Source organism: Nostoc sp. DedQUE08, assembly GCF_034530895.1.
Taxonomy (GTDB): domain Bacteria; phylum Cyanobacteriota; class Cyanobacteriia; order Cyanobacteriales; family Nostocaceae; genus Nostoc.
In genome coordinates this window covers 1-57,671 of the sequence record NZ_JAVRCD010000023.1, presented here as the reverse complement: position 1 = coordinate 57,671, position 57,671 = coordinate 1, and the positions used below count along the sequence as shown (strand labels likewise).

The following is a 57,671-nucleotide window of genomic DNA, read 5'->3' as shown; positions in this document are numbered from 1 at the left end:
TTAGATAAGATTTATAAAATTTAAAAATAATTTGAGGAGGTAGTTTTAAAACTAAACCCATAGCTAACAAAAAGTTATAGTATAAATTTTGAATTGGCATTCCTTTTGTAATAGCTGCTAGACCATTGAGCGAACTTTTTGGAGTATGCCAATCTATATTAAAAGAAATTGACATATCTAAACTCCGAACATGATGCAGTGTTCCAGGGGGCATATATAAAATATCTCCAGGATTGACAATAAATTGAATCGGTCTTGCATTTTTGTATTCAGGATATTTATTTAAATCTGGATTTTCTGGATTAACGAGAAACCATCGCCAGCCTTTGCGATAACAATATTTAGCATCTTCAGGTAGTAATATAGTGAATTGTTTGCGTCCAACAATCTGAAAAAAAATATTGTTAGTCAGAAGGCAATCAAAATGTAATGGTGTAACACTATTAGAAGAACCTAAGAAAAACTGGCAGTAACGCCACCACTTATGCCAATACCATTCTGGCAAATAATCATAAGGAAATGGTTGAGCATCTTTCACTAAAGAAGGTATTAAGCTAAATAAGGGTAGGTCATGACAATATGGCGGTCGAGTATTATTTTGAGGATCTTGTTCATAATTTTCTATTAATTCTATATATCTTTCCATTGTCAAACTACATATCTCAATTTTGTTATCGCTAAATTTCTTTGCATAAATATTTAGAGAAGGAGATAAATTTTTAAGGTATTTTAAAGACCATTTGTCAAAACCATTCCAATTGATAATTACTCCAGAAATTATAACTGGTTTTCCTAATTCAACATAATCTTTATAGAACTCATTACTTGAAAGTTTATATCTTCTTTCTATTGCTGATGAAATAATCATAGCTTTATCCTTTGGAATCTTTTTAATTTTCGGCTTTTTAGTAGAAAAAGCATTTTTAAAGTGCTCTAAAAACAAGCTAAATCTAAAATGTTATCAGTATTTCAAGATATTGGAACTAATTGCCAATCAAACAATACTTCTTTTTCTAAAAGTTTTGATATTTGCTGTTGCTGTAGTGTTGAAAATGATAAGTCCTTAATTTGAACATCATGATTAACCATGATTTGTTGTAGCAGTATTTGAAAATCTCTAATTATCCCAGTAATTGTAGCAATATCAAATCTTCGAGAATCGTATGAAATTGCTACTACAATTTCTGTTTCTGGATATATAACTAAATTTAAAGGGTAGTTATTTCTGTAATAAGTTCCAGTAAGTTCAAATTCTATATTCCCTTTCCATTCTTTTAAAAATTGACTGACTGGAAAGTTTTCAACCACAACAATTGTTTCAAACAAAGGTAAATTTCGTGGTACTTCACTCCAACCCTGGATTTGAGTAAGCGGAGTGTATTCATGATGGCGTGCTTTTACTAATTGGATCTGAAATTCTTGTAGCCATGACAAAACCTGCTGCTCAGGATTTAACTTGACATTTATTGGTAAGGTATTTATGAACATACCAACCATTGACTCTACTTCAACTAAATCTACTGGTCTTCCTGTGACAGTGAATCCATAAGTTACATTGTTACGACAGGTGTAACGACTAAGGAGGATAGACCAGATTCCATTAACTAATGTGGCAAGGGTAAGGCGGTTTTTGGTAGCAAAAGATAACAGCGATTTTGTAGTTGCTTCCGATAGTTTAATTATCTCCTCATCGTACCTTTCTTCTTGGTTAGATAATTGATTATTTTCTATATAAGTTAGGGGAGTTGGTGCTTTGATTCCTTGTAATGCTTCGCGCCAAAAACTTTCAGTTTTAGCTATGTTCTGTTGCTGCAACCAGTCGATATAATTCCTAAAAGGACGAGCTGGCGCTAAGGTCACTTTTTTGCATTCACAAAGCGCCTCGTAAATTTGTAAGCATTCCTCTAATATTATCGGCCCAGACCATCCATCTGTGGTGATATGATGATTGCTCCAAATAAATTCATAGCGTTCATCAGCAAAACGAATTAAAGTTATCCGCATTAGACATGGTTGCGAAAAGTCAAAACCTAATTGGCGATCGCTCTCTAGAAATGATTTTAATCGCTTTTGTTGTTCTGCTTCCTCAACACCACGCCAATCGTATTGATTTAAAGTAATTTTTACTTGTTTATAGACAACTTGTAATGGATTATCAATGTCTTCCCAATAAAATCCTGTACGCAAAACTGTATGTCTATCAATTACTTGCTGCCATGCTTGTTCAAAAGCCTCTACATTTGGATTACCATGCAAAGTTAAAGTATGGTGAAAAAAGTATAATGCTGACTCGCTTGCATACAAACAGTGAAAGAGCATACCCTTTTGTACGGGTGTTAGTTCATAAATGTCCTCAACATTTTCTGTTTTCATTGTGTGTTTTTCTCACTTGCTCGGTTAATTTTTGCCAGAAATTTATCTAGGTTTTGTTGGTTCAAGTTTGCTCTAGGAAAATCAGAAGGTGTATATTTTTCTGCTTCAAGAGACTCACAGTGGGCAATAAGGCTTTGTGTAGCTTCAATAAAGCTTTGTGCTAAAGTTTCAATTGTTTCTCGGCGATGAACGGCTGAACTATAAGCCCAATTCAAGTGCAGTTGTTCTTGAACAATAATTCCATTTATTTCCACTAAGTAAAATCTTTTTGCACTTGAACTTTCACTAAGTCTAATAGACTGTTCGGTTAAATCAAATAAAGATGACTGCGATATAGTAGGATCAAAATTACCTAAGTAATTAAAACTTACCTGAGGCTGCGGAAAATACTGTAGCTTTGAATTGATTTCTGAATTGTTGGTTATATAGCGCAGTATATCGTAACCAATACCTTTGTTTGGAATGCTGCGTAAATACTCTTTGACTGCTATTAATGCATTCCCTTGATTAGAAACCTCTGTTATATCTAAAATGGCTGGAAAGCAAGTTGTAAATAAACCAACTGTACGAGATAGAGATATATCATTTACATCTTTGAAGATTATATCTCGACCATTATCTTTAATATCTACCCATAGTTGCTGCTCCCCCGTCCACTTTGCAAAAGATTGCACCAACGCTGTTAATAGAACATCGATTATCTGAGTATTGTAAGCCTTATTGACATTTTTCAATAATGCTTGCGTTTCTTTTTTATTTAGAGTAATTGATACCCGGTCAACATTGGTTACTGTAGTTTCATTTGCAGAATAATCAACAGGTAGATTGTGGAAAGGTTTTTCGGCTTTTGTCAACCAGTAGTCTTGCTCTTGGAGCATTTCTGAAGCCTGGTCATATTTTTGCACACACTGCATCCACCGCTTGAATGAAGTAGTTTTATCAGGCAAATGGATCGTTTTACCTTGAGTAAGTAACTGATAGGCTGTTTGTAAATCTTCTAGCAAAATATGCCAAGAAACACTATCTACTAAAAGATAATGAATGCTAATTATTAGGTAGCTATTTTGCTGCGATCGCAATTCAATGAAAGCAACTTTTACAAGCGACCCCTCACTTAAATTGAAGTTGCTTTGTAATTCTATGATAGCAGATTCAAAAGCATATTTTTGCTCATTTTTTGAAAGTTGAGACAAATTTATATGCTTGTACTCCATTAGATCGTTAGTGCCAGCTTCAATTTGTTGCCATCCAGATTCTTTTTGAATAAAACGCAGACGAAATACGTCGTGATATTCAATCACATATCGCACAGCCTGCTCTAATATTTTAGGCTCGCATATTTGTTGGATTTCTAGTAATAAAGACTGGCTTAATAAATTTTCATTTGGCTGATTTTGATTTAATAAACGATATTGGAACGGGGTGAGTTGTATTTCTCTAGTTCTGGAATTATTTTTAGTTTCCTTGTTTGCATTTGCACCTGCGGCTGTTGCTAATTCAGCAATAGTTTGGTGTAAAAACATTTGTTGAGAAGTTAGCTTCAAACCTAATTGATTAGCTTTGGCAACAATTTGAATTGCAATAATCGAATCACCTGCCAATTCAAAAAAGTTGTCATGAATTCCAACTCGATCGATGCCGAGAAATTGTTGCCAAATGTCAGCAAGGGTCTGCTCTATTTCGTTACCAGGAGCAACATAAGCATTTACCAAGCTGGGACGTGGATGGCTTAGTTGAGAAAGATTTGTTTTTGATGCATCTGATAAAAACGCTAATTCTTGTTCTAGATAATTGAAAGAATTGTCTTGCTCAATTACCGTTTGGAAGTCTTGTGGAGAGACAACGACATGATGCAAGCTACTTAGCAAAATCCGATTAAAAGCTTCGGCACCTTCTTGAGATAATATTCCTTTTTTGAGATCCTCTTCACGTTGATGCTTTAATTGTTCTGGTAGTGCTGTCTCTACTGCCATCCCTACTTCTTGCCAAGTACCCCAGTTGATTGCCACTGTAAATCGATCGGATTTAGCAGTACGATAATCTGCATAAATATCCAAAAATGCATTAGCTGCACAATAATCTACCTGTCCAAATTCGTTCAAGATCGAACTTTGAGATGAACAAAGTACTAAAAAATCTAAGTTAATATTTTTTAAGTTGAAAATCTCCTCTAATACTAATGTGCCCTTAACTTTTGGTGCTAATACGCTGTTTGCTAAATCCTGTGTTTTTAATTGAACAATGCCACCACCAGCAATACCTGCCGCATGGATAACCCCATTGATTTGACCAAATTTTTCTAAGGCTTCAGTAACAGCTACTTGCATTTGTTCGTAGTTGGCAACATCGGCACTTTTAATTTCAATTTCTGATCCTAACTCTTCTAGTAGAAGCATTTTTTGGATCTTACAGCTAATATTATCTTGGCTATCATGAGTTTCTAGCCATTGTTCCCACTGCGATCGCTCCGGTAATCCCTTTCTTCCAATTAAAATCAACTTAGCTTGTACTGTCTTGGCTAAATATTCCGCCAACACCAAACCTATACCACCAAGTCCACCAGTAATTAAATAAACTCCTCTTGGCTTTAACTTAGTTTTAGCTGGGGTGCTTTCATCCAGACGGACAGCTTCAAAGGTTTGAATCCAGCGATGAGATCCACGGTAAGCAACTATATTATCGGTTTGCTGTGTTGTTAGTTCAGTAATCAGATAGTCGATAAATTTTGGTGTTGGTGGGATATTAGAAGCAGGAATTACTACATCGATCGCACAGGAATTAATGTTTAAATATTCTTTGGGAATTATCTTACACGGCCCCAAGATTGTTGCTTTTTCTGGGTATAAAATTTCATCACCAATGACATTATATAGATTATTAGTTACAACCCTTAACTTCAGAGAATTGCTGATATTTTGCCTTCCTAATGCCTGGGTTAAATACAATAAGCTCCAAAAACCAAGATTCTGGTAATCTTCAGGCGTTTGTTTTCTGAACTTATTATCAGATAAAGTATCATCTGGCGTAATGCTCCAAAAGTGAGCTAATCCATTTGGAATCAAACTCTCTTTTTGGAGTTCTTGAAGCAAGGCATCGTAGTCATCGCTTTGCTGTGGGTCAATGGTATATGTATATTTGTTCAGCTTCGTAAATTTGTCTGCGACTCTAACTGTAACTACATTTTGACTTTGCTGTTCGAGTCGTTTAGCAACTTCGCCTCCAATTCCATAATCATCGATAAAAATTAACCAGTGGGTGTTTTGCTCAGTTACTAATTCCTTCCCTTGGGAAAACTCAAGTGGTGTAGATTGTTTCCAAATTGGAATATAAAACCAATCGGCAATATCTGGCTTTTTAACTAATGATTTTTGCCATGCCTTTGATAATACAGTTTCGGGGTTAGCTTCAATCCAGTAACGCTGACGCTCAAAAGGATAGGTAGGCAAAGGAATATGTCTGCGTTGCTCTTTTGTATAAAAGCTTGCCCAGTTTATTTGCAATCCTGATAGCCAAAGCCGAGAAAGAGTATTGAGCAAAAATGCTACATCAGAAATTTGCTCTTGGGGATGTCGCAACGAAGTTAGAACTACAGGCGGTGAAATCAACTGTCGTTTGGCTAAGGTAGTTAATGTTCGTCCTGGGCCAACTTCCAATAAAGTTCGTGGCTGTTGCAGCAATTCGGCGATTCCCTCGTTAAATAATACGGTTTGCCGTAGATGTCTAGCCCAGTAGTCAGGATCAGTCGCCTGTTCTGCTGTAATCCAAGTTCCGGTAACATTAGAAACAAAAGGAATTTGAGGTGGTTGTAGGTTGACATCTTTAACTTGCCGTACAAATGGCTCTAAAATCGGCTCCATCATCTGAGAATGAAAAGCGTGAGATGTATGCAGGAGACGACAATCAACACCTTGCTCAATCAAACTATTTTGTAATGCTGCGATCGCATTTGTAGCGCCAGAAACCACACAAAGAGATGGCGCATTGCTAGCTGCTAAAGAAAGTTCTGAACCTAACATAGGTTGTATTTCTTTGGCAGAGAGAGAAACGGAAAGCATCGATCCTGGTTCAACTTGTTGCATTAGTCGTCCGCGAATTACGACTAAAGTCAATGCATCTTCTAAAGAAAAAACACCAGAAATACAAGCAGCTACATACTCACCAATGCTGTGACCAATCATCACTTGCGGATGTACACCCCACGCCATCCAAAGTTTAGCAAGTGCATATTCGATTACAAATAGCGCAACTTGGGTTAAGGAAGTTTGTTTAAGTTGTTCTTGTGTAGTTTCTACTGTCGAGGGATAAAGTATATCTTTCAGGTCTAACTTTAAATGGGGTTTTAGCAATTCAGAGCAATCATCAATTTGTTGCCGAAAAATTGCTTCTGTTTCATATAATTCCCGGCCCATGTTTACATACTGCGCTCCCTGTCCGGGAAACATAAATACAATTGAATGGTTACGGGTTTCTGAAAAATTACTCAAAACTCCTTGTTGATCTGGCGCTGTTAATATTTTTATAGCATCTTGAGTATCCTGACATAGCAATACCCGACGATGGTTAAAATTTCGGCGACCAACTTGTAAAGTATGAGCTACATCAGCAAGATTAGTATCAGGATGGTGTGCTAAATAGTCAATAAGGTTAGTTGTAGCAGATTCTAAAGCTGTTTGAGTTTTTGCAGAGAGAACTAACAACTGCCAAGGACGAGAAATACTTTCTTTGCTGCTAAAAACTGGAGCTTCTTCTAAAATTACATGAGCATTAGTACCACCAATCCCAAAAGAACTGACTCCTGCTCGTCTAGGATGTTTGTTTACTTCCCATTGGGAAAGTTTGTTATTGACATAAAAGGGACTGTTAGCAAAATCAATTTGAGGATTCGGTTGCTCAAAGTGCAAACTAGGAGGAATTTGTTTGTGTTTAAGAGCTAAGACAGTTTTTATTAAACCTGCAACACCAGCAGCAGCATCCAAGTGCCCAATATTTGTTTTTAAAGAACCAATTGCACAAAAGTTTTTCTTTTTTGTGCTGCTTCGGAATGTTTGCGTCAGTGCAGCGATTTCAATTGGATCTCCTAAAGATGTTCCTGTACCGTGAGCTTCAATATAAGTTATTGTTTCTGGATCTAACTCTGCAACAACTTGAGCGGTTTTGATAACTTTAGCTTGACCTTCTATCCGAGGCGCTGTGTAGCTAACTTTGTTTGAGCCATCGTTATTTATCGCCGAACCTTTAATCACAGCATCAATAGAATCTCTATCAGTTAGAGCGTCTTCTAATCTTTTTAAAACAACGATTCCTACACCTTCTCCGCCCACTGTTCCCCCTGCTTTAGCATCAAAGGCGCGGCAGTGTCCATCAGGAGAATTAATACCCCCTTGGTTATAAAGATAGCCAGCTTTTCTTGAGGCGCTGATAGAAACACCGCCAACCAAAGCGATATCACATTCACCGTTAAGTAAACTTTGGCAGGCTAAATGTACTGCTACTAATGAGGTTGAGCAAGCCGTTTGAACTGTATAGCTAGGCCCCGTTAAATTAAGTTTGTAAGAAGTACGTGTTGCCAGGTAATCTTTGTCGCCAGCGATCGCTATTTGTTGTTCGTCTACTGAGTTTCTAATATTTTGATTAAAATAAATGTTTAGTAAATAACCGCTGAAGTTAGAACCAGCGAAAACACCGATAGAACCATTGTAGGTTTCGGAATTATAACCTGCTTTTTCCAGCGCTTCCCAAGCACACTCTAAAAAAATCCGGTGTTGCGGGTCAGTAATTTCTGCATCTCTGGGATTAAACCCAAAAAACTCAGCATCAAAAAGTTCTGCATCTTCTATTACAGCATTTCTTTTAACATAGTTGGGATTGCCGATCAGCGCTGCATCTACTCCTGCTGCCAACAGTTCTTCATCAGTGAAAAAAGAAATTGATTCTATCCCATTTTGGAGATTATTCCAAAACTCATCAACATTTTTAGCTCCGGGAAATCTCCCCGATAATCCAATAATTGCTATTTCTGAACCGTTACTATGATCTGCACCAGTGGAAATATTCATTATTTATTAATTCCTTAATTATTTTCAACTGATTTAATTTTTTGTAGACGTTTTTTCTGTTGCGCCTTACCAGATGAAATTTTCTCTATTTGAATATCATTCTCTTGTAAAAATGCTGTGGAATTTGGAGATGAATTTAAATATTCTGCTAAAGAATTGATGGTGGGATATCTAAACAAATCAAGGGTTGACAGTTCTACTTTTAATATTTCCTGCAATTGGCTGTGAACTGTCACTAAAAGTAATGAATGACCGCCAATTTCAAAGAAATTATCGTGAATGCCTATTTTTTCAAGATTCAAAGCTTTTTGCCAAACAGAGGCTATTGTCTTCTCCACCTCAGTTTGCGGTACTACATAAGCAACTTCTAATTCTGGGCGTAGAGCATCGGGGATAGGCAGTGCTTGACGGTCTACTTTACCATTAGATGTTAATGGCAATGCTTCTAATATCATAAATGCTGTTGGTAGCATATGATCGAGCAATTTATTCTGCAAGAAGCGACGCAGTTCAGGAATAGTTAATGTTTTGTCTGGCTGGAGAGTTGTATAGGCTATTAAACTTTGATTTCCAGATTTATCTTCCCGAAGGATAACTACACTTGTTGATACTGATTGATGTTGATTGATAACTGCTTCAATTTCTCCCAGTTCAACCCGGAAACCACGGATTTTAACTTGGTTATCAATGCGGTCGATATACTCGATATCTCCACTCGGTAGAAAACGAACTAAATCACCTGTTTTGTAAAGGCGATCGCCTTCTTGTTTACTAAAGGGATTGGGGATAAATTTAAGGGCTGTTAATTCCGGTTGATTCAGATAACCTCTAGCTAACCCAAGTCCACCAATGTGCAATTCACCGGGTACTCCCATTGGTACTGGTTGCAAATATTGGTCTAAAATGTACAGTTGGGTATTAGCGATCGCTCTACCAATGGGTATGGAGCCTGTAGAGTGCTTACCGACTGGAACTTGATAAACACAGCAGCCTACTACTGTCTCTGTGGGGCCGTATTCGTTTACTAATATTGTATCTGGAGTTACATCTTGCCAGAAGGTGATGCTTTCAGCTAATAAATTTTCCCCACCAATAATAAAAGCTCTAGTTTTATTTACTATTTCTTCTTGGGATAACTGTTGCTTAAGTAAATCCAAGTGAGCGGGGGTGATTTTCACTAAACTTAAATTTGAGCTTTTCTTTAAAGCTTGACAAAGGGTTTCAATGCCTTGTTTTTCTGATAGTAATTCGACGGTACGACCAACTAATAAAGGTGAAAAAAGACTGGTGATTGTTAAGTCAAAACCCAAAGGTGAGTGAACTAAAGTTCCTGCTCCTTGTTCTACTTGATATGTTTTGGTACACCAGCTTAAGTAGTTAACTAATCCTTGATGAGGAATTAGAGTTCCTTTAGGTTTACCAGTAGAACCGGAGGTATAAATAACATAGGCTAAATTTAATTCGGTTGTTTTAGTAATTGGATTTTCAACTTTTTGTTGCTTTATAGTTTGCCAATCGCTATCTATACAAATTACTTTAATGCCATCTGTAGCTAAATCTGCAATTAAATGCTGTTGACTCAACAGCACTGGCATTTGAGAATCGTTTAGTATAAAAGTTTTTCTTTCTAAGGGATAGCTAGGATCGATTGGTACATAAGCACCACCTGCTTTGAGGACAGCTAAAAGTCCGATAACCATAAAAAGCGATCGCTCGACACAAAGTCCTACCATTACATCCGGCTTCACGCCTAATTGTTGTAGGTAATGAGCTAGCTGGTTAGCGCGACTGTTTAATTCCCGGTAGGTAAGCTGCTGATTTTTATAAACAATAGCAATATTGTCTGGCGTGCGATCGCACTGCTGTTCAAACCAATTATGGATACACGTGTATTCTAGCTCTCCCGTTTTAGTGTTATTGAATGCAACTAAGAGTTCTTCACGCTCTCCTTCACTGAGGATATTCAGGTGTGATATTGGTGTAGAGGGATTGTCAATAACGCTAGTTAACAAAGTTTGCCACTGATTCGCCAAACGTTGAATATCTTCTTGACGGAAAAGCTTTGCATCATAGTGAAATTCTACTTTGACTAAATCATTTTGTGTACGGACACAAGAAAGTTTTACTTTAAATCGGTCAAAGCAGACGTAATGCTGATAAATTGAAAATGTTACTTGAGGAGCATAATAATTACTTACCGTTTCTTCAAAGTCAAAACAAAATGGTAAAAATGATTGTTCACTCTCATTTACATTTGTTTTAGCAAATGCGTCCCAACTAAAACTGTCCTGCCATTCTAATACTTCATCTGTTAAGTTTTTAACCTTTATTAAGGTATTATTGAATGATTCATTTTCTTGCAAATGATAAGCAAGGGGTAAATATTTGGCGAATAAACCTAGTGCCACTTTTAATTCTTCATAATTGCGACCATCACAGCCTAAACCTATAATTAAGTTTGATTGCCCAGTCAAACGCCAAATTAGAATTTGCCAGCAAGTCAGGAAGAATATATCTATCGAAATTTGATATTTTTGGACAATCCGATCGATTTTAGTTAGTAAATCACTAGGAATAGCTAACTTAATCAATTTAGGTTCAAATTCCGATTTGTCAGAAAGATTATTCTCTAAAGGAAGTTTTAAGCTATCCAGAGCAGAAAAATCTACTTGCTGCCAATAATTTTTCCTTGATGTAGTCTCTTCTGCTGCAAGTAATTCATTTTGCCATGTAGCGACATCAGCATATTGTAGTGGTTCTGCGCTGAGTTCTACATTCTGCAAGCAGGCAGTGTAATACTGACTAATTTCATTAACTATGTTTGTTAATGTTTTATAATCTGCACAAAGAGATGGCAAATTTATAAATAAAATGTATTTTTTTGATGAGCATTCTAGTACATATAATTTTAATAATTGACCTGGTTGTAATTTTCTAGATTCTTGTTTAAATTTCTCAATAAATGCTTCTATTTCTTTCTCATGAGAAGATTTATTCTCTAAACTATACTCGTCAAAAGATACACTAGTGTTAGTTTCTATCACTTGAACAGGTATTTTTAGACCACGTGGCCGATAAAAACTTGTGCGAAGAATTTCATTTCTAGCGATAACTTTCTCTAACGCTTCTTTTAATACCTCTAACTCTACATTTCCTTCAACAAGGATAGCACATTGACTACAATATAAATTACTACTTTCTTGTAATAACCAAAGATGCTTTTGTTGAGGAGATAATGGAAAACCTTGAATTATTTGTTGCATTTTACTTGATAAAATTACTTTTTCAATTCGATCGTAATTTTCAGAAGTTATAATAAGTGGCGGTGATTTAATTAAATATTGAGGTGGGGAGTTGAAGAAAAATATTTTAACTATCTCAAGTTTGGCTAAAACTTATCAGTTCACTCATCGCCACAAAAAGCTTACGTTCTCCCACATAGGGATTGCGTCCATGAGCGGTTAACACATTGTCCAGTAATAATATATCTCCTTGTTGCCAAGGAAAAGATACTTCCAAATTTTGATAAATATCACAAATGTGTGTCATTACTGAGTCTTCAATAAGAGTACCATCCCCGTAAAAGCAATCTCGTGGCAAATCTTCTTTTTTAAAAGTTGATAGAAGCGACTCGCGGGTTTGCGTTTCTAAACAAGCTAAATGCCAATGTTGTGCTTGATTAAACCAAGATAATTCATCTGTTTGAGGATGCTTGATTACCGCTGGACGAATCGAAATAGTTTTCAAACCACCATTACTTTTCCATTCAAATTCAATTAAGTTGCTTTGACAAAACTTTTCTACATCTGCTTTACTTTGAGTTTGAAAAACTGTTTGCCAGTCAAGTCCTAATCCGTTTCCATAATTACGAACATACATAACCTGCTTTTCAACAAATTTGTCCCTAATTTTGGGTTCTATCAGTTGAAATACCTTACGACTATCAACTATTGGGGTTTCTCCTCCTTGCTGTGCAGGTTGATGACAACCGAACAGAATTTTTCTAGGCCATCGATAATTAAAAGAATTTTCGTTGTGCCATAATAACTTGCTATCCGCAGGGTAAAAAACTGGAGTATAAACTTTGCCGGTTAGTGTTTCACGGGTATGTTCGCCGTTTTCATTGAATAGTTCTGAGCAAACCGCTAGACCAAATCTTTCAAATCCGGCTGCTGTAGTAATATTAAATCCTTGGAAAAGGATAGCACCATATTTAATTAAATGTGTATCTACAAATTCTCGATTTGCTTCCGCCCAATCTGCAAGATCGACATCTGATGTAGAAGGTTTTATTATTAGTGGTATTTGTTCGCCTCCCGAATTATCTAGTTTAATTAATTCTTTTTGTAGATTTATGGATTTTCTAGTAGCTCTATTAAATTCCGGTTTGAAATTAGAATTACTTACTTTTACCTGTTCCATTTTACTTCTCTACTTCAATTGCGATCGCTTTTCGTTTAATTGTGCTTAATTTTTGTTGAGATTTTTCTTTATGTTTCCGTTCTTCACTCAATTGATATTCTTTATCGGATTTTATAATCATTTCTTCTAACTGATTTAAGCTAATAGTAGGTTCTATAATAATTTGAGATAAAATTGTTTTAAAATTATTTATTAATCTGGTTATGCTACTAGCATCAAATAAGTCTTTATTGTATTTAAATAACCCAACTATTCCTTGCTCTGTATCCGTTAATTCTAAAAGTAAATCAACACTTGCTACCTGATTTTCTAAATCTAAACTAGTCAAAGTTAATTCTGAAAGCTCTAAAGAATGTATGGGAGCATTTTGGAGGATCAACTTGACTTGAAACAGAGGAGTTTGGTTGAAGTCTCTTTTTGGATTCAGAGCGCCAACTAGTTTTTCAAATGGTAAATCTTGGTGAGCATAAGCTTCCAAACAAACCTTCCGAACTCGTTGCAAAAGATCGCTAAAAGTGGGATTGTCAGATAGATTAGTACGCAATACTAATTGATTAACAAAAAAACCGATTAAATTCTCTATTTCGATTCTATTTCGGTTGGCAATATCAGTACCGACAACAATATCTCTGTCGCCTGTATACCAATATAATAAAACTTTAAATGCTCCAAGTAGGGTCATAAATAATGTTGTTCCAACACTATCACCTAACTTTTTAATCGCTTGAGATAATGTTTGAGAAAGTATAAAATTTTGCCGCTTCTCCTGGGAGGTTTTCATTTCTGAAGACTGGCGAATTATAGGCAATTGTAAAACTGGTAAGTTATCTCCTAATTGCTTTTTCCAGTATGTAAGTAAGGTATTAAGTACCTCACCCTGCAACCAGTTTTGTTGCCAAGCTGCGAAGTCAGCGTACTGTATTGGTAGTTCCGAGAGTGGGGAGGGCTGTCCTTTGCAGAAAGCTTCGTAAAGTGCTGTTACTTCTTTGATGAGTAGCCCTATTGACCAGCCATCAGAGACAATATGATGCATGGTTAACAACAGGACATATTGTTGTTCGCTTAAGTGCAACAAAGTTGTCCTTAGCAAAGGCCCCTGCGCTAAGTTAAAAAGCGACTGACTTTCTTGAACTGCTAACCGCAAAACTTCAGTTTCTTGCTTTGTTATTGAGTACTCTTGCAAGTCCACCACAGATAGCTTTAAGGTTAGGGTTGGAGTAATCACCTGAATTGGTTGTCCATTGGCGATCGCAAAGGTGGTTCGCAAGGCTTCATGACGCTGCACAATTTCGTTGAGACTGCGTTCCAATGCAGGCACATTCAGCGTACCAGTAAGACGCACGGCAAAGGGAAGGTTGTAAGTGGTGCTATTTGGCTCCAACTGATTCAGAAACCATAGCCTTTGTTGGGCAAAGGACAGGGGTAAATTGGCATTTCGAGGAACAGGTACTATGGGCAAAAGAGCAAGACTTGATGTTAAATGTGTGAGGATTTCTTGTTTCCGCTCTCGTAACTGAGTGCTTAACTCTGGTGAGAGTACCCCTTGAGGAGCGTTACAGTATAAGCGATCGCCATCAACTCTAAATTTGATGTTGAGGCTGTCAAGGTATAATAAGAACTCTTCAATAGTTTTCATAGTTCTATCTCCTCGCGATCGCAGTCTACCTCGTCCATAGAAACAAGCTCTAGCTGTTGGACTGCAAGCATCTTCTCGATCCGTTCTACCAACTGAGCTAGTGTAGGTGCTTCAAATAAACTGCGTAAAGGCAATTCCACCTTAAAAGCTTTCCGTAACCTGGAAATCGCTTGAGTAGCCAATAAAGAATGTCCACCCAAGTCAAAAAAGTTATCGTAAATGCCTATATGCTCTCGCTTTAATATCTGAATCCAGATGTCAGCAACTATCTCCTCTGTGGGAGTACGGGGTGCAACGAAGCCTAGTTCCGATTCATTCTGGAAATTTGGTACAGGTAATGCGCGGCGATCTACTTTACCACTGGGACTTAAAGGCAATGCTTCAATCTGTACGATCGCAGAAGGTATCATATACCCAGGTAGCTTTTCTTTAAGTAAATCGCGTAGTTGTTGAATTAGTTTGCTACTACTTAGGTCATTGCGATCGCACTCAGCGCTAGGAACAACATAAGCCACTAAGCGTTTATCATCAGGGTTTTCCTCCATAACTACAACTACAGCTTCTCTAACAGCTTGGTGCTGAAGCAAAAATGTTTCAATTTCTCCAAGTTCAACCCGAAAACCACGAATCTTCACCTGATGGTCAATACGTCCGAGAAATTCTATATTCCCATCAGGAAGCCACCTTCCTAAATCTCCAGTTTTATAAATTAAATCTTTGCGATTTCCTGGTAACTTGTTTTTAACATCTGTAAATGGATTGGTAACAAAACTGAAATTAGTTTTTTCTTGATTTTTCCAGTAGCCATCACCGACACCAATTCCTGATACACAAATCTCTCCAGGAGCGCCAATGGGTAATAATTGCATTTCTCCATCCAGAATGTAGAGATTTAAATTAGCTAATGGTTTCCCAATTGGAACCGTTCGCTGATTTTCTGGCAAAGGCTTGTCAACGATAAACTGGGTGATATCATCAGCAGCCTCAGTTGGACCATAGGCGTTAACTATTTTGATTTCGGGATATATCTCAAGCCACTTATTTACCAAACTTACCGATACTGGTTCCCCGACAACCATCATCCATTTTAAATCAGGTAATTCTCTTTGGTGAATCGGTAGCTGGGAAGTATATTCAAGCAAGCCGACAAATAATGCTGGTACTAATTCAACAACTGTAATTTTTTGTGATTTGAGTGCAAGAAATAACTGCTCAGGAATCGCAACGGTTTCGATATCTACTATTACTGTCTTTCCACCAATTAGAAGTGGTGCTAAAAATTGCCATACAGAAATATCTGTAGAAGCAGGAGCGCTTTGCAGAAAACAAAATTCTGGCGTTAAATCCAACTCATCAAATTGGGCATAAATATGATTAATTGCACCATCATGCCTGACAATTGCACCCTTTGGTAATCCTGTAGACCCAGAAGTGTAAAGCATATAAGCTGGGTCAACAGCATCATTGATACTTTCTAGATTATCATTAGATAGCTGCTGAAAATCCAATTTATTATATATCTTTAAATTTTCTGGTCTAAGAAATAGCGTCCGATCATTAGCAATGCTATCTAAGCAAATAATCGATGATAATTGAGAATAGTCTTCTCCCAGGTCTGATAAAACATTGAATAGCGAATAATCCGTGAATAAAAACCTCACTTCGCTATTAGATAGCATATACTTAATTCGATTTGGTGGGTAAGTGCTATCAATGGGTACGTATGCTCCACCTGCCTTATATATAGCAAGAATAGCAATGAGAAAGTTAATGTCGCGGTCTTTAAAAATTCCGACAAACTCTCCTTTACAGACTCCTAATCTCCGCAATAATTCAGCTAGCTGATTCGCTTGATGGTTTAGTTCTTGATATGTGAGTTGAGTGTGTTGATGAATGACGGCTATATTATTTGGAGTTTCAGATACTTGGGTTTCAAATAATTGATTTATTGTCTGGGTAACAGGATACTGTTTGGTTTTATTATTAAACTCTGTTAATATCTGGTGTCGATCGAAGTCTTTTAAGAAAACAATCTCTGATATTTTAGTATTTACTTGATTAATACAGCTTTCAAGAAGATTAGTATAATATCTACTTAGGAATTTTACATTTTCATCTTGAAACAAATATTCCTTATACTCTATGTCAACACTAATACTTCCACAATCAACTTTAAAAGAAATTATAATATCATTATTTAGTTGATTTAAATTATTTTTATTATGAATATTTTCTAAACAAACTACTATGTCAAAAATTGGATGGCGGTTAGGAATTTTTGATATATTCAACAACTGGATTACTTCATCAAAATCACAGCTTTGGTTGTTGTAAGCACTAATTATTGAATCTTTGACTTGAAAAAGAAAATCTTTGAATGAGAGATGAGGTTTTACCTGAGTATGCAATGGAATAACTTTGTTATTTATCTCATTTAGAAAAAGTTTCTCATATATTGGTATTCCAATAATAACATCATTGTTTCGAGTATACTTTTGCAGCAATATATTCAATGCAGATACTAGTATCCAGTATATTGAAAAATGAGAACCTTGAGCCAGTTTAATGATTGATTGAGATAAATTGTTTGATAAATCAAAGCTAAGAGATTTATTTTTACCGCTATAAAATAAAGGTCTTACATAGTCTAACATCAGATTTGTTTCAGGTAATTCTCCCGATAGTTTATTTATCCAATAGATTTTTTGAGATAATAAGTCATTAGAGTCTAAATGTGTACTCATGCTTCTTTCCTTGTAGACTAAGTAATCAAATAAATATATGAACTTAATATTTTTAACCAGCTTTTTTATAATAAATAAAAATTAAAACTGATAACAAAATAGTTTTTCAATATTAAATTACTTTATTAGTTATTGAAGTGTTCAAGATATAATCGAAATTTAATGACATTTCTTTTTCTAATATTAACAATTCAATATGGGGTTTTTGCTCTGTAAGCAACAATAACTCCTGAAGACGCACTTTTGGATTCGTTACTATACCTTCGAGCAATATTTTGAAATGCTCCAATATATTAATTATTGTTGCCCCATCAAAACGGCGAAAATCATAATTAATTCCAATCGTCAGTTCTGAGCCAGGATACCCAACTATATTTAAAGGATAGTTTGTTTTGTAATAGCTAGTTTGCTCAGAGATGTTTAGACTTCCCCATTCTTGCAGAAACTTGCCTGTTTTTTGGTTCTCGAACACCACAAAGCTTTCAAACAAAGGCACATTACCCAGCACTTTACTGCACTTTTGAATATCTACCAGTGGAGAATACTCATACTCTCGAACTTCTATCAATTGAGTTTGTAATTGCTGAAGCCAAGGTAATAAATACTCCTCCAAATCTATCTTGATGTGGACTGGTAAGGTATTAACCATTTCTCCTACCATTGACTCCGATCGCTCTAAATCTACTGGGCGACCAGAAGTAGTACAGCCATAAGTTACATCATTTTTACCACTGTAGCGACTAAGGAGTATGGCCCAAACTCCCTGAACTATTGTATTCATAGTCAGGTGATGCTGTCTTGCTAATGAATCTAGATTTCTTGTAGTTGCTTCCGATAGACTGATTTGTATATCCTCATAGCGTTCTTCTAGATTGGACAAGTTGTTTGAGTATAGGTTAGTTAAGGGAGTAGGCTCTTTTACTTCATTGAGTTGCTGTCGCCAAAATTCCTCTGCTTTGGATAAATCCTGCTGTTTCAACCATTTGATGTAATCTTTAAAACAACTGCCGTCTACTAAGGGTGCATCTTGACCCCGACAATATGCTTCATAAATTTCAATCACATCATTTAATACCAATGGATATGACCAACCATCGAGAATGATTAGGTTGCTACTCCAAACAAGATAGTAAACATCTTCTTGAATCTGGATTACAGCCACACGCATTAGAGGTGCTTGAGAAAAATCAAACCGCCGGGAGCGATCGCTGTCGAGAAAAGACTTTAAACGCTCTTGTTGTTCTAATGGATCGAGTTCCTGCCAATCCTGGTACTCTACAGGTACTTCTACTTGCCGATGCACAACTTGTAATGGTTTATCCAATTCTTCCCAATAGAAGCTGGTACGCAAGATTGTGTGCCGGGTTGCTACTTGCTGCCAAGCGTATTTAAAAGCAGCAATGTTCAGATTGCCACTAAAAGTGTAGACAAACTGTGAATGGTATAGTCCCATTTCTGGAGTGTGCAAACCGTGAAACAGCATACCATGCTGTATTGGAGATAGTGGGTATATGTCTTGAATATCTTCTTTCATAGTGTTTTATTTTTACTCCCTCGGTTGATTTTCTCTAAAAACAGATCGAGGTCTTGTTGATTGAAGTCTGCTTCTGGAAAGTCAGAAGGTGTATATCCTCCGACTTTAGGAGAATGACAATGAGTCATAAGTATTTGCAACGCTTCTACAAACCCTTGTGCTAATCGTTCAATAGTGCTTCGTCGATGTATTTTTTCGCTGTACGTCCAATCCACTCTCAACTGGTTATTAACTACCAAAGCGTTGATATTGAGCATATAAGCCTCGCGGTTGCAAAGGCTGCGCGTTTGTCCTTGGGAACCTTGAGAGATTTTAAATATTGATGAGTCGGAAAATGTTCGATCGAACTGACCTAGATAATTGAAGACCACCTCAGCTTGTGGAAGCGATCGCAGTGACTCTATTCTGGCAGTATCCTTACTAAGGTAACGTAGGACACCATAGCCCATCCCCTTATTTGGAATGCTCCGCAGCTGCTCTTTGATCGATTTCAAAGCCTCTACGGAATGAGAGATTGTTCCCAAATCTAACAGCACAGGAAAAATAGATGTAAACCAACCTACTGTGCGCGACAAATCGACATTATCAAAAATCTCTTCCCGCCCATGACCTTCTAGAGCTAGTAATAGGGAATTATTGCCAGTCCATTGAGAAAAAGCTTGTACTAGTGCCGCGAGCAAGACATCGTTAATTTGTGTATTGTAAGCTTTTGGTACTTCTTTTAGCAAGATTTGAGTCTGTTCCTCAGTCAAAAAAATCGAGATATTCTGAGCCGAAGCCACTGTATTGTCGCCGTCAGCAAAATCGACTGGCAAAGGAGCAATTTTTTGCCAAGACTCTCTCAGCCAATAGTCCCATTGTTGCTGGAGAGTAGCTGATTGTGCATATTCCTGTAGACATTCCGACCAGTATTTAAACGAAGTTGTCTTTGCTGGTAGTTGCACTTTCTTGCCTTGGCTTATCAGTTGGTATGCTGTTTCCAAGTCCTCCAGTAAAATTCGCCAAGAAACGCCATCTACGGCTAAATGGTGAATGACTATCAGCAAATGGCTTGGTTGCTGCCCTAAGTCAAACAGAGCAACTCGGATCAATGGGCCTGTTGAGAGATTAAGACTGGCTTGTAATTTGGTAGCAGCTGTTTCGATGGCTAGTTCTTGTTCGGTTGCTGATAGGGCAGAGAAATCCAAGTGTATCCAGGGTATTTCTGCATCAGGGCTGGCTATAACCTGTTGCCAGCTAGACTCTGTTTGTTCAAAGCGTAAGCGGAGAGCATCATGGTGTAACAGTAGTTGCTGTACGGATTTTTCTAATACAGCTAGGTCAAGAACTTGTTTAACTTCTAGTAAGACTGCTTGATTCCAGTGGTGGGGTTCGAGTAGATTCTGTTCAAAAAACCAGTATTGTATTGGTGTCAGAGAAGCTAAACCTGTAATCAGTCCTTGTTCAGCTTGTTTTACCTTTTTCGCAACTGCCACACTTGCCAAACCAGCAACTGTTTGATGTTGAAATAACTGTTTAACTGCCAGTTGTAAACCAGCTTGTTTGGCTTTGGTGATAACTACAATGGCAAGGATCGAATCCCCACCTAACTCAAAAAAGTTATCGAAAATACCCACTTTATCCACACCAAGTACTGCTGCCCAAATTTCAGCCAGCTTGGTTTCTACGTAATTACGAGGGGCTAGTAGTTCTTTGTCTTCAGGTCTTATTGTATCAGGTGCTTTGAGTGCTTTACGGTCAATCTTGCCATTAGGTGTTAATGGTAACATCTCTAATATGACAAAAGCTGTTGGCACCATGTAATTTGGCAACTTTGCCTCTAAAAAATCGCGCAGTTCAGAAATCGTTAGCGTTTGCTCTGAGTTCGGGACTAGGTAGGCAACTATTTGTTGAGAATCTGTTTCCAAAGAATGAACCGTAACTACAGCTTCTCGGACTTTGGGATATTTAATGATGAGTGCTTCAATCTCCCCCAATTCAATGCGAAAACCACGTATTTTTACTTGATAGTCAATGCGACCAATGTATTCTATCTCTCCACTTGGTAAATAGCGTCCTAAATCCCCAGTTTTATACAATCGCTCCCCTGGTAGATTCGCGTAGGGATTGGGAATAAATTTATCCGCAGTCAGTTCTGGTTTGTTGAGATAACCACGGGATAAACCTGCACCACCAATATACAACATCCCTGGCACGCCTACAGGAACAGGTTGGTAATTTTTATCTAATAAATAAATCTGCGTGTTGTGAATCGGACGACCAATAGGTGGAATGTTGTTAGTATCTTTGTGTATCCAGGCAGATGTTGAATAAGTTGTATCTTCAGAAGGGCCATATAGGTTAAAAACCTGTTGTATATTATCCTGCTGATAAAGTTGTTGTACGAGTTGATTATGAAGTGGTTCACCGGCGATATTGATCGTCTGCACTGAAGTTGGAATGCTATCAGTTCTTAATAACTGTGAAATTACACTTGGGACAGTATTTATTAAGGTTACATTTTGAGCTGTTGGCAAAGTTGGTAAATATAGTGCGTTCTCGATTAAAATTACCTTGCCACCGCAACACAGAGGAACAAACACCTCGAACACCGAAAGGTCGAAGCAAATTGAGGTTGATGCTAAAACACCTTGCATAGCTTCAATTGCAAAGGTTTTGTTTGCCCAATCGAGCATTGCAACTGTGCTAGCGTGTTTAATCATTACACCTTTTGGTCTGCCCGTTGAACCAGAGGTATAGATGACATAAGCTAGGTTGTCAGTAGTTACTTCAGAGAATAAATTTTCCTGGCTTTGTTGGGCTACTAGATGCCAATCAGTATCTAAACAAACGACTTTAGCTTTGTTTTGGGGCATTGCCTCTAGGAGCAACGCAGTAGTCAGCAATACTGGCGCTTGGGCATCTTCTAGGATAAATGCTATGCGTTCTGGTGGATAGGCTGGGTCTATAGGTACGTATGCACCACCTGCTTTCAGGATACCTAATAGACTAACAATCGTAGAGAGCGATCGCTCTACACAAATCCCAACTAATATCTCTGGCTTTACTCCCAGCTTTTTCAGATAGTGCGCTAGTTGATTTGCTTTAGCATTCAGTTCGCAGTAGGTTAATTGCTCATCTTCAAATACTACTGCTACAGCATCAGGCGTGCGTTCTACTTGCGCTTCAAACAACTGATGAATACATTGTTGTTCAGGATATTCAACCTGAGTGTTATTCCACTCCACTAGCTGCTGATGTAACTCTTCAGCTGTCAATAGTGGTAAGTCAGATAATCTTGCTTGTGGATTTGCAACAATCCCCTCTAGCAAATTACGAAAATGCTCTACTATCCGAATAACGGTTTCAGCATCAAACAAGTCAGTGTTATATTCTAAAAACCCCCGCAACTCTGGCTGTGCGTCCACTAGGTGCAGCGTTAAATCAAATTTAGCAGTCTGACCGTGTGTCGGGAGCCAATTCAAAGTCAAACCAGGTAGTTTAAGTTCCTTTTGAGTGTCTTCCTGCCAAGCAAACATTACCTGAAACAAGGGCATCTGACTGAGATTTCTATCTGGCTGAAGTTCTTCCACTAATTGCTCGAAAGGTATATCTGCATGAGCATATGCACCCACGCATACCTCGCGCACTCTATTCAACAATTCTAAAAAACTTGTATTACCAGAAAAATGAGTCCGCAGCACCAGGGTATTGACAAAAAAACCAATCAGCCCTTGAATTTCAGCTTGGTTGCGGTTAGCAATTGGGGAGCCAACGCAGATATCTTCTTGCCCTGTATAACGGTACAGTAAAGCTTGAAATGCTCCCAGTAGCGTCATAAACAAGGTTACTCCTTCCTGATTGCTCAGGGATCTGAGCATATCTGTTAGGCTCGCTGATAGCTCAAAAGAAGCAATTGCGCCTCGAAAGCTTTGAATTGGCGGTCGTGGGCGATCTGTGGGCAAAGCTAAAGTTGAAGCATCTGCCAACTGTTGCTTCCAATAATCAAGTTGCGTCTTTTGTAATTCCCCTTGTAACCACTGACGCTGCCAAATAGCAAAGTCTGCGTATTGAATAGAGATATCAGGTAGGGGAGATGCTTTGCCGGTAGAAAAGGCTTCATAGAGTCCTGCTAATTCACGAATCAGCACTCCTATAGACCAACCATCAACGGCAATGTGGTGGATTGTGAATAGCAGCAAGTATTCTTCGGCACCTGTTTGTAGCAACATGACTCGCAGCAACGGGCCAGTCACTAAATTAAAAGGTTTTTGAGCTATTTCTGTTGTTAACCGTTCAACTTGTGCTTGCCGTTTCGCTTCTGACATCGAGAGCAAATTCACCACTGGCAGCGTCATAGTTACAGCAGGATGAATAATTTGAATTGCTTCTTCCTCAAGCATCTCAAAAGTAGTACGTAACGCTTCATGACGCCGCACAATCTCATTGAGACTTCGCTCTAACGCATCCACGTTAAGCGCACCTAACAACTGTACACACGCTAGTTCGCTGTAGTAAGGATTGTCGATATCTAACTGTTGAAGAAACCACAGCCGTTGTTGGGCAAAGGATAGGGGAGCAGGACTTATTTGAGAACGTTTTGGAATAATTTCTAATTGAGAGCGAGAGTCAACTTCACCGCGCAATCGCTTTGTAAGAAGCGCCTGTTGAGCGAGTGAAAGCTTTGACCGTCGTTTTAAAATTTCATCTTTTCTTGTTTCCATAATCCCCCCTGTCAAACTACGAGAACTAGCAATGCTTTTTAATCTATAACTTTGACCTTTATATACTCAGGGATAAGCTGTATTTGGGTTAGATCATTTTCTAAAATCTGCAAATCTCCACATTTATCAATTTCTTGAAACCCTGCAAATTTATAAGATATATACATCATTCGATTACGATTATTTGAAACAAACTCAGCCCGCAAATGAACATTATTCTTCTTAGCCAAGGTCATAATATGATTTAGCATAATTGTGCCGACACCTCTGGACATAACCCGACAAGACATCAACAAAAGTTTTAGAGTCCATATAAGCTCTCCACATTCCACAAGAGCTAACCCAATTTTTCCATAACTGCCGTATTTATCTTCTAAACTAGCAATTAGTATTTTATGTTGATTTGATTTTCGGAAATAATTCAATTCGTCATAGGAGTATGTATAACCAGTTGTATTTAATTGATTAGTTCTTAATGTTAACTCCTCAGCTCTTTGTAAATCATCTTCTTGAGCATCAGAGATAGTAAAAGTCATATTAAGTGTAGCTAAAAATTCGTCTTGAGTACCAATAAATTCTTTTTCCGAATTATTTCGTTCAATATCACTAATATACATTAATCTTCTCAGTTTTGAATCCTCTGTAATAAAACGAGGATTCATTTCTGGTGTATCTAAGATATTCGTTAAGTCAGTTACATTAATACAATGTACTTCAGGAAGGGAAAAATTGACTTCTTCAAGTTCAAATAACTGGTCATCGATAAAGGCAAATACATCGATACCAATATTGAGCGACTTAGCAATTTCTTGGATAGAACTCGATTTTGAGTTCCAATTGATTTGGGGATAGAGAAAATATTCGTGTAGCCCAAACTCCTGGATTTTTTCCATTGCTCTGCCATAGTCATTTTTACTGGCAATAGACTGCAAAATACCCCGACCATCTAATGTTTTGATAATATCGATTACATTTGGGAACAGGTAAACACAGTCATCCTCTAATAAAACACCATCCCAAAGCGTGTTATCTAAATCCCAAACTACGCATTTGATAGTTTTTTTATCGACTTGTTGATCGCTTGAGATTTCAGTGTTTATGCTAATCATATTCTCACATCATTGCCAGTAAGTTTTGAGAATTTACAGTGGAAACAGGTTTTGATATGTACTCCTGATAACCATAATCAGCGATGGTAATCTGTTGTATTTGTGTACTTCCTTCAATGATTTCCATAATTTTGGCATCTCGGAAATATCTAGCAACCGAATATTCATTAGTACAACCATTAGCGCCGTGAATTTGTACGGCATCATTTGCGACTTTAGTTGCTGTTGTAGATGCAAAATATTTGGCGATTGAAGTCTCTGTGATGGAATTGGGATCGCCAATTTCTTTCATATAGCCAGCTTGATAGCATAGTAATCTTGCTGCTTTAACATTGACTATCATCTCGGTAATCATTTGCCGAATTAATTGGTGTTCTTTCAAATAAACATCGAACTGTTTTCGTTCACTCGTGTATTGAATGCAGTCTTCTAGACAAGCTTGAGCAATACCTACAGAACCCCATGCCACACTATATCTTCCATAATCTAATGCAGAAGAAGCTATATAAGAGAAACCAAAACCCAATCTGCCTACCAAGTTTTCTTTAGGAATTCGACAATCTAGAAAGTTCAATTGAGCAAGCATTGAAGCCCGAACACCTAATATTCCAGAAATAGGTTGTATTGAAAATCCTGGACTATTCTTTTCAACTAAAAAAGCAGAAGGTTTCCCCGAACATTGGGCAAATACCAAAAATACATCTGCAATTTGCCCGTAGGTAATCCATTTTTTATTTCCATTTAAAACATAATAATCACCAGAAAGTGTTGCTGTGGTTTCTATACTTTTAGCATCGCTACCTACGTTTGGTTCACTTAAGGCGAAAGCAGCTATAACTTGACCGGATGATAATTTTGGCAACCAATACTCTTTTTGAGACTTATTACCCCATCGACAAAGAGCATAAGAAACCATACTGTGAACTGTGAGCAAACTCCGTAAAGAAGAACATCCTCGTCCAATTTCTTCATTAAGAAGACCATAGGTGATGATATCCATACTTTTGCCACCAAATTCTTCAGGTAATATTGCACCCAAATATCCTTGATGAGCAAACTTTTCTATAACTTTTGAAGAGGTACACTCTTCTTGGTCGAAGGAATTTGCATGAGGTATAATTTCTTCGTTTACGAAACCTCTAAATTTAGATTTATCATCTTTTTGTTGAGATGTCAACTCAATTTTCATGATGATTACTTGTTTGGTAGAAAGGATGGTAATTTTTATATTTATTCACTTTTATGCGACTAAAGTTGTTTTCCGTTCAACTAAACGAGTCATAGAATTTATAGTTCTGAAGTTATCAAGTTCCAGGTCTTCGTTGTCAATAGTAATTTGAAACGCTTGTTCTATAAATAAGACAAGTTGCATAGCAAACATTGAATTGACAAAACCAAGGGCAAAGATATCTTCATCTAACTGCAAATCATGATTTCGGAAAAATCGGGATAAAAATTCTCTAATTTTTACTTGTATTTCTGACATTTTTCAATTTGCCTTGATTTTCAGAATGGCTAAGAACTTTGTTTTAATATCCAATTTCAAATTGCTCCATTGTAAGTATAAAAACCTTGCCCACTCTTGCGACCAAATAACCCGGCATTTACCATTTTTTTTAGTAATTGACAAGGTCTATATTTGCTGTCGTTGAAACTTTCATACAAAACTTCGATAGAAAAAAGAATCGTATCCAATCCAATTAAATCAGCAGTTTCTAGAGGGCCCATCTTGTGCCCAAAACAACTTTTAAAAATTCTATCTACTTCTTCCACTGAAGCAACTTGGTCTTGTAGCAAGAAAATTGCTTCATTAATCATCAACATGAGAACTCGGTTAGAAACAAAACCTGGCGCATCATTGACGAGGATGCTTTCTTTACCCATCTGAGCCAGTAATTCTTTCGCTATTGAGATTGTTTCATCGGATGTGTGATACCCGCGAATCATTTCAACCATCGGCTTCATGGGAACCGGGTTCATGAAATGCATACCAATCACTTTATCAGCACGCTTAGTTAATGAAGCAATGCGAGTAATGGGAATAGCAGATGTATTAGCTGCAAATATAGTTTGTTCTGGACAAATCGCATCAAGCTGTGCGTATACTCCCTCTTTAATATCCCACTTTTCGGTGACATTTTCAATCACAAATTCTGTATCTTCAAAAAATTTATAATTTGTAGAAAATTTAATTCTTTGAAGAGTGGTATCAGGATTGTCTACTTTTTCATTTTTATTGAAAAAACCTTGAAAACGGATATTATTTCTGATTTGTTTGTTAGCATCTGACAAAATCTCTTCGCAAATATCTACTAATATTACGTGATGACCGCTCTGGGCGAGGCTTTGAGCTAACCCAATTCCCATCACACCTGCTCCGACAACACCGACAGTTTGAATTTTCATAATTTTATCCTGCAATGACTAACTTTTTCGATCTAGTTTGACAATTGCACATTAAGAGTTTTGTTAATCTCTCCAGTTACACTTGTTTCGTTTCTAGATAATTGTTCTAACTCTTCTATGAGAATTTCTTCAATCATCAAAGCTAATTCATCAATAGTGGGAGCTTCAAAAAGAGAACGAACAGGTAGTTCTATTTGAAAAGTTTTGCGAAGCTGAGAAATAAGTACAGTTCCCGTCAGAGAGTCTCCCCCTAAAGCAAAAAAGCTGTCATGAATACCTACTGGCTCTATACCCAGTAACTCTTGAAAAACTTCAACTAGTTTTTGCTCTACATCATTACTAGGAGCAATGTATGCATTTTTTAGGTTCGGTCTAGAGTGACTAGAAGATAAATTAACTGTTTGGGCAGTATTTTTTTGTTGTAAAGGCTTTAATTTAATCCATTGGTTAATTCTAGATTGTAAATTACCAGTTGAGACAACTATTTGATGATATTGACTCCACACAAGAATCCGTTCAAGGGCATTGATACCTTCTAAAGGTTCGATGGCGAATTCAGCCAAAGTTGTATTAGCAGGTATTTGTGAATTGCCTATTGCAAATTGCCACGCATCCCAGTTAATGCTCATCCAAGGAACAGGATTTATCTGATTATGCTGGTAAGCAAAAGTATCCATGAATAGACTGGCTGCTGAGTAGGTAACAGAGCCTAATCCTCCTAAAACTGAGGTTAAGGAAGACATTAATAGACAAAAATCAAGCTTTTGGGACTGCAAAACTTCTTCTAATACTAAGAGTCTTTGTATTTCTTGCTGAAGTTGCTGTTGACATTCTCTTGGGTCTATCTCTACGATGGGGCTAAATAACTTATCTGCGGGTATTTTAGTTGTGTGGAATACCCCATTTATTTGACTAAACTTATTTTGTACTAAATTTACCACATCAGCGCTTTCGATTAAGACTTCTGCGCCCAGATTCTCCAGTTCTTGTACTTTCCGTATCTTGCAGCTGATGTTATCTTGCTCATCGTGAGCTGTCAGCCACTCTGACCAATCTTCTCGGTTGGGGAAATCCTCAGCTTCTAAAAGCAGCAGTTTTGCCTGTACTGTCTTTGCTAAATGTTCAGCTATTACAAGTCCTATGTCTTTCAGTCCACCTGTAATTAAGTAGACTCCTTTTTCCTTTAATCTGGGTGTTTTGGATAAATTTACATCTAATTGGACAGACTCAAAGGTTTGCACCCAACGTTCCAAACTACGGTAAGCAATAACTGAGTCAGAGGAATTGGTTTGGAGTTCCGTCAGTAGTTGTTCTACAAATTTTTCTTCTTGCCAACTTCCTGGTGAGGGAATAATAACATCAATGCTACGACATTTAATATTTGAATATTCTTGTGGGATGACCTTAACAAGTGCAAGGAGGGTTGCTTTTTCTGGACAAAGATTTTCAACTCCAGTTACAGCTTGCATATTGTTGGAGATAACTACAAGCGGTAACTCATTAATATAGTTCTGTTTTTCTAGCGCTTGTGTCAACAATAACAAACTTTGGAATCCTTCTGTTGTGTTAGAATCTGCAAATTCTGACTGGGTTACACTCCACAGATGAATAATTCTTTGTGGTATTAAGTCTTGGGCACGAAGTTCTTTGAGTAGAGTATTGTAATCATCTTGTTGTTGCGGTGCTATTGTATATGCACGTTTACCCAGATGCTTTCTTGAAGATTCACTCGTAGTCTCAAATTGTTTTCCAATTCTGACGGTAATTACATCATGACCTTCAAGTTGGAGTCGCTGCACGATTTGAGCGCCTAATCCATACTCATCAACAAATATTAACCAGCGTTCTGCTTGTTTCACCTGACCTTTTGATTGTGGTGGTAGCGAACGTTTCCATGAAGGGATGTAGAACCAGTCAGCAATATTGGACTTTTTACCAAATGAAACTTCTTGCTGTTCATGAAGTAATGCTGTAAATGCTGCTGGTGCTTTGGGCGTTGTTTGTGTAGTAGCCTGAGCGACAATTATGTGGTCTGTAAAAGGTGCGAATTCTGAAAAGGCTGTCACCTGCACAAAACCATGAGATTTGAGTTCTTGTTGCCACTGCTCTTTGGATAAAAAGGGATTGCACATGTTACGATCGCTTTCTAAATCCTCTATCGGATTCATCAGCAGCGCGTCAATGAACTCAAATTCCAACCTGGGTTGAGTTGTTTCCCAAAAAAGAAGCAAACCTCCAGGAGCGAGTAAAGAGCGAATGCGATCGAGAGTTTCTCCAATATTTCGAGCGACGTGCAACACTTGGAAAGCTACAATTACATCAAAGCTGTGGCTTGAGTATCCTTGTTCTTGTAGCGATCGCTCAAGGTCTAGCAATTGGTATTCAATAAATGGATAATCGCTAAATTTCTTCTTAGCTGCATTCAGGAAGAAACCTCCCACATCGGTGAAGGTATAATTAGTTTTCTCTGATGGCAATATAGGTAATAACTCTGCCGTGCCGGTGCCAGTTCCAGCGCCAAGTTCTAGAATTCTGAGATTCACTTGAGGAGGTAGTGCTTTTGACACTTGTTCTAAGCATACCCGCATTATTGAGTTGTAGTACTTATTTTCAGGCAATTGTTGGACTGAAAATTCTCCTGACTTTAATAAGGTGGAAACATGGAACTCTAATGGTTCTTTTTTACCAGTCAGCAGAGCTACCATATTTTCGCCATACAGTTGCAGCAAATCTATTTGTTGCGGTGTGTCTGTCCATTTGGTTCTGACTTCTACCAAAAGCTCATTTACAAAGTCTGTTGATATTGGTAAAAAGTTAGTAAACAGTCCTTGTTCTTCATGTAACTGACCTTGCTCTACCAATATTTCTAGCCATCGACTGAACAATTCTCTATAGGAAGGAATAATCTGACATTGGTCAAATAACTCTTCCAAAGAATACTTTTTAGTGGGATTGCTAAAAGCTCCTAAATGTGCCGTTGTAAGATTAATATAAGCAATACATAAACGATCTAAACACTCTCTTTTCTCTTGAGCAATTTGCTCGTCAAATTCCGAAGCCCCTATGCTGGCTTGAAGTTGACCAGCTTCTACCAAAGATTTCCAAAGTTCTAATGCTGTTAACTTGGGTTGGAAATTTGTTTGTGCAGGTAATAATTTTTGTGGTTCAATCCAATATCTTTGTCGCTCAAAGGGATATGTTGGCAAGGGAAGGCGGTATCGGCGCTCATGGGTATGAAATCCCGACCAATCTATCTTGAGTCCCTCAAGCCAAAGTTGTCCTAATGTGTTGAGGATAAACACAACGTCAGATTGTCGCTCATAAGCATAGCGCAGCGAGGATAATATTACTTTGCGATCGCCAGGAACATTATCTAAGCATTGCATCGCCAAGCTGCTTAATGCTTGTCCTGGCCCCACCTCTAATAAAATTGGACTGTGTTTTGTCCATAACTGATTTACTCCATCAGCAAAGCGCACGGGTTGGCATAGATGCTGCGTCCAATAGCTGGGATTTGTGGCTTGCTCTGCTGTAATCCAAGTTCCAGTAACGTTAGATATATAAGGGATTTGTGGTGGTTTAAGACTGATAGTTTGCACCAGTTCGGTGAAAGAGTCAGCGATCGCCTCCATCATGTAAGAATGAAAGGCATGAGAAGTCTGCAATTGCCGACAGGCTAACCCCTTAGCGCTCAACTCGCGTGCCAATTCCTCTACAGCCTGTGTAGTTCCGGCAAGTACACACTGAAATGAGCCATTGACTGCTGATAAGGAAAGGTTTTTATTCAAGAAAGGTTGCACTTCTTCTTCTGTCAAGGGAACTGCTAGCATTGCTCCCCCTGGCAACTCTTGGATCATTTGCGCTCTTTTGGCAACAAGAGTAATCGCATCTTCTAGAGACAATACCCCGGCTATTGTTGCTGCGGTATATTCACCGATGCTGTAACCAATCATCGCTACTGGACGAATGCCCCAGGATATCCATAATTGAGCTAAAGCATACTCAATGGCAAACAGTGCTGGCTGCGTCAGGTATGTCTGATTTAGTTTTTGGGCGGCGGGATCTGGTGATTGGCGATCGCGACCAAGCATTTGGCGTAAATCTATACCTGATTTTTCTTTGGTTGTTTCGATTGTTGAATGGGAAGTAGGATAAATAACTTCTTTGAGATTAAGACCTAAAAGGGGTTCAAACAACAAGCAACAGCGATCGAGGTGTTCTCTAAAAGTTGGTTCAACTTGGTATAATTCAGAACCCATGTTGACATAATGAGTTCCCAAACCAGTAAACATAAAGACTACTGGGCGCTCATTCATATCTTGAGTGCTAGTTAGGACTCGTTTGGGATTTTGGAAAGCTGCGATCGCATCTTGAGTATCTTGACAAACAACTGTCCGCCGATGGCTCAAACCATGTCGCCCGACTTGCAATGTATAAGCCACATCTGCAAGGTTAATTTCTGGGTGCTGTTGCAGGTGATTAACCAAATTTGTAGTCGCCGTCTCTAAAGCAGAGTCAGTTTTGGCAGAAACTACCAGCAATTGATATCTTCTCCCCTGCCCCCCTGCCCCTCGGTCACTGAGCGTAGCCGTTCGCGCAGCGTCTCGTAGAGAAGTGCTGCTCCCCTGCTCCCCTTCCGGGGCTTCTTCTAAAACAACATGAGCATTAGTCCCCCCAAGACCAAAAGAACTGACCCCAGCGCGGCGTGGTGTTCCGTTTGTTTGCCATGCAGATAGTTGGGTATTAACGTAAAAAGGGCTGTTGGCAAAGTCTATTTCGGGATTGGGTTCTTCAAAGTACAAGCTGGGTGGTATTTGTTGATGCTTTAGAGCTAAAACAGTTTTAATTAAACCCGTTACCCCAGCAGCGGTATTCAAATGGCTGACATTAGGTTTCACCGAACCGATCGCACAAAAACCCTTCTTACTGGTCTGGGCACGAAATACTTTTTCTAGCGCTCGAATTTCAATCGGATCGCCCAAGGCTGTACCAGTGCCATGAGTTTCAATGTAGGTAATGGTATCAGGATCAAATCCTGCGATCGCTTGGGCTTGGGCGATCGCTTCTGCTTGACCTGCAACACTCGGTGCTGTATAGCTGACTTTTACCGCACCGTCATTATTAATAGCTGAACCTTTAATTACTCCATAAATATAGTCGCCATCCGCTACAGCATCCTCTAATCTCTTCAAGACCACAATACCCACGCCTCTGCCAAAAGGGCCGCCTTGGGCCTTAGCATCAAAGGCACGAGTGTGAGCATCAGCAGAAGCCATCCCACCAGTTTGATAGAAATAACCTTCTATTTGGGGAGTTTGGATCGCGATACCACCAGCCAGTGCCATATCGCACTGGTAACTTTGCAACCCTCGGCACGCTAGATGAACAGCTACTAAGGAGGTGGAACAAGCTGTACCAACACTAATACTCGGCCCTTTTAAATTTAACTTATAAGAAGTTCGTGTAGATATAGAATCCTTATCATTGCCAAGGGCAATTTGCATATTCAGCGATTTGAGCAAGCCAGGGTGTGAGGCGAGATTATTCAGCAGGTAAGTACTTAGATTGCCCCCAGCATATACACCAATCAGGTTATTGTCTGTTTTTGGATCGTAACCAGCATTTTCTAAAGCTTCCCACGCACACTCTAAAAAAATTCGCTGTTGTGGGTCGAGAATCTCAGCTTCTCTAGGAGAGTAGCCAAAGAATGAAGCGTCAAACATCTCGATGTCTTCTAGCACAAACCCAGCTTTTACATAGTTAGGGTCTTGCAAACAAGTTGGATCTACGCCTTGTGCGATTAATTCTTCATCGCTGAAGGATGAAATAGACTCTACACCGTTGCACAAATTCTGCCAAAACTGAGCCACATTTTTGGCTTTGGGAAACCGACCTGCCATGCCAATTACGGCTATTCCTTTCAATCGATTACTCATACACTCTCCTCCTGAGTTTCATCAGCTCCATTTCTTCTTCAATTGCTGCTTCTTGCCTTTTGGCACGCTCTTGGGCTTGCTCGAAGGCTGGCTGTTGATTTTGTGTCTGGCTGAGATATCCTGCCAAGACATTGATGGTGGGATATTCAAATAAGTCAGCTGTGGAGATATCACAGTTTAAAGCAGCCTGCAATTTACTGCGTACCTGTACCATGAGAAGTGAATCGCCACCTAGCTCAAAGAAGTTATCGTGGATACCTACTTGTTCGCTACCCAGGAGTTCTTGCCAGATCGAAGAGATTTTTTGCTCGATTTCGTTTCTGGGAGCAATATAAGTAGTACTCAGTTCTGGTCTTGAATACGTTGGTTTTGAGAGGTTATCTTTGTTTGTAGCTTCTGGATTGGGTGAGTAACTCACGAGATCCGGCTTGATTTGAAGTCGAAAATCATGGGTTGATACTAGAACTTGAGAAAAAGTATTTCCTAGAATCCGGTTGAACGCTTCTATCCCCTCAGCAGGTGATAACCCTTGCTCAAGCAGCTGTTTTTGATACGTTTGGGCAGGTGTAACAGATTTTTTCGGCTCTCTAGGACTGAAAGCTACGGATACTTTAGTGTCTTTGTTTTCCCCAATAGATAGGGAGTCTTGATTTTCCAAAGATACAACAATCTTACCAATATGCTTCGCTCTTGCCATCTCTTCAAAAGCACGAGCCACGGAATCAATGGCAAAGACCTGATAAGGCAAGGGTTGAAAATTTCTATCGTGGAAATGTTGTACTACTTCGCGCCACAGTTCGCTAAAGTTGGGAAGTTGTCGGTCTACGTTAATAGCAAAGAACGATAAGCATTTTGCAAAGACTTTTAGACCTAGTTGGCTGTTATTGAGAATATCCCGCTTACCAATTTCTAGAAAGCGTCCGTAAGGTGCTAATACGTCTAGACTTTTGGTCAAGAATTCTCCGGCAAGGGAATTCAAAACTACATCTACACCCTTGCCATGCGTGCGTTGCATCACTTCGTCAGCAAAAGCAACAGACCTAGAATCAAAGACATGCTCAATCCCAATTGAATGCAGAAAAGCTCGCTTCTCTGGATTACCTGCCGTGGCAAAGATTTCTGCTCCTATCCACTGAGCAATTTGAACTGCCGCCATGCCGACTCCACCAGCCGCAGCATGAATCAGAACGCGATCGCCTTTACTCAACCGACCCAATTGCATCAGGGAATAGTAAGCTGTAGTAAAGGCTACGGGAATTGTTGCCACTGCTTCTAAACTCAAATGTTTAGGTTTGAGTGCAACTGACAAAGCAGAAGTAGTGAGGAATCGGCTAAAGCAACCATCGCCAAAGGCAATCACTTCGTCTTCGATTTCAAACCCCTCAACGCCTTCTCCTAATGCAACTATTTTTCCAGCACACTCTAAACCGAACTTGAGATCGGCATCAGTTGGGATAGGAAGCATTCCTAGAGCCAGAAGTACTTCTTTAAAGTTAAGACCAGTTGCAGCCACCTCAATTTCTACCTCTCCTCGACCTGGTTGCTGTCGCGATCCTGATTGAAATGTCAAAGTATCTAAAGTGCCGGGAGAAGAAATTTGTAAACAAAAGTTTTGGCTTTCGGAAATAGGAGATTTTTGTGGTATGACATCTACTTTTCTCAAAGTATACTCTTCTATCTCAACCAATTCTTTCCCTTGGTCATCCATAATAGTGATATCAAATTTCAGAGTATCATTCCGAGATTTGTCATTTTTAGTGCATCTAATGTGACTGTATACTTTCTCAGGTAAAGAATCTCTAAACTTCAATTTTTTATAAGAAAACGGTAAGTAAGCGCTTTTTTCTTTGATGCTTAGAAAACCAACGGCATTATCTAGTAAAGCCGGATGTAATTTATATAAATTAATATCGTTGGCAAATTGACTAGGTATTTCTAGGATAGCTAAACCTTCATTTGTACCGAATTTTGCCTGTTTGAAGTTGTTCCATCTAGAGCCAAATTCTATATATCCTCCTTGAAGTTTAATTTCCCTTTCTGCATTGGTAATTTCCTGCTCGTTACATCTAGCGATAATTGCTTCAATGTCATATTGATTAGGTAATTCTGTTTCGATAAAGGCTATTTCTCCCCTAGCATGTTCTAACCATTTATCTCCCTCAGAGTTAGATTGGCTGATAATCGAGAACTCAAATTTATCTCCCTGTTTTTTCAACAGTGTCCGAACTTCTTTTTCTTCATCAGCTTCTAGTACTAAGGGCGTGAGAAAATACACTTCACTGATTTCTATTGGGCGATTTTTGTTGTGATTTTCAAAAGCAGCCCTAGCCATTTCCAGATAAGCTGTTCCTGGAAGTGTCGCTTTTCCCATGACTATGTGTTCGCTCAAAACCCAGTGTTTGATGACGCTAAATTTCGAGATATATATTTCTTGCCCTGAACTCTCCACTATGCATTGCTCAAATAATGGATGGTTTACTGCTTGAAATTGAGGTTTGGCAATCTCTAGGGATGGGGTTAATAGATTTGCGGCTGTGGCTGCCATCCCAACTTCCTGCCAAGCAGACCAGTTAATAGATGTAGTGAATATGCCATCTCGATTACTCTTATAGTGAGCAAAAGCATCCAGAAAAGCATTAGCACTGGCATAATCTACCTGTCCTAATTCTCCTTGAATGGGCGTCATTGAAGAACACAAAACAAAGAAATCTAGCGGAGTATCCTGAAAAATACTATTAATAACTAGCGTTCCCTTCACTTTAGGAGCGAGAACCTTTGCTGTCATTTCTGCCGTTTTTAGCTGAATGATTCCACCTCCCGGAATCCCAGCGGCGTGAATTACACCATTGAACTTACCAAAATGTTCCTGCGCCTTTGCGATCGCCTCAAGCATTTGTTCGCGATCGGTGACATCAGCACTCACCGCCAAAATTTCTGCACCCAACTGTTCGAGTTCTTGGAGTTTTTGAATCTTGCGGCTAATACTATCTTGCTCACCATGAGCGTTCAGCCACTCTGACCATTTATCTTTTGTCGGAAATGATGAACGTCCTGTGAGCAGCAATTTTGCCTTTACAGTCTTCGCCAGATGCTCTGCTAGCACCAGTCCAATGCCTCCCAATCCCCCAGTAATTAAATAAACCCCTTTTTCTTGTAATTTTGGTATTTTTGTAGAGGCTGGCTCCAAGGAAACAGGTTCAAATTGTTGTACCCAACGATGATTTCCTCGGTAGGCGATAACTGAGTCAGAAGATTGTGTTTGTAATTCACTCAGCAACTGGTCTATCAGTTTCTCTTGATGCCAAGATTGATTTGAGGGACTAACAATATCAATGCTGCGGCAACTGATATTTAAATACTCTTTTGGTATGACCTTCACAGGGCCAAGAATAGTTGCCTTTTCAGGATAAAGAATTTCATCTCCAGTCACTTCCTGCATGTTGTTGGAGATGACGGCTATTTGCAGTTGCTCGCTAAAATGATGTTTCCCAAGTGCCTGAGCGAGAAATAGCAGACTATAAAATCCTAAATCTTCTGTGTTAACTGCTGATTCTGTATTGTTAACAGGAGTGACATTCCATAAATGCACAATTGTGTTTGGGAATTTGTTTTCTGCTAAAAGTTCCTTGAGCAAAGCATCATAGTCATCTCGTTGTTGGGGATTTAAGGTGTAGTGGCGATCGCTTAATTTTCTCAACTCCGATCCTGTGCTGAGTGCGATCGCATCTCGACCTTGCAGTTTCAATCGGTTCACTAATTCTTCACCCAATCCGCACTCATCGGTAAACACCAGAGTGCAAGCCAAAACCGATTTTTCACTCTTGGGTTTTTCGGGTAGTGGAGAGCGTTTCCATGATGGGACGTAAAACCAGTCAGCAATATCTGACTTTTTACCCGTTACAGAGGTAACAGGCGTCTGTAAACTTGTCTTGACAGTTGGTGCTGGTTTTTGGTCATGAATCCAGTAACGCTGGCGCTCGAAGGGATACGTCGGTAAGGGAAGACGATGACGGCGCTCATGAGCATAAAATCCCGACCAATCCACATTTACTCCAGATAGCCAAAGCTTACCTAATGTGTTCATTAAGAACGCTACATCTGAGTGTTTTTCTTGAGGATGTCGTAATGAAGATAATGCTATCGGTTCTGAATGCTTTTTGGCAAAGGTAGATAAAGTATGCCCAGGCCCAACCTCCAGCAGGATGCGATTTGGCTCTTGTAGTAATGCAGAGATTCCTTCCGAGAAGCGAACACAGGAGCGTAAATGTCTCGCCCAATAATTTGGATCTGTGGCTTGCTCTGCCGTAATCCAAGTGCCCGTAACATTGGAAATAAAGGGAATTTTCGGGGGATTTAGTTTGACTTTACTGACTTCCTTCTCGAATGGCTCCAAGATGGTTTCCATCATCGGAGAATGAAAAGCGTGGGAGGTATGAAGGCGACGACAATCTATCCCTTGAAGCTGGTTTTGCAATGCATCGATAGCATCATTAGTTCCCGATACTACACACAAAGCTGGTGCATTACTAGCAGCTAAGGATAAATTTTCATTCAGTAAACCTCTAACTTCCGCTTCTGGTAGGGGTACAGAGAGCATCGCACCAAATGGAAGTTGTTGCATCAATCGCCCACGAGCAGCTACCAGTCTTAAGGCATCTTCAACAGACATTACATCAGCTAAACAGGCAGCGACATATTCCCCAATGCTATGTCCTATCATCGCTTGGGCAGAAATCCCCCACGATATCCACAATTGAGCCAAAGCGTATTCTATGATAAACAATGCTGGTTGAGTGATGTCAGTTTGTTGCAGTTTTTCGGCTGCGGCTTTTGATTCTGACTCCTTGGGATAAATAACTGAACGCAAATCCAACTCCAAATGTGGTTGCAGCAATTGACAGCAAAAATCGACTTGTTCTTGAAAAACTGGCTCAGTCTGGTAAAGTTCTTTACCCATGTCTACATATTGAGCGCCCTGTCCGGGGAACATGAAAGCGATGGGGCGATCGCTATTTTCAACTAAGCGAGTCAAAACTCTTTGCGGATCTCGTAAGGCGCTGGCTGCATCCTCGATATCTTGGCACACCAGTACGCGACGATGATTAAATTCACCACGTCCTACTTGCAGGGTATGGGCAACATCCGCTAAGTTCACATCGGGATGTTGCTGGAGGTGATTAGCCAGATTTTCTGTTGCAGTTTCTAAAGCTGAGTCAGTTTTGGCAGAAAGTACTAACAACTGCCAGGGACGAGAAGGGCTAGACGGTTCCAGTACTGGTGCTTCTTCTAGAATGACATGAGCATTAGTACCACCAATACCCAAAGAACTCACACCAGCACGCCGAGGGGTACTTCCCGCTTTCCATTCTGTGAGGGTTGTATTCACATAAAAGGGACTATTGGCAAAATCAATCTGGGGATTTGGCTGCTCAAAATTTAAGCTGGGTGGTATCTGCTGATGTTTAAGGGCTAAAACTGTTTTAATCAGTCCGGCAATCCCAGCTGCTGCATCTAAATGACCGATGTTTGTCTTCACTGAAGCGATCGCACAGAAGCCTTTTTTGATGGTACTGTTACGAAAGACTTGCGAGAGTGCGGCAATTTCAATGGGATCGCCTAAAGCTGTACCAGTACCATGAGCTTCAATATAGTTAATTGTCTCAGGTTCAACTCCCGCCAGCATCATCGCTTCGGCAATCACCTCTGCTTGACCATTGACGCTAGGCGCTGTGTAGCCAACTTTACCAGAACCATCATTATTAATAGCTGAACCTTTAATTACAGCATGGATGCGATCGCCATCTGCTAGAGCATCACTCAATCGCTTCAGGACAACAATTCCTACACCATTACCAATGGTTGTTCCCTGCGCTTTAGCATCAAAAGCGCGACAGTGACCATCAGGCGATAATGTACCTCCGGGTTCGTACAGATAACCCGTTTTTTGGGGTACGTGGATAGAAACCCCACCAGCCAAAGCCATGTCACATTGATAATTCAACAAACTTTGACAAGCAAGTGTGGTTGCAACTAGTGAGGTGGAGCAAGCTGTTTGGACTGTAATACTTGGGCCGGTAAGATTTAATTTGTAAGAAACACGAGTTGTAAGGAAATCTTTATCGTTACCAATTACTGTTTGATAGCATTGGGCTGAACCCAGGCGATCGCGGTTTAAATCTAATGAATAATAGTTATTGAGGCTAGCACCAGCGTAAACTCCAATGCGACTGTCACATCTCTTAGAATCGTAGCCAGCATTTTCCAATGCTTCCAAAGCACACTCTAAAAAAATTCGGTGTTGGGGGTCAGTAATTTCTGCTTCTTTGGGATTAAAACTAAAAAATGACGCGTCAAATAAATCGATATCTTTTAATATGGCACTGGCTTTTACATAATTGCGATCGCTTAATATATTAGGTTCAATCCCATCAGAAACTACCTCTTCATTTGTGAAGAGAGAAATTGACTCTACACCAGATTGTAAATTCTGCCAAAACTCTTCAATATTTTTCGCATCGGGAAAACGCCCTGCCATCCCAATGATGGCTATGGCTTCTAAAGCATCATTATGTGTAGCGTTAACCATAAATATTTTTACCTTGCTTACTCAAATGTTGCTTTTGGCGCTTGATAGCCTCAATTTGCTTATTTACGCGATCGCGTGTGACTGTAAAAGAAAGTTGTCGCTGTTGACTTAAACATTGCGCTAGGGAGTAAATAGTTGGATTTTGAAACATCGTCACTACTGATATATCTCGCTGCAAAATTGCGCACAGTTGATGATTAACCTGAAGCATTAGTAGTGAATGCCCACCTAAATCAAAAAAGTTATCATGAATCCCCACTCGATCGAGATGCAGTAATTCTTGCCAAAGCTTTGCTATCTGCTGTTCCATTTTAGACTGAGGTAACTGAAAAGCTGCTGTCAATTCTGGACGCAGATTTTCAGGTACAGGTAAAGCACGACGGTCTACTTTACCATTATGAGTTAAAGGTAAAGCATCTAACACGACAAAGGCAGAAGGAAGCATATATTCAGGCAGTTTTTCTTTAAGAAATTCTCGTAGTTCATTTACAGAATGCGTATGATTTTCATAATTAACTATATAGGCAACTAGGCGGCAGTCATTTGCTATATCCTTTCTAGCTAATACTACCGTTTCTCGTATCTGTGGATGTTGCTCTAATAAAGCTTCTATTTCTCCTAACTCAATGCGATTTCCGCGAACTTTTACTTGATGGTCTATTCTGCCTAAAAACTCTATATTTCCATCTGGGCGATAGCGTGCTAAATCACCTGTTTTGTAAAGGCGTGTATTTGAATTGTGGATTGGAAATTTTGCTATTTTAAATCTTTTACTTAAGTCTACATCATTAAAGGGATTGGCAATAAACTTTTCTTCAGTTAACTCAGGTCTATTTAAATAACCTCGTGCTAATCCAATTCCAGCTAGATATAGTTCCCCCGATACTCCAATAGGAACAGGTTGTAAATGTTTATTTAAAATATATATCTGTGTATTGGCTATTGGACGACCTATAGGAACAATTTTTTCATCAGTAACAGATTCACAGCACCATGCTGTCACATCAATAGATGCTTCTGTCGGGCCATACAGGTTATACAATTTTCCATCAAAACTATTGAAAAATCGCTGTTGTAAATCAAAAGATAAAGCTTCCCCGCTACAAATAACGCGCTTGATACTTTTACAGTTTTGATGTTCTTGTGCCTCTAGAAAAACTTGCAACATAGAGGGAACAAAGTGAAGTGTCGTTATTTCTTTCTCTGATATAATTTTGGCTATATATCGCGCATCTTGATGACCACCTGGTTTAGCTAAAATTAAACTTGCACCCGTCAACAATGGCCAGAAGAATTCCCAAACCGAGACATCAAAACTAAAAGGAGTCTTTTGCAAAATCCTGTCAGATGATGTTATTTGATAAGCATCTTGCATCCATAGTAAGCGATTGCACAAACCCAGATGAGTATTCATCACTCCTTTGGGTGTACCCGTAGAACCAGAAGTATAAATTACATAAGCTAAATTTTCTGGCTTCACGTCGCTAACTATATTTTGGAAACTATAATTTTCAAATTCCGTACTTTGAGTATCTATACATACTAATTTTCCTTGATGTGATAGTAGTTCATTAACTAGATGCAGTTGTGTTAACAACACCGATACTTGAGCATCTACCAACATAAATGCCAAACGTTCTTTGGGGTAGCTGGGGTCTAAAGGTAAGTAAGCACCACCTGTTTTCAAAATCCCTAGTAATCCAATCACCATTTCCAGCGATCGCTCTAGACAAATTCCCACCAATACCTCTGGTTTGACACCTAGCGATCGCAAGTAGTGCGCCAGTTGATTTGCCCGGTTGTTTAATTCCCGATAGGTTAATTGTTGATTTTCAAAGACGACTGCAACAGCATCTGGTGTTTTCTCTACCTGTGCTTCAAATAGGTGATGAATGCACTTGTCTTGTGGGTAATCTGTCTTGGTATCATTCCACTCAACTAATAATTGCTGTACTTCAGATGGTGTTAGTAATTGCAAGTCTGAAATGCGTTGTTGGGGATCGCTAACTATGCTTTCTAGCAAAGTCTGCAAGTGTCCCAGCATCCGAGTAACGGTATCTACATTAAACAAATCTGTATTGTACTCGCAAGTCGCTATTAACCCTTGCTCGGAATCCTCCATAAACAATGTCAAATCAAACTTAGATGTCCCGTTGTAACCTTCTTCATAAGTCACTGATACATCCGATAGGCTTATATTGGGTTTTGGAACATTTTGGAGAACGAACATCACTTGAAATAGTGGATTGTAACTCAAGTCTCTATTTGGCTGTAGCTCCTTTACTAACTTTTCAAAAGGTAAGTCTTGATGAACATAAGCCTCTAAAGCTGTAGACTTCACTCGTGCTAATAACTCCTGAAAACTTAGGTCGCCAGAAAGGTCTGTACGCAGAACTAAAACATTGACAAAAAGTCCTATTAATAATTCAACTTCTGCTCTGTTGCGATTGGCGATTGGCGAACCTACTAAAATATCAGTCTGACCTGTATAGCGATACAGCAAGGTTTTGAAGGCTGTAAGCAAGGTCATAAATAGAGTTACTCCTGCATGACGGCTCAAATTCTTTAGCTCTTTTGTCAGAGTTTGGGAAAGAACTAATTTCGCTTGAGCGCCTTTGAATGTTTGAACTGGCGATCGCGCCCGATCGGTTGGTAAATTCAGTACAGGTAGCTCACCCTGCAATTTTTGTTTCCAATAAGTCAATAACGGTTGAATACGTTCGCCATCAAGCCATTTTTGTTGCCAATTGACAAAATCTCTATACTGAATAGCTAATTCGGGAAGTGGTGTACCCCATTGGGGAAGCAAGCTAGCAAGAGCGTCTGTCTGCAACACGCTGCGCGAATGCAGAGAAAGTTTGCCTGTTGAGAATGCTTCATATAGTGCAGTTAGTTCTTTAATCAGAATACCGATAGACCAACCATCTGCAATTATATGATGCAGAGCGATCAACAATTGATAACTTTTATCATTTAATTGTAAAATTTTAGTACGCAAAAGCGATTGAGCAGATAAGTCAAATGGCTGCTGTGCGAGTTCTATAGCCAAACGTTGGGCTTCTTGGGTGCGCTCATTTTCTGATAGTACACGCAAATCTTCAACCGCTAAAGTTAAAGGTACAGCTTGATTGATAACTTGAATGGGTTGTCCATCTGACACTGTAAAGCTTGTACGTAAGACTTCGTGTCGTCTAATAATCTCGTTAAGACTATCTTCTAAGCTGGCTTTGTCAATACAACCTTTGAAGTTAATAACTATAGGAATATTATATGTAGGAGTATCGGGAGTTAGCTGATTGATAAACCATAATCCCTGTTGGGCAAAAGAGAGAGGATTAATAGATGTATTTTTCTCTTGTTGGGTAAGGGATATTGACGGTAGTGCATCTGTTGTCAATTGAGCGAGGATTTTTGTAGCTAGCGATCGCGTATTCATCCCTTCAAAGAAATCTGCTACGGATACTTCTACCTCTAAATCAACCTCAATCCGGTTTTTCAACTCAAACACTTTTAAAGAATCAAGTCCCAGAATACTTAATGGTTCTTGAGGATTGATATCATCTGGTGCGATCGCTAATACTCTCGCTTCCTGTTCAATCAAATATATTTCTAGAAGCTTTTGACATTCCCTTGGGGAAAGCGCCAAAAGTTCGGAACGCTGTAATCGAGTTTCCTCTGTGAGAATATTGCTAATTTTGAGAATGTTGCTGACAAGTACATTCAGTTCACCATTCTGAAACTGGGCGCGAGTTGCACGACGTTGAATTTTACCACTGGAAGTTTTGGGAATACTACCGGGTTTAATCAAAACCACAGCATAAACTTGGACTTCATGTTCTTCAGTTACAGCTTGGCGAATTGCAGATATAACTTCTTCTAAATTTGGCTTGGCGCGAAACTTCAATTCTTGGACGATTACCAGCCGTTCTTCATTGTGAACCTCGACTGTAAATGCGGCGCTAGCACCAGAATTTAAAGATGAATGGCTGCGTTGGGCGGTTAATTCTATATCCTGTGGGTAAAGATTTCTACCGCGAATAATAATTAAATCTTTGGCTCTACCTGTAATAAAAAGCTCGCTATTTTCTAAAAAACCTAAATCTCCCGTCCGCAGAAAAGGGCCTACACCGGTGTCAGATAGATAAGCATGGAAAGTTTCTGCTGTCTCTCGATCGCGATTCCAATAACCTTGACCAACACTCGGCCCAGATACCCAGATTTCCCCAATTTCACCAGGTTTACAACTGCTGAGTGTTTCTGGATTAGCGATCGCTACTTCCAGTTGTGGTATAACTCGACCACAACTGACAAAATAATAGACATCTTCAGTACTCTGGGACTGGGTACTGGGTACTGGGTACTGGGAAGGAAATTCTTTTAAAGCCTCCACTTCACTCGGCTTTAATATTTGGTTCGAGTCTGAGTCTGAATCCTCATGCAAATCTTCCCGTTCCCCAGTCCCCAATCTCCGCTCCCCATCCCCAGTCCCTAGTCCCCAATCCCCAGTCCCCAATTCAACTACCCGATTAGATTCTAATGCAGACTTCTGGACTGTTTTGATTATCGGTGATGTCGCCTTCTCTACCCCAGAAACCATCAGAGTTGTTTCAGCCATCCCGTAACAAGGGTAGAATGCCTCTTTACGGAAGCCACAATCGGCAAAAGCTGCTGCAAACCGCTCTAAAGTATCATACCGAATCGGTTCCGCGCCGTTAAATGCCACACTCCAACTACTCAAGTCAAGAGTTTCTTTTTGTTCAGGAGTAATTTTTTGAGTACATAACTCATAGGCAAAATTAGGGCCTCCACTGGTTGTGCCTTTGTAGTGAGATATAGCTTGCAACCAACGGTAAGGACGTTGAAGAAAGGAAGTTGGAGGCATGATGATGCAAGGAAAACCTCCATATAAAGGTTGCAATATTCCTCCAATCAAGCCCATATCGTGGTACATCGGCAACCACGTCACGAACTTACTTTCTGGAGAATGCTCCATAAATTGGTAAGTTGTGTCCGCATTGTGCAGTAGGTTCCCATGACTAATCATTACACCTTTGGGTGTCCCTGTAGAACCAGAGGTGTATTGCAGAAAAGCTAAAGTATCTCGATCGATAGAGGGTTCTTGCCAATTATCTTCTATTCCCTCTGCAAGATTATCAGTAGTTAGCCACTGTAAGGATTCTAAGTCAGTCTTTTGTGTCATTAAAGACCGCACATTCGGCAGGATTTCTGTTGTAGTGAGAGCGATCGCTGCTTGTGCATCTATAGAGATAGCTTTTATTCTTGGTGTATTGCGCTCATTTCGAGGGGGATATGCAGTTATAGCCACAACTCCTGCATATAAGCAACCAAAAAAAGCAACTAAAAAATCTAGTCCTGCGGGATAAAGTAGTAAAGCGCGTTCCCCAGTCAAACCCAATGCTTGTAATTGAGCAGCTATTTGGCGCGATCGCCTATCTAATTCTTGATATGTAAGCGTGGTTTGTTCTGTCTCCCCATCTAACAAAAAGGTAAAAGCATCTCTATCTGGTTGCGTAGAGCTTCTTAAGCGTAGTAGTTCGACAACTGTAGAAAAATTGCCAACAATATCAAAGAAGCTATGAGAAAAACTATTCATTTTTATTTTCAACCCAGCGCGATGTGCAACTTACTTTGTTACCAGAAAATTCATCAAACAAACATACTTTTAAAAAAATCCATAAAATTATTCAGATTTCCACCAGAGATTATATGAGATAAATAATGAGGTGCAATGTTGAAAAAAACTGACACCATATTCTTTTGCCATAAAAAATCTTGTATTTTAAGATCGTACCAAAATGATAATGAGATATTATCATCTACTGCGGAAAGATGATGCCACCAAAAAGGCGGAATGTAGAGTATTTCTCCCGGTTGAAGTATAACTTCTATTCTTTCTTCCCAAGGAAAGTTCGGAAATAACTCCGAATTAAAGACAACTGGATTTACCTTACTATTATATGCTGCGCCAGAACTAGCCTCAAGAGGTGGATAAAATGACAAATAATTTGAAGGCGGAAATAAAAGTATTCTTTTTCTTCCTCGAATTTGAGCAAAAATATTATGTAGTGGGTCAAAGTGAAGTGTAGTAGTTGAAGAAAAGTTTTTACTTGAGAAACCATACCACAATGTCACAAATGCTTTCCTGTCAAAGTATTCTGGATAAGTTACATCTTGAAAAATTTCAGGAAAACGCTCTTCAAAACCTGCTTCAGATAAATAACATTCTAAGTCTTGCTCGTTATTGTTTTTACGATCTATATGGTTCTTGATATACTCCTGAAATTTCATTTCTTTTTTAGGCTCGTAACCATCTTCATAAGAAAAATTTTTATGATCGTCCCAAAAGTTTTTCTTATAAAACCGGACTGGCACCATGTTATTTCCACAATGTTTTATCAGATAATCATTAGACCAATTCTGACAAGCGCCCCAATGTTGAGCAACATCTTCAATGATAAAAGGTTGATATTGTTTACATATTTCTGAAAATTCTTTTGTACTAGGGCTTTTGAATTTTAAAACTGATTCACTCGCTTGAATTTGCATAGAAACTTCAATCTCCTGAATTTAACTAAAATTTTTGCACTATTTATAGATATTGCCATCTAGAATGACTATTAGGTTTTTATTCATCTATAAATTATGAAAGCAGTTTCTTGGTTGATGTCATTTTATTGACTCCAAGTTAATATTTTTGATTATCTCCTAATCAAACAATTTTTCCAGGCAAAGCCAATGCTTATAAACTACTATGAAAATTTTTATTTATTTTGATTTCAACTCAACGCGATATGCAACTTATTTGGTCACAATAGTATCAATCAAAAATTGCCTTATAAAAATGATAAAATCTTTGAAAGTGAGATTTCCAACAGAAATTGAATGATATAAATAATAAGGTGCAGTCTTTAAAAAAACTGACAACATATTCTTTTGCCAGAAAAAGTCTTGGATTTTAACATCGTACCAAAATGATAATGAGATATTATCATCTACTGCGGTCATTCGATGCCACCAAAAAGGTGGTAGGTAAAGTATTTCTCCCGGTTGAAGTACAAATTCTATTTTTTCTTGCCAGGGAAACTTCGGAAATAATTCCAAATTTAATAGATCCGGATTGACCTTACTATCATATGCTGCCCCAGAACGAGCCTCAAGAGGTGGATAGAATGACAAATAATTTGAAGGTGGAAATAAGAGTACTCTTTTTCTACCTCTAATTTGGGCAAAAATATTATGTGATAAGTCAAAGTGAAGAGGACTATTTGAGGAAAAACTTTTACTTGATAAACCAAACCATAACATCACAAACGCCTTCCTGTTGAAGTATTCTGGATAAGTTATATCTCCAATAATTTCAGGGAAGCGCTCTTCAAAATATGCCTGATTTAAATAACATTCTAAACTATGAAGATTATTATTTTTACTAACCCTATCTTCTATATGGTTATTTATATACTCCTCCAATTTCATTTCTTTTGGAGTTTCGTACCCATCTTCATAAGCAAAGTTTTTATAGTCTTGCCAAAAATCTTTCTTAAAAAACCGTACTGGAACCAGATTATTTCCGCACTTTTTTATCAGATAATCATTTGTCCAATTATTACAAGCATCCCAATATTGAGCAACATCTTTAATTATAAAAGGATGATATTGTTTCAATAACTCTGAAAATTGCTTTGTACTAGGACTTTTGATTTTTAAAATTGATTCATTAGCTTGAATTTGCATAAAAACTCCAACATACTCAGCACGATGTGCAACTTGTTTTGGTGCAAGAGCATCAATCAAAGATTTTTTTCAAGATAGGACTTACGCACGAGTTACGGAATAACGTAGACGCATTTGCAAAGCTTCTGTCTACCACACGCTACGTTCTCGTAGAAGCTGCTCCTCTACGAGAACGCCAAAGGCGAAGGCGCAGGCTACCGCAGAGGACACGGAGAAATCAGAGTTTGAGTAATATATTGCGTAAGTACAAAAAAAATTCCATAGAATTTTTTTGGATAAATATTTTCTTTATTGCAAGTAATTTTTATTTATCCTTGATTAGATTAACGAGAATGAGTTGCTTTAGCAAGAGAATTTTTATATATAAAAATTATCAAAAAGCTACATCTACATCAGCTTTTTTTATGTAACCTTGTTTATAGATGACGAGCAATATACTTTTCCAAACCCCATCTCAAAATAGATGTCTAAGTTTTGCATAGGGCTAAATAACACAGGATTTCGTTCTATTTGGGCAAATAAATAAACAATAAGGTTATCTAGGCATTTTGGAAATACTTATCGAGGAAGTAGTTTTAGCTACTAATTCCATCTCTGATGACGCGTCAAGCAAACAAATAGCTATAAGAATAATTACTGCTTGCTATCCAAATTAAATAAAAAAGATTATTAATTATCTTGTGTCTAGCATCAGTTCATAATATGATTCAACTAGCTTAAACCTAAATGACAATTCTTTTCAAAGATTGTCATTGTGTCTCCGAGTCCGGCCAAGTAGTGTGATTGAGTGTAAGCGGATCAATGAAGTTAGATAAATTTTTTCAAAGCCTGCTGTTAACAGGTGCGGTTGTTGTTGTGATTAACACTCCAGCTAAAGGTGAGGAAGTACGAGAGAATGTTCAAAGCAAATCTTCTACCCACAAGGTAGGGAAATCTGCATTAGATGAAAAGGTTGCAGTTACAGATAAAAAATTTGCGAACAGCAAATCTCCAGTACTAACTCCCAGTAGCAACAAATCCCAACTCCTTAAAACAAAGTCGGATAAAACAAGTAAAAATATTCGCCAACTAAGCGAAATCGAACTTCCCGCTACTAGCGCTCAAATGCTGGTACAGTCACCAACACCAACTAACCCCCCTAACTCAGAACAAAGAAATGGGGATCAACAAGTCATACCAATCACAGGAGTCAAGGTAAATCCCACAGACAAAGGTGTAGAGCTAATTCTAGAGACATCTCTTGGGGAAAAACTACAAATTACAAATCGTAGTCAGGGGAATAACTTTATTGCTGATATTCCCAACGCCCAACTGCGTTTGCCTAGTGGTGAAGCTTTCGTATTTCGTTCAGAAAAACCACTTACGGGAGTGACTGAGATTACAGTCATCAACCAGGATGCAAATACTGTCCGGGTGATGGTGGTAGGTGAGGCAGGACTACCACAAGCTGAGTTGTTTGATGGTGATGAAGGTCTGATTTTTGGAGTGACAACAACTGCTGCAACGGCGACGCAGCCACCGATAACACCACAGCAACCAGTAAATGAGACACCGCAAGAGGAACCAGCAGCGCAACCAGATGAGCCGATTGAATTGGTGGTGACAGGGGAGCAAGATGGGTATCGCGTACCTGATTCTTCAACTGCGACAAGAACCGATACACCCTTGCGTGACATTCCTCAATCGATTCAGATAGTACCACAACAAGTGTTGCGCGACCAACAGGTTACTCGCTTAGATGATGCACTCAGAAACGTTGCGGGTGTAACTCAAGAATTTACCAGTGGCCCAGGTGTTTTCTATAGACTTCGCGGATTTGCTCTAGCGGATAATAATTTGCTTAGGAATGGTTTACCCGATCCTGGGGTTGGAGATACGGTTGAACTTGCCAATGTTGAGCGAGTCGAGGTACTCAGAGGGCCAGCATCCGTACTATTTGGCTTGGGTAGTCCGGGAGGAAGCATCAACATCGTCACTAAACCTCCTTTAAGTGAGCCTTTTTACGCTGTTGATGCAACCGTTGGCAGCTATAGCTTCTACAGAGGTGCGATCGATCTTTCTGGGCCGTTAAATGATTCAAAAAGCGTATTGTATCGGCTCAATACAGCTTATAGAAATTCAGGCAGTTTTATCGATTTCTACAGTAGTGAAAACTTCAATATATCACCTACGATCGATGTGGCGATTGGCGAAAGAACTAAGCTGACTTTAAGCGCAGACTACATTGAGACTAGAAATTCTGGCACAGAATTTGGTGTACCGACTGTTGGCACTATATTTCCGAACCCTTACGGTAAAATCCCCCGTAATCGCAACCTTACTGAACCGACCGATGAAATAAACGGATCGACTACAAGGATTGGATATCAGCTAGAACATAAATTTAGCGACAATTGGTCTTTGAACAATGCTTTTCGGTATGGTTTTAACAGTTACTATGCCGCACAAACGAGACCTGGAAGTTTAGATGCAAACAACCAAACTATTAGCCGTTCTTTCTCAATATTTGACCAATATTTCACGAATTATATTCTGACAACAAATGTTGTAGGTAAGTTTTCCACAGGTTCAATTCGGCATCAGCTTCTATTTGGAGTCGATCTGAATCATTATATAAACGCAACACCAAGATATGCATTTGCTGATGCTGCATCCATCAACATATTTAACCCTATTTACGGTCAACCAAGAGGTGAGTTTACTTTTGAAACTAGCAATAAAGCAACAACAGATTCTTTAGGAATTTATCTTCAAGATCAAATCGCCATAACAGAAAATTTGAAGGTGCTGTTGGGTGCGCGGTTTGATGGTTTTAAGCAATACTCTGAAGATTTTCCTACTAATACAGAAAGTAGCCAGTCAGATAGCGCCTTGAATCCTCGGTTTGGAATTGTTTATCAACCCATAAGAGCTATTTCACTGTATGCCAGCTATATCAGTTCATTTACTCCAGCAAGAGGCACATATCTTTTTGGCGCTAGTTTGGCGACAGGTTTTGACCCAGAACGGGGTAGGCAGTATGAGGTTGGTGTAAAGGCAGATTTAAACGACCGACTTTCGGCAACGCTTGCTTTCTATGATTTGACGCGTACCAATGTCTTGGTAACTGACCCGAATAATCAAGATTTTCAAATCCAAACAGGTGAGCAGAACAGCCGAGGGATTGAACTGAGTCTGACGGGCGAAATTTTGCCAGGATGGAATATTCTTGCAGGCTATGCTTATACTGATGCCCGTATTACCGAGGATGCTACTATTCCAGTTGGAAGTCGTTTGCCCAATACCGCAGACCATGCTTTCAACGTATGGACAACCTACGAAATTCAAAAAGGTGATTTACAAGGGTTAGGATTTGGTTTAGGTTTATTTTTTGTGGGCGATCGCGCTGGAGATTTGCCAAATACTTATGAAGTACCGAGTTATGTTCGGACTGATGCAGCTGTTTTCTACAACAGAGATAGATTTAGAGTCGGACTCAATTTCAAAAACTTATTTGACGTAGAGTATTTTGAAAATACGTATTTTGGCAGTCGTGTTGGTTATGGACAGCCTTTTACAGTCCAAGGAACCATTTCGTGGCAGCTTTAATAATTAAGACTTAAGACAATCATGCGACATTTTTCCTATTGGCTAATATTGGGCATCTTAGGATTTACTCTAGTTACAGCTTGCAGCGATCGCGCACTTCACAATACATCCTCATTACCTAAACAACCAACCGCAGAATGTCGTATGGTTAAACACACGATGGGGGAAACCTGTGTTCCTATTAACCCCCAGCGTGTTGTTACCTTATCTTCATGTACTTTAGGCAATGTCCTAGCACTTGGGGTTAAACCTATCGGGACAACTAACGAAGTTTACGTAGAAGGAAACTCTCTAACATCTATGAATGGCGATCCAAAGGGAATAAAATTACTTGGACTTTCTCAACCCAATTTAGAAGCAACATTACTACTCAAACCAGATTTAATTATTGGTGTAGATTGGTTTAAGCCAATATATCCTTTACTATCTAAAATTGCCCCTACAGTATTAGGCGAAATTGATTACATCAACTGGCAAAAACATTTCAGTTTTGTTGCACAATCACTGGGAAAACAAGAAGTTGAGAAAGAACTTTGGGAACGCTACTATCAGCGAATAAAAAAGCTAAAACAAGCATTAGGAAGTCGCTATCAAGGTAAAAAAATATCATTCGTAACTCTTGGGCACAATCAAATATATATTGATGCAAAAAATTCCTTTGCTGGTTCAATTCTTAACGATGTTCTTTTGCAGCGTCCAGCTTCACAAAATAGGGATTCAGTTTATGGATCGTTTCCTATTTCATTAGAGGAATTAAATAAAGCAGATGGCGATATTTTATTTGTGACAACTTATTCAAGTGGTGGCAATCAATTTCTTGAAGATAAACAACAAGAGCCACTTTGGAAAACCCTTAAGGCTGTTCAAGAGAATCATGTTTATTATGTTGATTTTATGTCATGGGCGGCGACAAATATGCTTGGAACTGATGTAGTAATTGATGACCTTTATAAATACCTTGTCAATACATTCTAAATGATGACTAAACATCCCCTATTCATCTATAAAGGATATATTTTTATTCCTGAATAAGAACTATCGAAGATAGACGGTGATATTATATTTATAGGGTTTTATGGAGATGATGAACAAAAACTTTTTAAAAAACTCCAGCAAAAACTATTATAGAAAGCGCTGAAAGCCACCTCAATCTAAAATCCGAAATCTAAAATCTAAAATTGGCACGGTCAAATTTGCTTGCAGCCAATGCAGTAATCGATGACCTCTATAAATACCTTGTTAACACCCCTTAAATTAAATGACTAAACACACGTTATTCGTCTGCAAATCTTGTCATCGCTCATCTGAAGAACGACCAGAAAAAGCCCCTTTCGATGGTGATATTTTACTTGACCAACTAAACACTTTATGCGCCCAACAATTTCATGCTAATGAACTTAAAATTCAGCCCGTTGGATGTTTATGGGCTTGCAATAAAGGCTGCGTTGTATCTGTATCGAGCCACGATAAGCCCACCTATGTTTTTGCTAATCTTCTCCCTGAAGAAAGCCCAGCACCTTTACTAGAATTTATACAACTGTATATCAAGAGCCGTAAAGGAGTTTTAGCTTGGGAACAACTTCCCGATCTTTTGCAGTCTGCAAGCATAGCGCAAATTCCGCCTGTCAAATCATAGCTTTAATAAAGTATGTTTGATTTGACAATTCAGGAACATCCTATATTTTATTTTACCCCCAATTGCACGTTCCATAAACCAGCATAAATCCCATTTTTCTCTAACAATTGTTCGTGTGTTCCCGATTCAACTAATTCTCCATATTCCATCACATAAATACAATTAGCATTGCGGATAGTGGAAAGACGATGAGCTATGGCTATTGTGGTTCGATTAACAGTAATTCGTTCCAAAGAACGCTGAATGGCAGCTTCAGTTTCATTATCCACTGCTGAGGTAGCTTCATCTAAAACTAATATAGGCGGGTTTTTCAAAACAGCCCTAGCGATCGCAATTCTTTGGCGTTGTCCACCAGATAATTTTTGACCCCGTTCTCCGACTATTGTCTCATAACCTTGGGGTAGGCTGATAATAAAATCATCAGCTTCGGCAATTTTCGCAGCTTCAATGATTTGTTTATCAGTAGCATCGAAAGTACCATAGGCGATATTTTCAGCAATAGTACCATGAAATAAGAATACGTCTTGACTGACCAAGCCAATACTGCGACGCAAATCACGTAAATTTAATTTTTGAATATTAATATCATCAATAGTAATTGTGCCAGAAGAAATATCATACAATCGCAACAATAATTTAACTAAAGTGCTTTTTCCAGAACCTGTAGAACCAACAATAGCAATAGTTTTACCTGCGGGGATATGTAAAGATAATTTCTTAATTACTGCTTCTCTATCGTGATAAGCAAAAGTAACTTGTTTAAAGTCAATTTTACCTCGAACTCGATCCACAGGTAAGAATCTGTCTCCCGCAGTAATGTTGATGGGAGCATCTAATAAATTCATCACCCGATTAGTAGAAGCCATTGACCTTTGATATTTGTCAAATATTTCTCCTAATGTTACTAAAGGCCATAATAATCGCTGTACTAAAACCAGTAAAACGCTGTAATTTCCGATAGATATTTGACCAGCATAGGCTGCCATACCTCCCCAAAATAATAAAGCTGTGAACCCTGCTAAAACTAGCATTCTGATTAAGGGCACAAATGCGGCAGAAAGTTTAATTGCTTTGGTGTTACTTTTTCTATAGGCTTCGCTATCTCCTGCCAATCTAGCGCTTTCATAAGGTTCAGCAGTGAAACTTTTAATTGTAGTAATACCGCTAATATTATTGGCTAGTCGTGAGTTCAGAAAGCTTACTCTTTCCCGGACTTCAGCGTAACGAGCTTCCAGACGCTTTTGATAACTAAAGGAACCCCAAACAATAAATGGCATTGGTAACATTGCTGCGAAGGTGATGTATGGGGGTAAAATGAAGAATGCACCACCAGTTAAAATGATCAGTGAAGCGATAATATTGATAATTTCATTGGCTCCAAAATTTAAAAAATCTTCTAACTGGTTGATATCATCATTCAAAATTGCCATCAAACCGCCAGTGCTGCTTTCTTCAAAGTAAGCTGAATCTAATTCTTGTACATGATTGTAGGTATCCAAGCGTAAATTATGCTGGATATTTTGGGCTAAATTACGCCAAATTCTGTTATATGCGTACTCAGAAGTAGATTCTAGTATCCAGACAATGATAGTTATAAATGAAAGTAGTGAAAACTGCCAAAATATTTCTTTTACACCCAACTTAGCAAATACAGAATTTTGCTGCTCTACGAGAATATCTACCGCAATACCAATTAACCACGGTGGTGCTAAATCTAAAATTGTATTAATTATAGAACATGCTGTTGCCTGCCAAATTTGTTGTCGATATTGGCTGCCATAGTTGAGCAGGCGTTGTAAAGGATGGGCTGAATTTCTTTGATTTTTAGATACTCTAGGAGATTTTGATGTGATTGTCACGACAGTTTCTTATTTGTAGTTAGATGATTCATGAGAGCGATATTTCTAATAAAAATAGAATCAGGAATTTAAGTACATTTGTTTGTTATTTATTACTTTTCCCTTGCGTCCTATTGGTACACACATTGGCGTTTCCATCACTGGGTCAGGAATAATCCGACACTCCAACCCAAAAACCTCTTGAACCATTTCTTGAGTCATGACTCGCTTTGGTTCCCCAGCAGCAAAAATTCGACCATCTTTGATTGCAACTAAGTAATCAGCATAACGACACGCTTGATTTAAATCATGCAGTACCATAACAATTGTCCGTCTCTGATTTTGGTTCAACTCATACAACAAATCCAAAATTTCTATCTGGTGCGCCAAATCTAAAAAAGTAGTCGGTTCATCTAAAAGTAAAATCTCTGTATCTTGCGCCAACGCCATTGCAATCCAAGCTCTTTGTCGTTGTCCACCAGACAAAGTATCTAATGCTCTATCTGCCAATTCCAACAAATCTGTAATTTCTAGTGCCTGCTGCACGATTTTTTCATCTTTTGTTGACCACTGCTGTAACCAATTTTGATAAGGGTAACGTCCTTGTGCTACTAAATCTTGCACTGTTAACCCTTCTGGTGCTACTGGTGCTTGGGGCAAAATACCTAATTGCTGTGCTACTTCTTTGGTAGAAAGATTGAAAATAGACGTTCCATCAAGATAGACTGTACCGCCACGGGGTTGAAGCAATCTTGCCAGACCTCGTAACAAAGTTGATTTCCCACAACCATTAGCACCAACTAAAGCACTAATTTGTCCGGCAGGGATTGCCAAATTTAGGTCACGGATAATCAGCGCCCCATCATAAGCTAAAGACAGACTTTTAGTTGAGAGTCCTTTCATAGGTCATATTTACCAGCTTTATTTTTTGCGATTACGAATTAATAAATAAAGAAAATAAGGAGCGCCAATAGCAGCAGTTACAATCCCACAAGGAAGTTCGATAGGTGCAAATAGTGTTCTTCCTAGCAAGTCTGCCATCACAACAATCACTCCCCCCAAGAGTGCGGAAGTAGGAATCAAGCCTTCATGGGTTGCACCTACCAACTGTCGTCCTAAATGGGGTGCGATTAAACCGATAAAACCAATATTTCCGGCGGTGGCGACTCCTGCACCTGCTAAGGCTACACCTACCAGCACGAGTAAACCACGTTGCCATTCCACTTGAGTACCTAAACTTTTGGCAACATCATCTCCTAAGTTAAGAGCGTTCAAATGCCTTGCTAGTGTTAAAGCCATTGGCACAAAAATAATCAACCAAGGTAACAAAGAAAAGACTTGCTCCCAAGTCCGGCCGTAGACGCTTCCAGCTAACCAAACCAAAGCATTGCTAACATCAGAAATTTCTCCAAAGGTAATCATCAAGCTGGTTATGGCACTGGCGATCGCAGACAAGCCAACACCCATTAAAATTAGTAAAATCGGAGAACTACCGTTATTCCAAGCCAGCGAGTAAATTAAAATCGCCATCAGCAATGCACCAGCAAAGGCTGATAGAGTTAAGGTATAAATCGGTGCTGATGGGAATAGTACAAGTACTGTAACTGCCGCCAAGCTCGCCCCAGCATTGATGCCGATAATACCTGGGTCAGCCAATGGATTGCGTGTCAATCCTTGAAAGATCGTGCCAGAAATTGCCAGCGCCACTCCCACCATAAAAGCTACAAGGGTGCGGGGTAAACGCAGATTCTGAATCACGAATCGATGGTCTGGGTTTCCTGTATCTAAACCCAATATAGTTTTCACGATATCCAAAGGCGAGATTGGATATTCACCCCGCCCTATATTCATCACCATCGCCACTACAATTGCTACTGCCAAACATAACAGTATGACTGGTACACGTCGGTCGGTGCGGAAAGATATCGCTTGGGAACGAATGACTAGCCAATCAAAACTCATTTTTTCACCTTTGACTTAGCTAGGTAGACAAAAAAAGGAGCGCCAACTATTGCTGTCATTACACCTACAGGTAACTCCTGTGGTTTAAACAATATACGGGCGGCAATATCTGCAACCAACAGTAAAATAGCACCCAAAACTGCACAATAAGGTAATATCCAACGATAATCGGCTTTAATGTAAAATCTCACTATATGGGGAACGACTAAACCAATGAAGCCGATTGGCCCTGCAAGGGCAACGGAACTTCCTGCTAGTAAAACTACGCTGATAGCGGTAAATATTTTGATCAAAGCTGTCTGTTGGCCCAAGCCTTTAGCGACATCTTCACCTAAACTCATAGTGGTAATTTGTCTGCCGAGGGTAAAAGCTAATACTAATCCCATACCGACGAAAGGCAGTAGTTGTAAGAATAAATTAAAATCTCGACCAGATAATGAACCTGCTAACCAAAATCTCACTTGTTCGAGTGTTTGTTGACTGACAATGAGGATACCAGTGGTGAAGGAAGAAATTAGAGCAGTTAACGCCGCTCCCGCTACCGTCAAATTCAGTGGGGTGGCTCCTCCCCGTCCCAGAGAACCAAGGATGTAAACTAACACTGCCGTTAATCCTGCACCCAAAAAGGCTGCAAGAGCGTAAATACTTGGGGATGAACTGCCAAAAACAAAAGTTGACACAACGACAAAGAGTGCGGCTCCTGACTCAATACCTAAAATACCTGGGTCTGCTAAGGGGTTTCGCGTCAAACCCTGCATCAATGCTCCCGATACAGCAAGGGCTGAACCTACAACAATAGCAATTAGCGATCGCGGTAATCTCACGGTCTGAATAACTAAGCGATCGTAGGAACCATCAGAGGCTATAAAAGATGTCAAAATTTTGTCTAAAGGTATTTCTGCTGCACCTAGCGTCACACTGTACACCAAGCAAATTAGCAGCATACATAGCCCTAAAACCAGACCAAATAAGGCTGATATTTGTGACTGCTTCAATCGTTTAGGTGACACTGTGGTCGCTTTTATCATGATCCTGCCGTAATTTGAAAATATGACGCTCTGCTGGCTAGTTGTTTTTTCAATAGATAATATCAATATTTAACAGTATTTTAATCATCGAATTGATAATCTTTCTTGATAAATATATAGATTACATGATTGTGTAGCCTTTTAGCCATTTTTTAAACGGAATAAAGGATACCATGATAATTTGATATTATTTCTCAATAAAGTGGTATTGTTAGATCGACTTAAATCTGCTATAACTCTCTTTATCTAGTTCAACTTCTCGATAGCCAGAGTAGTCAAACATACGTTGGATGACTTTTCAAACATGCTCTAAGCTCGACTTTATCCATTTTTGGCTACGGGTCATCACAAATGTAGGCGAT

Annotated in this window: 25 protein-coding genes (1 of these 25 running past the window's edge); 3 read left to right on the top strand and 22 right to left on the bottom strand. The window is 39.0% G+C overall.

Annotated features, from left to right (window positions below):
- The 18 genes from RMY64_RS17110 to RMY64_RS17025 all read right to left on the bottom strand — a co-directional run.
- A protein-coding gene (locus RMY64_RS17110) for a cupin-like domain-containing protein (protein WP_322700673.1) crosses the window boundary here: on the bottom strand, positions 1 to 943 show its 5' portion. It extends 14 nt beyond the left edge of the window; only the first 943 of its 957 coding nucleotides appear in the window; it begins with the start codon at positions 941 to 943; the stop codon falls past the left edge of the window.
- A 26-nt stretch (positions 944 to 969) separates the two neighbouring features.
- Entirely contained in the window at positions 970 to 2,373 is a 1,404-nt protein-coding gene (locus tag RMY64_RS17105; RefSeq protein ID WP_322671025.1) for a condensation domain-containing protein, read from the bottom strand.
- Positions 2,370 to 8,429, bottom strand: coding sequence for a polyketide synthase (locus RMY64_RS17100; protein ID WP_322700672.1), 6,060 nt, complete (start codon positions 8,427 to 8,429; stop codon positions 2,370 to 2,372). Before RMY64_RS17100 ends, RMY64_RS17105 begins: the two co-directional genes overlap by 4 nt.
- A 14-nt stretch (positions 8,430 to 8,443) precedes the next feature.
- Positions 8,444 to 11,692 carry an amino acid adenylation domain-containing protein gene (locus RMY64_RS17095; RefSeq protein ID WP_322700671.1) on the bottom strand — a complete coding sequence of 1,083 codons (3,249 nt, stop codon included), beginning with the start codon at positions 11,690 to 11,692 and terminating at the stop codon, positions 8,444 to 8,446.
- Between the two features lie 115 nt (positions 11,693 to 11,807).
- Positions 11,808 to 12,851, bottom strand: a complete 1,044-nt coding sequence (locus RMY64_RS17090) for a TauD/TfdA family dioxygenase (protein WP_322700670.1) — start codon at positions 12,849 to 12,851, stop codon at positions 11,808 to 11,810.
- Position 12,852: 1 nt separating this feature from the next.
- Positions 12,853 to 14,487, bottom strand: a complete 1,635-nt coding sequence (locus tag RMY64_RS17085) for a condensation domain-containing protein (protein ID WP_322700669.1) — start codon at positions 14,485 to 14,487, stop codon at positions 12,853 to 12,855.
- On the bottom strand, positions 14,484 to 17,231 hold the full coding sequence (locus RMY64_RS17080; protein WP_322700668.1) for an amino acid adenylation domain-containing protein: 2,748 nt from the start codon (positions 17,229 to 17,231) through the stop codon (positions 14,484 to 14,486). The genes RMY64_RS17085 and RMY64_RS17080 overlap by 4 nt, the downstream gene beginning before the upstream one ends.
- 112 nt (positions 17,232 to 17,343) lie before the next feature.
- Entirely contained in the window at positions 17,344 to 18,765 is a 1,422-nt protein-coding gene (locus tag RMY64_RS17075; RefSeq protein WP_322700667.1) for a condensation domain-containing protein, read from the bottom strand.
- Entirely contained in the window at positions 18,762 to 23,468 is a 4,707-nt protein-coding gene (locus RMY64_RS17070) for a non-ribosomal peptide synthetase (protein ID WP_322700666.1), read from the bottom strand. The genes RMY64_RS17075 and RMY64_RS17070 overlap by 4 nt, the downstream gene beginning before the upstream one ends.
- A gap of 38 nt (positions 23,469 to 23,506) precedes the next feature.
- The gene (locus RMY64_RS17065) at positions 23,507 to 24,577 is read right to left on the bottom strand and encodes an HAD-IIIC family phosphatase (RefSeq protein WP_322700665.1); all 1,071 of its coding nucleotides are present in this window, start codon (positions 24,575 to 24,577) and stop codon (positions 23,507 to 23,509) included.
- Between the two features lie 4 nt (positions 24,578 to 24,581).
- Positions 24,582 to 25,766, bottom strand: coding sequence for an acyl-CoA dehydrogenase family protein (locus RMY64_RS17060; protein ID WP_322700664.1), 1,185 nt, complete (start codon positions 25,764 to 25,766; stop codon positions 24,582 to 24,584).
- 51 nt (positions 25,767 to 25,817) lie between these two features.
- Positions 25,818 to 26,063 (bottom strand): acyl carrier protein, encoded by a 246-nt coding sequence (locus RMY64_RS17055; RefSeq protein ID WP_322682768.1) that lies wholly within the window; start codon positions 26,061 to 26,063, stop codon positions 25,818 to 25,820.
- 56 nt (positions 26,064 to 26,119) lie between these two features.
- Entirely contained in the window at positions 26,120 to 26,983 is an 864-nt protein-coding gene (locus RMY64_RS17050; protein WP_322682767.1) for a 3-hydroxyacyl-CoA dehydrogenase family protein, read from the bottom strand.
- Between the two features lie 32 nt (positions 26,984 to 27,015).
- Positions 27,016 to 32,919 (bottom strand): polyketide synthase, encoded by a 5,904-nt coding sequence (locus RMY64_RS17045; protein WP_322700663.1) that lies wholly within the window; start codon positions 32,917 to 32,919, stop codon positions 27,016 to 27,018.
- Positions 32,912 to 39,505 carry an SDR family NAD(P)-dependent oxidoreductase gene (locus RMY64_RS17040; RefSeq protein WP_322700662.1) on the bottom strand — a complete coding sequence of 2,198 codons (6,594 nt, stop codon included), beginning with the start codon at positions 39,503 to 39,505 and terminating at the stop codon, positions 32,912 to 32,914. The genes RMY64_RS17045 and RMY64_RS17040 overlap by 8 nt, the downstream gene beginning before the upstream one ends.
- Complete coding sequence (locus tag RMY64_RS17035; protein ID WP_322671011.1) at positions 39,498 to 45,119, bottom strand: non-ribosomal peptide synthetase; 5,622 nt, start codon at positions 45,117 to 45,119, stop codon at positions 39,498 to 39,500. Before RMY64_RS17035 ends, RMY64_RS17040 begins: the two co-directional genes overlap by 8 nt.
- Positions 45,120 to 45,172: 53 nt before the next feature.
- Positions 45,173 to 46,072 (bottom strand): cupin-like domain-containing protein, encoded by a 900-nt coding sequence (locus RMY64_RS17030; RefSeq protein ID WP_322671010.1) that lies wholly within the window; start codon positions 46,070 to 46,072, stop codon positions 45,173 to 45,175.
- A 252-nt stretch (positions 46,073 to 46,324) separates the two neighbouring features.
- Positions 46,325 to 47,317, bottom strand: a complete 993-nt coding sequence (locus tag RMY64_RS17025; protein WP_322671009.1) for a cupin-like domain-containing protein — start codon at positions 47,315 to 47,317, stop codon at positions 46,325 to 46,327.
- 741 nt (positions 47,318 to 48,058) lie between these two features.
- Between RMY64_RS17025 and RMY64_RS17020 the strand changes: the two genes are divergently transcribed.
- The 3 genes from RMY64_RS17020 (at position 48,059) to RMY64_RS17010 (ending at position 52,481) form a co-directional block, all read left to right on the top strand.
- Positions 48,059 to 50,845 (top strand): TonB-dependent receptor, encoded by a 2,787-nt coding sequence (locus RMY64_RS17020; RefSeq protein WP_322671008.1) that lies wholly within the window; start codon positions 48,059 to 48,061, stop codon positions 50,843 to 50,845.
- Positions 50,846 to 50,989: 144 nt separating this feature from the next.
- Positions 50,990 to 51,820, top strand: coding sequence for an iron-siderophore ABC transporter substrate-binding protein (locus tag RMY64_RS17015; protein ID WP_322700661.1), 831 nt, complete (start codon positions 50,990 to 50,992; stop codon positions 51,818 to 51,820).
- 283 nt (positions 51,821 to 52,103) lie between these two features.
- Positions 52,104 to 52,481 carry a DUF1636 family protein gene (locus RMY64_RS17010; protein WP_322671006.1) on the top strand — a complete coding sequence of 126 codons (378 nt, stop codon included), beginning with the start codon at positions 52,104 to 52,106 and terminating at the stop codon, positions 52,479 to 52,481.
- 47 nt (positions 52,482 to 52,528) lie between these two features.
- Here RMY64_RS17010 and RMY64_RS17005 read toward each other — a convergent pair whose 3' ends face one another.
- The 4 genes from RMY64_RS17005 to RMY64_RS16990 are packed head-to-tail and all read right to left on the bottom strand — an operon-like array spanning position 52,529 to position 57,309.
- Positions 52,529 to 54,340: an ABC transporter ATP-binding protein gene (locus tag RMY64_RS17005; protein ID WP_322671005.1), complete on the bottom strand. Its 1,812-nt coding sequence runs from the start codon at positions 54,338 to 54,340 to the stop codon at positions 52,529 to 52,531.
- Positions 54,341 to 54,400: 60 nt separating this feature from the next.
- Complete coding sequence (locus RMY64_RS17000) at positions 54,401 to 55,222, bottom strand: ABC transporter ATP-binding protein (protein ID WP_322671004.1); 822 nt, start codon at positions 55,220 to 55,222, stop codon at positions 54,401 to 54,403.
- A gap of 18 nt (positions 55,223 to 55,240) precedes the next feature.
- Complete coding sequence (locus RMY64_RS16995) at positions 55,241 to 56,281, bottom strand: iron ABC transporter permease (protein ID WP_322700660.1); 1,041 nt, start codon at positions 56,279 to 56,281, stop codon at positions 55,241 to 55,243.
- Positions 56,278 to 57,309 carry an iron ABC transporter permease gene (locus tag RMY64_RS16990; RefSeq protein ID WP_322700659.1) on the bottom strand — a complete coding sequence of 344 codons (1,032 nt, stop codon included), beginning with the start codon at positions 57,307 to 57,309 and terminating at the stop codon, positions 56,278 to 56,280. The genes RMY64_RS16995 and RMY64_RS16990 overlap by 4 nt, the downstream gene beginning before the upstream one ends.
- Between the last annotated feature and the right edge of the window lie 362 nt (positions 57,310 to 57,671).

Bases quoted from the DNA above. Each gene is read 5' to 3' on its own strand.
- RMY64_RS17085 (WP_322700669.1), bottom strand. From the start codon at position 14,487: ATGAAAACTATTGAAGAGTTCTTATTATACCTTGACAGCCTCAACATC.
- RMY64_RS17000 (WP_322671004.1), bottom strand. From the start codon at position 55,222: ATGAAAGGACTCTCAACTAAAAGTCTGTCTTTAGCTTATGATGGGGCG.
- RMY64_RS17030 (WP_322671010.1), bottom strand. From the start codon at position 46,072: ATGCAAATTCAAGCGAGTGAATCAGTTTTAAAATTCAAAAGCCCTAGT.
- RMY64_RS17090 (WP_322700670.1), bottom strand. From the start codon at position 12,851: ATGGAACAGGTAAAAGTAAGTAATTCTAATTTCAAACCGGAATTTAAT.
- RMY64_RS17080 (WP_322700668.1), bottom strand. From the start codon at position 17,231: ATGAGTACACATTTAGACTCTAATGACTTATTATCTCAAAAAATCTAT.
- RMY64_RS17040 (WP_322700662.1), bottom strand. From the start codon at position 39,505: ATGGTTAACGCTACACATAATGATGCTTTAGAAGCCATAGCCATCATT.
- RMY64_RS17065 (WP_322700665.1), bottom strand. From the start codon at position 24,577: ATGATTAGCATAAACACTGAAATCTCAAGCGATCAACAAGTCGATAAA.
- RMY64_RS17020 (WP_322671008.1), top strand. From the start codon at position 48,059: ATGAAGTTAGATAAATTTTTTCAAAGCCTGCTGTTAACAGGTGCGGTT.
- RMY64_RS17095 (WP_322700671.1), bottom strand. From the start codon at position 11,692: ATGCAACAAATAATTCAAGGTTTTCCATTATCTCCTCAACAAAAGCAT.
- RMY64_RS17050 (WP_322682767.1), bottom strand. From the start codon at position 26,983: ATGAAAATTCAAACTGTCGGTGTTGTCGGAGCAGGTGTGATGGGAATT.
- RMY64_RS17010 (WP_322671006.1), top strand. From the start codon at position 52,104: ATGACTAAACACACGTTATTCGTCTGCAAATCTTGTCATCGCTCATCT.
- RMY64_RS16995 (WP_322700660.1), bottom strand. From the start codon at position 56,281: ATGAGTTTTGATTGGCTAGTCATTCGTTCCCAAGCGATATCTTTCCGC.
- RMY64_RS17055 (WP_322682768.1), bottom strand. From the start codon at position 26,063: ATGTCAGAAATACAAGTAAAAATTAGAGAATTTTTATCCCGATTTTTC.
- RMY64_RS16990 (WP_322700659.1), bottom strand. From the start codon at position 57,309: ATGATAAAAGCGACCACAGTGTCACCTAAACGATTGAAGCAGTCACAA.
- RMY64_RS17070 (WP_322700666.1), bottom strand. From the start codon at position 23,468: ATGGAAACAAGAAAAGATGAAATTTTAAAACGACGGTCAAAGCTTTCA.
- RMY64_RS17060 (WP_322700664.1), bottom strand. From the start codon at position 25,766: ATGAAAATTGAGTTGACATCTCAACAAAAAGATGATAAATCTAAATTT.
- RMY64_RS17075 (WP_322700667.1), bottom strand. From the start codon at position 18,765: ATGAAAGAAGATATTCAAGACATATACCCACTATCTCCAATACAGCAT.
- RMY64_RS17035 (WP_322671011.1), bottom strand. From the start codon at position 45,119: ATGAATAGTTTTTCTCATAGCTTCTTTGATATTGTTGGCAATTTTTCT.
- RMY64_RS17105 (WP_322671025.1), bottom strand. From the start codon at position 2,373: ATGAAAACAGAAAATGTTGAGGACATTTATGAACTAACACCCGTACAA.
- RMY64_RS17045 (WP_322700663.1), bottom strand. From the start codon at position 32,919: ATGAGTAATCGATTGAAAGGAATAGCCGTAATTGGCATGGCAGGTCGG.
- RMY64_RS17100 (WP_322700672.1), bottom strand. From the start codon at position 8,429: ATGAATATTTCCACTGGTGCAGATCATAGTAACGGTTCAGAAATAGCA.
- RMY64_RS17015 (WP_322700661.1), top strand. From the start codon at position 50,990: ATGGTTAAACACACGATGGGGGAAACCTGTGTTCCTATTAACCCCCAG.